We start from the raw sequence: 57,671 nt of genomic DNA on the forward strand, positions 1-57,671 counted from the left end.
TCTATCCCAATTTAATAAAACTTTAAGCTTTTACTGCTATAATTTCATTTCCTTTTCAAATAAAAGGGACTTAAAAAACTTAAGATTTTTATCTTAATTTTTTATATTTGTTCTTTAAATTATTAATATTGTTAATCAAATCTTATAGTCAATCTTTGAAATCTAAATAAGTGATCGATTGAGCCAGAGATTTACCTTAATTAATGTAAATCTATCAATTAATAATTAAAGATTATTTTATTAATCTTTAAAATACTTTTTCTTTGAAGAAAAAGATTAAACTATCTGTATTTTTTATGGAGAGTTTGATCCTGGCTCAGAGTGAACGCTGGCGGCGTGCCTAATACATGCAAGTCGAACGATGAAGCTTTTAGCTTGCTAGAAGTGGATTAGTGGCGCACGGGTGAGTAAGGTATAGTTAATCTGCCCTACACAAGAGGACAACAGTTGGAAACGACTGCTAATACTCTATACTCCTGCTTAACACAAGTTGAGTAGGGAAAGTTTTTCGGTGTAGGATGAGACTATATAGTATCAGCTAGTTGGTGAGGTAATGGCTCACCAAGGCTATGACGCTTAACTGGTCTGAGAGGATGATCAGTCACACTGGAACTGAGACACGGTCCAGACTCCTACGGGAGGCAGCAGTAGGGAATATTGCGCAATGGGGGAAACCCTGACGCAGCAACGCCGCGTGGAGGATGACACTTTTCGGAGCGTAAACTCCTTTTCTTAGGGAAGAATTCTGACGGTACCTAAGGAATAAGCACCGGCTAACTCCGTGCCAGCAGCCGCGGTAATACGGAGGGTGCAAGCGTTACTCGGAATCACTGGGCGTAAAGGGCGCGTAGGCGGATTATCAAGTCTCTTGTGAAATCCAACGGCTTAACCGTTGAACTGCTTGGGAAACTGGTAGTCTAGAGTGAGGGAGAGGCAGATGGAATTGGTGGTGTAGGGGTAAAATCCGTAGATATCACCAAGAATACCCATTGCGAAGGCGATCTGCTGGAACTTAACTGACGCTAAGGCGCGAAAGCGTGGGGAGCAAACAGGATTAGATACCCTGGTAGTCCACGCCCTAAACGATGTACACTAGTTGTTGGGGTGCTAGTCATCTCAGTAATGCAGCTAACGCATTAAGTGTACCGCCTGGGGAGTACGGTCGCAAGATTAAAACTCAAAGGAATAGACGGGGACCCGCACAAGCGGTGGAGCATGTGGTTTAATTCGAAGATACGCGAAGAACCTTACCTGGGCTTGATATCCTAAGAACCTCTTAGAGATAAGAGGGTGCTAGCTTGCTAGAACTTAGAGACAGGTGCTGCACGGCTGTCGTCAGCTCGTGTCGTGAGATGTTGGGTTAAGTCCCGCAACGAGCGCAACCCACGTATTTAGTTGCTAACGGTTCGGCCGAGCACTCTAAATAGACTGCCTTCGTAAGGAGGAGGAAGGTGTGGACGACGTCAAGTCATCATGGCCCTTATGCCCAGGGCGACACACGTGCTACAATGGCATATACAATGAGACGCAATACCGCGAGGTGGAGCAAATCTATAAAATATGTCCCAGTTCGGATTGTTCTCTGCAACTCGAGAGCATGAAGCCGGAATCGCTAGTAATCGTAGATCAGCCATGCTACGGTGAATACGTTCCCGGGTCTTGTACTCACCGCCCGTCACACCATGGGAGTTGATTTCACTCGAAGCCGGAATACTAAACTAGTTACCGTCCACAGTGGAATCAGCGACTGGGGTGAAGTCGTAACAAGGTAACCGTAGGAGAACCTGCGGTTGGATCACCTCCTTTCTAGAGTACAAACTGATAAGTCTCACAACTATCAGTTCATATATAGACTCAATCATCCTTGTTTAGATTTCAAAGATTGATGAAAAGCTAATTTTGGGGAATTAGCTCAGCTGGGAGAGCGCCTGCTTTGCACGCAGGAGGTCAGCGGTTCGATCCCGCTATTCTCCACCATTTATTAAGGGCCTATAGCTCAGCTGGTTAGAGTGCACCCCTGATAAGGGTGAGGTCACAAGTTCAAGTCTTGTTAGGCCCACCATAAAAAAGATTTGTTTATCAATCATATAATTAAAGTTTTAAAACTTAAAGCAAGTATATAGCTAATAATAAAGCAATAAGTAAAGTAAAATACTTTATTGCTTATGTTTTTAAATTATTTAAACTCTTTATATATACTTCCTTTAGGTTTTAAGACCTAAGCTAAATAAATAATAGAATATTTTATATATTAGATTAATTATTTAATGTTATTTGAATTATCATTGTTAAGAGTCACAAGCAAGTTTTAATAAAAACAATTTTACAGGACTTGTTAAAGGATAAAACCTAACTATCTTTTCTTTAGCTTTTAGTTAAAGACAAGTTTTAAACTCACAGCTTAGTTAGACTAATTTATTTAGTTTTATTAAGTGTTTAAATGCTTTCCGTCTTAAGATAGTAAAGTCTTATCATAAAAACTTTAACAAGGAAGTGATGCGTTTTAGAATGAATTTAAAAGGTAAGCTATTAAGAGCGAATGGTGGATGCCTTGGCTGGTAAAGGCGATGAAGGACGTACTAGACTGCGATAAGCTACGGGGAGCTGTCAAGAAGCTTTGATCCGTAGATTTCCGAATGGGGCAACCCAGTATATAGAGATATATACTACCATAATGGAGCGAACGTAGGGAATTGAAACATCTTAGTACCTACAGGAAAAGAAATCAATAGAGATTGCGTCAGTAGCGGCGAGCGAAAGCGCAAGAGGGCAAACCCAGTGCTTGCACTGGGGGTTGTAGGACTGCAATGTGCAATAGGTAAGGTTAGTAGAACACTCTGGAAAGTGTAGCCATAGAGGGTGATAGTCCCGTATACGAAAACCAAACCTTAGCTAGCAGTATCCTGAGTAGGGCGGGACACGAGGAATCCTGTCTGAAGCTGGGTCGACCACGATCCAACCCTAAATACTACTACCAGACCGATAGTGCACAAGTACCGTGAGGGAAAGGTGAAAAGAACTGAGGTGATCAGAGTGAAATAGAACCTGAAACCATTTGCTTACAATCATTCAGAGCACTATGTAGCAATACAGTGTGATGGACTGCCTTTTGCATAATGAGCCTGCGAGTTGTGGTGTCTGGCAAGGTTAAGCACACGCGAAGCCGTAGCGAAAGCGAGTCTGAATAGGGCGCTTAAGTCAGATGCTGCAGACCCGAAACGAAGTGATCTATCCATGAGCAAGTTGAAGCTAGTGTAAGAACTAGTGGAGGACTGAACCGATAGGCGTTGAAAAGCCCCCGGATGACTTGTGGATAGGGGTGAAAGGCCAATCAAACTTCGTGATAGCTGGTTCTCTCCGAAATATATTTAGGTATAGCGTTGTGTCGTAGTATAAGGGGGTAGAGCACTGAATGGGCTAGGGCATACACCAATGTACCAAACCCTATCAAACTCCGAATACCTTATATGTAATCACAGCAGTCAGGCGGCGAGTGATAAAATCCGTCGTCAAGAGGGAAACAACCCAGACTACCAGCTAAGGTCCCTAAATCTTACTTAAGTGGAAAACGATGTGAAGTTACTTAAACAACCAGGAGGTTGGCTTAGAAGCAGCCATCCTTTAAAGAAAGCGTAATAGCTCACTGGTCTAGTGATTTTGCGCGGAAAATATAACGGGGCTAAAGTAAGTACCGAAGCTGTAGACTTGATTTTATCAAGTGGTAGGAGAGCGTTCTATTTGCGCCGAAGGTATACCGGTAAGGAGTGCTGGAGCGAATAGAAGTGAGCATGCAGGCATGAGTAGCGATAATTAATGTGAGAATCATTAACGCCGTAAACCCAAGGTTTCCTACGCGATGCTCGTCATCGTAGGGTTAGTCGGGTCCTAAGTCGAGTCCGAAAGGGGTAGACGATGGCAAATTGGTTAATATTCCAATACCAACATTAGTGTGCGATGGAAGGACGCTTAGGGCTAAGCAAGCTAGCGGATGGAAGTGCTAGTCTAAGGTTGTAGGAGGTTATATAGGCAAATCCGTATAACAATACTTCGAGAACTGAAAGGCTCTTCAAAGTCTTCGGACAGCGAGGAGAATTGCTGATGCCGTCGAGCCAAGAAAAGTTTCTAAGTTTAGCTAATGTTGCCCGTACCGTAAACCGACACAGGTGGGTGGGATGAGTATTCTAAGGCGCGTGGAAGAACTCTCTTTAAGGAACTCTGCAAAATAGCACCGTATCTTCGGTATAAGGTGTGGTTCGCTTCGTATTAGGATTTACTCCGAAAGCGAAGAAACTTACAACAAAGAGTCCCTCCCGACTGTTTACCAAAAACACAGCACTCTGCTAACTCGTAAGAGGATGTATAGGGTGTGACGCCTGCCCGGTGCTCGAAGGTTAATTGATGGGGTTAGCATTAGCGAAGCTCTTGATCGAAGCCCGAGTAAACGGCGGCCGTAACTATAACGGTCCTAAGGTAGCGAAATTCCTTGTCGGTTAAATACCGACCTGCATGAATGGCGTAACGAGATGGGAGCTGTCTCAAAGAGGGATCCAGTGAAATTGTAGTGGAGGTGAAAATTCCTCCTACCCGCGGCAAGACGGAAAGACCCCGTGGACCTTTACTACAGCTTGACACTGCTATTTGGATAAGAATGTGCAGGATAGGTGGGAGGCTTTGAGTATATGACGCCAGTTGTATATGAGCCGTTGTTGAGATACCACTCTTTCTTATTTGGGTAGCTAACCAGCTTGAGTTATCCTCAAGTGGGACAATGTCTGGTGGGTAGTTTGACTGGGGCGGTCGCCTCCCAAATAATAACGGAGGCTTACAAAGGTTGGCTCAGAACGGTTGGAAATCGTTCGTAGAGTATAAAGGTATAAGCCAGCTTAACTGCAAGACATACAAGTCAAGCAGAGACGAAAGTCGGTCTTAGTGATCCGGTGGTTCTGTGTGGAAGGGCCATCGCTCAAAGGATAAAAGGTACCCCGGGGATAACAGGCTGATCTCCCCCAAGAGCTCACATCGACGGGGAGGTTTGGCACCTCGATGTCGGCTCATCGCATCCTGGGGCTGGAGCAGGTCCCAAGGGTATGGCTGTTCGCCATTTAAAGCGGTACGCGAGCTGGGTTCAGAACGTCGTGAGACAGTTCGGTCCCTATCTGCCGTGGGCGTAAGAAGATTGAAGAGATTTGACCCTAGTACGAGAGGACCGGGTTGAACAAACCACTGGTGTAGCTGTTGTTCTGCCAAGAGCATCGCAGCGTAGCTAAGTTTGGAACGGATAAACGCTGAAAGCATCTAAGCGTGAAGCCAACTCTAAGATGAATCTTCTCTAAGCTCTCTAGAAGACTACTAGTTTGATAGGCTGGGTGTGTAATGGATGAAAGTCCTTTAGCTGACCAGTACTAATAGAGCGTTTGGCTTATCTTATTTAAGCATCACTTCCTTGTTAAGGTTTTTAATAAAGCTTTGAGTATTTTTATGTGAAATATTTATATAAAAATTACATTCTTAAGTTTATAAAATCTTATAAGTAAAGTTTATATTAGAACTTGCTCTTAACATTGTTTTTTAAGTATTCTAAAATGAAACAATAAAGTATTTAGTTCAATAAAACATCTAAATATAAGAATAAGATGAAAGTTAAAATAAAAATGATTTTTATGTCTAAATCTTATTGATTGTTTTTATTATGCTATATTAAATAGAATATTTAAATAACAATGTCCGTGATTATACAGATGTGGAGACGCCTTGCTCCATCCCGAACCAAGAAGCTAAGCACATCGTGGGTGATGATACTACGCCTTACTGGCAGGGGGAAAGTAGCTCATTGCGGACTTGTTAATTCTTATTATTCTTACTTTATATATAATCCTATATTTATTTTTATTGTTAATTATTTTAATTATTTTAATTATTTTAATTATTTTAATTATTTTAATTATTTTAATTATTTTAATTATTTTAATTATTTTAATTATTTTAATTATTTTAATTATTTTAATTATTTTAATTTATTGGCTTAATCCTTAAATTAGTTTATTTTTTATACTTATTGTTAGTTGTTATTTTTTTATTTGGTTATAAAATTTATTTTTATATATTATTTAGTTATATTTCTTTCTTGTAGTTCTTAATTATTTACAATTTTTAGTTTTTATGTTTTTAGTGATTTAGCTTTTGGTTTTATATTGAAATGGTATTGTAAAGTGTGATGTGTGATATTGTTTATAATAAAGTTTATAATAAGTCATTGTATTGGTGGATAATTGGTTTCTTAGAAGAAATTATCTTCTAAGAAAGAGAATGTTATACAGCGCCTTTTGGAGCTGTAAATGCTGTTATTTTAGGCGGCAATCCCTTATATTTTTCTATATTTACTAAGCCTGTATGAGAAATGTTTCCGTTTGCTAATTCAGAAGTTGGCATATCAATAGTTAAGACATTTACATTTCCGTATTTGCACATTCCTTCATCATTTGGATCATACCAGCCACCTTCGCATAATCTTACAACATTTGGCATAATATCTTTAGTTACCACAGCACCTGCGAGAACTTGACCTCTTTTATTGAAAACTCTTACAATATTGCCATTTTTGATTCCAAGTTTTTTAGCATCAATAGGATTGATTAAGATAGGTTCTCTATCATTTACTGCATATTTTTCACGCAATAAGGTATGACACATTTGAGAGTGAAGCCTATCTGTTGGATGATTAGTTAGTAGATGAAAAGGTGTTTCCTTAGTAGCATTTCCTAGCCATTCTATCGGCTCCATCCACATTGGATGTGCTTTGCAGTCTTTATAGTTATACTTTTCGATAGTTTTTGAGTAAATTTCTATCAAGCCTGATTCGGTGCCTAGAGCATTTAAAATAGGATCTTCAATAAATTCAGAAAATCTCACCCATTCCATGCTTTCTATGGTTGGAGAAAAAGTTATAGGCTCATTTTTGGCCCAAAATTCTTCAAAACTTGGCATTTTTGGCTCAAATACATCCCCATAAGCTTGAGTTTGTTTTAAAGCGCTATTGTAGTATTCTTTAATAAAATCTTTTGCTTTTTTACCATTTTCGGTATAAGCATTAAATACATCATCTCCATACACTTTACAAATATCAGCAAAAATTTCATAGTCATCTTTGCTCTCGCCTATTGGTAATACTGCTTGCTTCATTGGAGCTATATTCATATTAGAATAATCTCCACTCATGGTAATATCATCTCGTTCATAAGAACTTGTGGTAGGCATTACAATATCTGCCATTTTCGCAGTTGGAGTCCAATAAATTTCATTTACAACTATAGTTCTTGGTTTTTGCCATGCTTTGATGTTAGTGTTTGTATTTTGATGATGGACTATAGGATTTCCACCTGCCCAATAAATAAAGTCAATATCAGGATAGGTTATTTTAGAACCATTATTGTCTATAACTTTCCCAGGATTTAATAAAGCATCAGCTATTCTAGCTACAGGAAAAGAATAACTAGCAGTATTTTGTAGCCATTCAGCACCACCTTGAGATTCTCCATTTTTTGGCATACCTTTAAATTTACCATTTTCCCAAATTCCCACAGCTCCTGCTGTAATACCTCCTATAACACCACCTTTGCATGATGGAACACCGCCATTACTATAGTGATAACTTAAGCCAAATCCACCACCTTTAGTGCCAATTTGACCAAGCATTGAAGCTAGGGTTATTAACATCCAATGAGGTTGCTCGCCATGATGAGCTCTTTGCATACCCCAACCACTCATGATCATAGTAGGGTTATCATAAAAACTTTCAGCTAGTGTTTTGATGATTTTTTCATCAATTCCACAAATTTTACTTGCCCATTTTGTATCTTTTTTAATACCATCATTCTTGCCATCTAAATAAGCTTTGAACTTATCAAATCCACTTGTATAATTTTCTAAAAATTCATAATTGACTTTATTTTTTTCGATCAAATGACTAGCCATGCCTATCATCATAGCAACATCTGTATTTGGTTTTGGAGAGATCCATTGTGCATTTAAAAATTTAGCAGTTTCGGTTTTTATAGGATCTATGCAAATAACCTTGATTTTACTATTTTTTAATTTTTCAAAGTAAGCAAGACCTCTTTGATCGTTTGAAGTCCAAGCTATTCTTAAAGTAGCGATAGGATTAGCACCCCAAATAACTACTATTTTAGAATGTTCTAAAATGTTTTCCCATGAAGTTTGCTGTTCATATACTTCAATAGAGCCTACAACATAAGGCATTATTATTTGAGAAGCTCCGGTTGAGTAATCTCCGGTAGTCCCTACAAAACCACCTGTGACATTTAAAAATCTATGGAGCAATATTCTACAATTTTGCATATTTCCACTAGATTTCCATCCGTAGCTTCCACCAAATATAGCTTGAGTTCCTTTTTGCTCTCTTGTTTTTTTAAGTTCTTTTGCTATAAGTTTTATAGCCTCATCATAACTTACACGCACAAATTCATCTTTTCCTCTAAGTTCAGGTTTTGGATTGTCGGGATTTTCAAGATAGCTTTTTCTAACATAAGGATATTTCACGCGCGATTTGTAGATCATATCTGCTGTATAGTGTTGTAAAGGATTGTCAATTTGTGTTACTTTTTCCCATGGCTCACTTTTAATTACCACACCATCTTTAATGGTAAGTTTTAAAATTCCCCAATGTGCTGCTGTTATCACACTTCCATTTTTTACTAAACCAGAATTTATTTGAGAAACTTCTATATTTTTACTCATGGCCAAACTAGGAGCTAAAGGCAACACGCTTAACCCTGCTCCGATTTTTAAAAATTTTCTTCTATCAAGCCCCATTTTATTTTACCTCCTTAAAATCTTTTGCATTTTTTTGCAAATACTGTATCACTAGCCAATGATCTTTCTTATCAATTCCTGTTCTATTTACCATTGATCTAAAAGTAGCAGGCCAGCCATTAGCACTAAATTCACTTTCTTTATGAACGCTATGACAAATTCCGCAATTATTCATATAAAGCTCTTTAGCTTTTATAAACATTTCTTTGTTGCTTTTTGCAAAATCTTTCTTGTCAGTCCAAACTTCTATGGTAGCTTTATCCCATTTTCCATTTTTGCTTTTAGTATAAGTTTTAAAATCAAGTTTTGTATTTTTAGAAAATGCAGCAACTATGATTCTTTGACTATCGTTGTAATAAAGCACAGAAGGCGAAGCAGGATTAATATAGCCTGTGATCTTGACTAAAACTTTATTTCCATCAGTTTTTAATACTTCAAAAGGATTTGTGGGTAGCAATCTACCAACAGCTTTTGTGTCATTTTTGCTTAAGTAAAGTGAGCTTACTTCACTTGTAAAAAATTCATTTTTAGCGCAAACAAAAGAAACAAGCGCTAAACAGAAAACTAAAATTTTTCCCATTTTGCCTCCTTGATATTTTTAATATAAACTTATTGTATAACTTTAGTATTAAAATTTTCTTAGTATAAAAATATAAAAAATGCAATAATAAATATTATCTAATAATTTTTTATTAATTTTTAATTTATTTGTTTTTATATTTTCATAAAGTCTTTTCAATCCTTTAAAGTAAATTTTAGTAAAATATAAAATATTCTTTATAAAGGTTAAAAATGCACTTTACTTTGCTAAATGAAAAAGATTTTTTCAACCCCTACTACCGCAAAAAGCAAATTACACAAAATGAATTTGACACTTTTAGCAAGGCTTTAATGCAGTATATAAAAAGGCTTGAAAGCTCACAAAGTGAAAATGAAGATTATCTTGTAGCTAACACACTTAGTCCATTTTTAACCACTCTAAATTTCAAAACCCACATCAAAACCAAGCAAAAAGGCAAAAGCGAGATTGATTTAGCCATTGCTAAAGATGAGTTTAGCAAAGACTTAGAAGTTCTCATCGAAGCTAAAAAGCCCAACTCAAAAGAATTCATCATCCACGCAAAGCCAAATTCCAAAGCCTTGCATGAAGCCATTTTGTATTATTTTAGAAACAGAGAGCATAGCTTTAGTTTGAAATTTATCATCATCACAGACTTTTATAAATTCTACATTTTCAAAGCTAGTGAATTTGAAGAGCTTTTTTATAAAAACACAAGCTTTAAAAAGCTTTTTGAAGAATTTCAAAGCCCAAATTCACTTTTTAAAGGCAACACCGATGAATTTTACAAAGAAGCAAGCAAACTCATAGAAAATTCCAAAGAAAGCTTAAAAGGCTTTTTCATCGATTTAGCCTTTTTAAAAGATGAGCAAAAGTCAAATTTCAAAAACCTAGCAAGCATTTTTAAAACCTTTCATAGAGACTTTTTGCTAAATGAATTTAGCCCAAATGACGCAAACTCATTAAACAACGCATTCTATAAAGAGCTTTTATACATCTTAGGTTTAAGCGAGAGCAAACAACTTTCTAAATTCATCATCACACAAAGTGAGCAAAGCAAACAAGCCCAAGGCACGCTTTATCATCTCATAGCGAGCAAGCTTCCAAAGCATGACTTTGAAGAGGTGTTAAAATTCATCATACTTTGGCTAAACCGCATTTTATTTTTAAAGCTTATCGAGTCTAATTTAGTTAGATTTAATGATGATAAAACCCTTAAATTTCTAAACTATGAAAAAATTCCAAATTTTACTACCCTTTCACACCTTTTCTTTGATATCTTAGCTAAAGAAAAGCACACAAGGATGCAGAGTAAATTTAGCTATTTGCCTTATTTAAATTCATCGCTTTTTGAAAAACAAGCCATCGAAAAAACCACACTAGAAATCGCTACTTTAGAAAATGACGCTTTGTTAGAGTATCACCCACACACGCAGTTAAAAGATGACAAAGGCAAAAGTAAAAAAGGTAAAGTAGGTTTGCTTGAGTATTTGTTTGAGTTTTTAGATAGCTTTGACTTTGGAGCAGATGAGCAAAGCGAAGAACTCATCAAACAAAAAGAACTCATCAACTCAAGCGTTTTGGGAAATGTCTTTGAAAAACTAAATGGCTACAAAGAAGGTAGTTTTTATACCCCAAGCTTTATCACTTCATATATGTGTAAAGCAAGCATAGAAAAAGTCGTGCTTGATAAGTTTAACCATACTTTTAAGCTAAATGCCACCAAGCTAAGCGAGCTAAGAACCCAGCTACGCCAAGAAAAAATTTCTCAAGAGCAAAAACTAGCTTTGCTAAATTCCATACGCATTTGCGATCCTGCAGTGGGAAGTGGGCATTTTTTAGTTTCAGCTTTAAATGCCATGCTTATGGTGCATTATGAGCTTGGTTTGTTTGAAGAGGACTTTTACCTAAGCGTGCAAAATGATGAAATTTTAGTGCAAAATCACAAAGGTCAATTTTTAGAGTATAAACGCCCTGATTTTGACAAAGACAAAACCCACCTTTGCCAAAAAGAACTTTTCGAGCGTAAAAAAGACATCATAGAAAACAACCTTTTTGGAGTAGATATCAACCCAAATTCATGTGAGATCACTAAACTAAGACTTTGGATAGAGCTTTTAAAACACAGCTTTTATGAAAGCTTTGATGATACAAACTATCATGATCTTAAAACCCTGCCAAACATCGATATCAACATAAAATGCGGAAATTCGCTTATAAGTTATTTTGAAATTCACAAAAGCCTTTCTCACTACCCAAACATCAAAGAACGCATGGATAAATACAAACGCATAGTCAAAGACTACAAAGAAGGCTTTTACACCGACAAAACTCTCATCGCAAAAGAGATTAAAAACCTCAAAGAGTCTTTTAAAAATTTCTGTTTAAAAGACAAATTTGCCAAAGAGATCAAGCAACTTACCAACGGCGCTAATGAATACTCTAAAAAATACGGCGATTTTTTAGCACAAGATGAAAAAGATGAGAATTTTAGAGCATTTTTCTCTAAAAATATGTTTGAATTTGACTTTGATGAAAGTGCTGCTAAGAAAGAATTTAAAAAGCTTAAAAAGCTTTATGAGAGTATATTTGACTTAGAAAGTGCAAATCCTTTTGAATGGCGTTTTGAATTTAGCGAAGTGCTTGATGAGGGCGGGAATTTTAAAGGGTTTGATCTCATCATCGGTAACCCACCTTACATCAGACAAGAAGACATCAAAGAGTTAAAGCCAAATTTAGCCAAAAACTATAAAGTATATAAAGGCACAAGCGACATTTATACTTACTTTTATGAGCTTGGGTTTAATGTGCTAAAGCAAAATGGCGTTTTGTCTTTCATCACTTCAAACAAATATACAAGAGCAGGTTATGGAGAGCCTTTGCGTGAATTTTTGCTTAAAAATACCACACTTTTAGAATACATCGATCTAAATGGTATAAAAGTCTTTGATAGTGCTACGGTAGATACTTCCATACTAAGCTTTGAAAAAGCAAAAACTAAAGATAGTAGTTTCAAATACCTAGCCCCAAACACCGAGCTTTTAAAAGAAAACGACTTTAACATAGAAAGCATTTTAAATTTTAACAAAATCGCACAAAATTCTTTAAGCAAAGAAAGCTTTACTTTTAACGATGAGGGTACAAACGCACTAAAAGCAAAGATAGAAAATCACGGCACTCCACTTAAAGACTGGCATGGGCTTAATATAAACTATGGCATAAAAACGGGCTATAATGAAGCCTTTATCATCACTACTGAAAAAAGAGATGAAATTCTAGCTAAATGCAAAGATGAAGCCGAAAAAGAACGCACCGCCAAACTCATACGCAAAATGTTACGCGGTAGAGATATAAAAAGATATAGTTATGAGTGGGCAGGGCTTTGGGTGATCAACACTCACAATGGCTATAAAAGCAAAAGTGGAGAAAAGATAGAAGCGATAAACATAGATGAGTACCCTAGCTTAAAACAGCATTTAAAGCCGTATTATAAAACTTTAGAAAAAAGAACTGACAAAGGAAAAACACCTTATAACCTTAGAAATTGTGCTTATTTGGAAGAATTTGAAAAAGAAAAGATAGTGTATAGTGAAATAGTAAGAAAACCACAATTTTATTTAGATACAAAGTTAAATTTTTACGCAGAAGCAACAAGTTTTATTTTAACAGGGGAAAATCTAAAATATCTCATTGCTTTTTTAAACAATGATTTTGTGGCTTTTATATTTAAAACATTTTACGCCGGTGGAAACTTAGGTGAAAATGGATTTAGATACAAAAAAGCATTTTTAGAAAGACTTCCTATACCAAAAATAAATTCTAAAAATGAAAAACTAGCAAACGAGCTTATAAGCTTAGTCGATGAGATTTTAAATTTAAAAGAGCAAGATAAAAACGCAAACACCAAAACCCAAGAAACCAAAATAAACTCTATCGTTTACAAACTTTACAACCTAAACGAAGAAGAAATAAAAATCATTGAAGGAAAACGATGATAAGGGATATATATAATATTGATTTAGAAATACCAAATAGTGGTATCTTTATAAAAGGTTTGGATAATGAGAAATTAACTATTTCTCTAGATTTAGTTAGATTTATGCAAATCAATAAGAGGCAAATAGTATCTTCAGGCAATAAACTAGATGTTGGAAAATTGGCTAAACCATTAAATCCATATATTATTTATAATATTTTAGAAGAAAATAATAAAAACAATTTTAATGGTGTAAAAATTATAGAAAAAATAGAAGATGAAAATAATATTATCTATCATTTTAATTTTGGATTAATATTAAATACTTTTATAGAAAAATCAAAAATTACAAGACAGATGGAGCAAAATACATCAGATAATTTGAAAGATCTGAATGAAATCAAAGCTTTTATAGCTCCTTGTTTTTTTTCCTATGGAATGGTAGGAGATGTTAAATCAATCCCTAAAAACGAACTTGAAGATTTAGAAAATGATTACGGCTATGAGGGAAAAGATTATAAAAGTATTTTTAAAAAAGAAGTTTATATAAATTTTAGTTGCTATGAGAGAGTGTATTTTTCTAATTGTGAGTTTAAATCTAAAGTTTCTTTACATATAATTAATAATGACAATACGGTTTGTTTTCTTAATGGCATGGATTTTTCTAATTGTATTTTTGAAGATGAAATAAATTTTAAACGCTTTATATCTGGAACATCTTTGCCTGAAAATAAATATTATAACAATGAACAGGATACTTTATTTAAAAATTGTATTTTTAAAAAAAGAGTTGTTTTTCATAATTCTAATTTTTTTAACAGTATTTATTTCAATAATTCCCATTTTAAAGATTATGTCGACTTTCATGAATGTAGATTTGAAAAAACGACTTGTTTTTATGGAGTAACTTTTGATAAAGGCCCGAATTTTTCTCAAGTGATTTTCAAAGAAAATTTAAATGCCGTAAATGCAAATTTAAACTTTACATTTAATGGTTTAAAGATACAAATAAAAAAAGAAGAAGAAAATTTTAATAAAGATAAAAATGAACAATATCAAAAATCTTTAGATAAATTTGCAAATGATTTTAGAGATTCTTTTAGAGTTTTTAAAAATGCATTGATAAAAGATAACAATCTTTTGGAAGCTTCAAACTTTCATAAATACGAGCTTTATTGTAAAGAGATAGAACTAAAAAATAAAAAAGGCAAAACCTTTAAAGATGTGGTGGATAAATATCAGCTTTTCTTTTATCGCAAGCTTTGTGATCATCATACAGACTTGCTAAAGGTGTTTCATAATCTACTTATCATCATCATGCTTTTTAGCATTTTTTCTTTTGTGCTTGATAAATTTAAACAACCCAGCATAGAAAATAATGCAAAATATCACATCGTTCAAGTAGATACTAATGAAAGTTATATCTTTAAAGAACACAATAAAACGACTTATAATTTTTTATCCTTGAATATAGAGCAAGAATTTAAAAACTTGAGTCAATTTATACCTATGGATAAAATTCTTTTCACGGTTAAATCGTTTATATATGAAAATCCACTCAGAAATCAACTAACTTTTATAGAAAAATTTGGTTTATTTTTGTTTTTTGCGTTGTTAGTGATTTTAGTTGCTTTGTTGATTAAACAATACTTATGGTTCTTACTTTTGCCTTTGTTTGTAGGAGTGGTTTATTGCATAGGATTTTCTAAGTCGATTATTACTCATTTTATGATTATAATGCTATTTGCATGTACTTTTATACTTATAATGGTTTTTGATAGCAAGTCTAAAAGATTTCTTTTTGTAGGTATTTCTTATATAGTTTGTATTTTTACGCTACTTGCAAAACCTAGTTTAATGCTTCCTGTGTTTGGAAGCTTTTTAGAAAAAGACACTAACACTACTTATCCTTTACTGCTTAGTTTATCGGTGGTGTATTTTATACTTGTAGCTTTAGTGATATTCTCGCTCCAAAAAACAGCACGCAAAAACTCCATAGTGCCAAGCTGAAAGCAAAATCATGCTTTTAGCTTTAAAGTGTGATGAAAAATTTGATTTAAAAATACTTTTGATATGAATATTTTTATTATATTTATATTTTGTTTCAAATATAAACAATACTTTATATTTTATTTGCAAAGTGTAAATTTTTGTTTTTATTAAAAGAGAATTTTTATACGAAATGTTACTCTTATACTCATATAGTTAATTTTTTCTAACAAAAATACACAAAAATAAAAATATTTGTTAAGCTAGATATTGGAAATTTTTATCAAAAGGAAAAATATGTGGCAACAAATATATAATCCATTTGACAACATACTTTTAAGTGCTTTGGTGGCTTTTTTGCCTATTTTGTGCTTTTTGCTTTCTCTTGTAGTTTTCAAACTCAAAGGCTATCAAGCAGGCTTTTTAACTCTTATTTTATCAAGTGTTGTGGCATTGTTTGCTTATGATATGCCGTTTTCTTTATTAGGTGCTAGCTTTATACAAGGTTTTGCAAATGGTATTTGGCCTATAGCTTGGATCATCATCGCGGCCATATTTTTATATAAACTTTCTATCAAATCAGGCTCGTTTGAAGTGATAAAACAAAGTGTTATGAGTATCACTCCAGATCATAGAATTCAAGTGATTTTGATTGGATTTTGTTTTGGTTCTTTTTTAGAAGGTGCTATAGGTTTTGGAGGGCCAGTGGCTATTACCGCTGCATTACTTGTAGGACTTGGGCTTAGACCATTATATGCCGCAGGACTTTGTCTCATAGCCAATACCGCTCCGGTAGCTTTTGGAGCAGTTGGAATTCCTATCATAGCGATGAGTAATCTAGCAGGTATAGAACAGCACGGTGTTTCAGCTATGGTGGGTAGAATGCTTGTGCCTCTTAGCTTGACTATACCATTTTTTATAGTATTTTTAATGGATGGTTTAAAAGGGGTTAAAGAAACCTTTCCTGCTATTTTTGTTGCAGCCGTTTCTTTTACTGCTACACAATTTTGGAGTTCAAATCATTTAGGCGCAGAACTTCCAGATATTATTTCAGCGGTTGTTTCTTTGTCTATTACTACGATATTTTTAAAATTTTGGAAGCCAAAAAATATTTTTAGATTAGATGATGTAAAAGACTTTGAAAACTCACAAAAGCTAGAATTTAAAAAAGTATTTTTAGCTTGGATTCCTTTTATACTTTTGATTATTTGTATTATTATATGGACGCAACCTTGGTTTAAGGCTTTATTTGCTAAAGATGGAATATTAAATTTTATGCAATTTACTTTGAAATTTAATGAAGCCTTAGGAGCTATCATAAGTCCTGATATAGTTAATCCACAAATCACAAAAACAATGATTCCATCACATACTATAGATTTAGTAGCACAAGCAGGAACTGCTATTTTAGTGGCTGCTTTAATGAGCATTGTTGTGTTGAAAATAAAAATCAACGAAGCTACCGAGTGTTTTTGGGAAACTTTAAAAGAAATGGCCACTCCATGCTTAACTATAGGCTTAGTAGTTGCTTTTGCCTTTATAGCTAAAAATAGCGGTATGAGTACTACTTTAGGACTTGCTTTTTCAAATACAGGCGATGCTTATGCATTTTTTTCTCCCATCATAGGATGGATAGGTGTGTTTTTAACAGGTTCTGATACTAGTTCAAATTTGCTTTTTGGGACATTACAGCAAGTTAGTGCTCAAAAATTAGGAATTTCAGAAACTTTATTTTTAGCAGCAAATTCTGTTGGTGGAGTTGTGGGTAAAATGATATCTCCTCAAAGTATAGCGGTAGCTTGCGCAGCAGTTGGACTTGTAGGAAAAGAATCTGAATTGTTTAGATTTACTTTAAAATACTCAATAGGTTTTATAATTCTAATAGGAATTTGGACTTTTGTTATAGCATTTTTCTTCCACGGGATCATCCCTGAAGCAGTGCTTTTAAAATAAGGATTGATGATGAAAAAAGTGTATTTATTTGCTACTTGTTTGGGTAGTGCGATAATGCAAGAAAGTGTTTTAAACGCGGTTAGACTTTTAAGAAGAGAGGGAGTTGAGGTTATATTTAAAAAGCAGCAAACTTGCTGCTCTCAACCCTCATTTAATTCAGGGTATTTTAAAGAAAGTAAAAATATAGCTTTGCATAATATAAAACTTTTTACTCAAGATTATCCTATAGTAGTGCCAAGCGGTTCTTGTGCGGGGATGATGAGTCATGATTATTTAGAGCTTTTCAAAGATGATGAGCATTTTAACTTGGTAAAGGAATTTAGCTCTAGGGTGATTGATCTTAGCCAGTATTTAGATGAGGTTTTAAAGGTTGATTATGAAGATAAAGGCGAGCCTATAAAAGTGACTTGGCACTCTAACTGCCATGCATTAAGAATTCAAAAAAGCATACAAGCGAGCAAAAATCTGCTAAAAAAACTCAAAAATGTGGAATTAATTCCTCTAGAATTTGAAGAAGAATGCTGTGGTTTTGGAGGAACTTTTTCTGTGAAAGAGCCTCAAATTTCAAACTCTATGGCACAAGAAAAAATCAAAGATATCCAAAATACAGGCGTAAAATATGTATTAAGTTCTGATGGTGGGTGTTTGATGAATATTGCAGGCACGATGAGTAAAATGGGGCTTGATATAAAAGGAATTCATTTGTATGATTTTTTAAACAAGCGTCTTGAAGGAGTTGCGATATGAAAATGACACATGAACAAATTGTGGATGTGAAAATTCATGATAAGCAAATGCGAGAGAATTTAAGATCTGCCATGCATACTTTGCAAAAAAATCGTTTAAAAGTTATAGATGAGAAATTTAATGATTGGCAAGGACTAAGATCTAAAGCTAAGCAAGCTAAAAACAATGCTTTATCAACTTTACACGATAGGCTTTTAGAATTTGAACAAAATGCCACTAAAAATGGCATAAATGTCCATTGGGCGAGTTCTGATGAGGATGCCTGTGAGATTATATATGAATTAATGGTAGAAAAAAACATCGGTAAAATTCTAAAAGGTAAATCTATGGCTAGTGAGGAAATAGGTTTAAACCACTACCTAGAATCCAAAGGCTTAAAAGCCATAGAAACAGATTTAGGCGAACTTATATTGCAGTTAAATGATGAAACTCCCGTGCATATTGTAGTTCCAGCGGTACATAAGAACCGCTATGAAATTGGTAAAATTTTTCAAGAAAAATTAGGCTCTAATTTAGAAAGTGAGCCAGAAAAGCTAAATTCTATTGCAAGAAAGCATTTAAGAGATGAATTTGAAGGGCTTAAAATGGGACTTAGCGGAGTAAATTTTGCTATGTCTAAAGAAGGTGCTTTTTGGCTTATAGAAAATGAGGGAAATGGTAGGATGTGCACCACAGCAAGTGATATACATGTAGCACTTTGTGGTATAGAAAAAGTTATGGAAAGCTTTGAAGATGCTGCCACTATGGTGTCTTTACTTACTCCATCAGCTACGGGTCAATTTATACCAACTTATAACAATATCATTACAGGACCTAGAAAAAATGGAGATTTAGATGGCCCAAAAGAAGTGCATATTATTCTTTTTGATCATAATAGAAGCAAAATACTAAATGATGAAGATTATTATGAAGCTTTGCGTTGTATAAGATGTGGGGCTTGTATGAATTTTTGTCCTGTGTATGATAAAATAGGCGGCCATACTTATCAAAGTGTATATCCAGGGCCGATTGGAGAAGTCATAAGTCCTAATCTTTTTGGTATGCAAGAAAATGGTGATATTCTTACTTTTTGCTCGCTTTGTGGAAGATGTTCTGAAGTTTGTCCGGTAAGAATTCCTCTTGCGGATTTAATACGCAAATTAAGAGCAGCAAAAGTAGGTCAAGGAAGTTTTGATAATATCGCTCCAAATACTGCTGAAGCTATGGCATTTAAGATTTTTGAAAAAGTAGCTACAAGTCCTATTATTTGGAAAAATACTTTAGCAAATTTACATAATTTTAATTGGCTTTTGCAAAAAGGAAAAAATTCTTTACCAGTAGTTAAAAAATGGAGTGCTTATAAGGAATTTCCACAAATAAAACTTGATCTTTATAAAGAACTTGAAAATATGCAAGGAGTAAAGTGTGAGTAGAATAAATGAAATTTCTTCACAAAGCAAAAAAGCTATTTTGGATAAGATTAAAAATACACATTTATCTTTTGAAAAAATCCCGACTATGGATCCTATAGAGCATATCAAAACAAGTGATGATATATATAGTGAGTTAAAAGAAAAAATGAGTGCAAATAAATACATAGTAGAAGAAAGCTCGTTAGAAAAATTAGAAGAAAAAATCAATCAAATTGTTAAAAGTTATGGCTATAAAAGTCTTATTTATCCTGATAATTTAAATTTAGATATAAATAAAATTGAAGCCGAAAAAAAGACTTGTTTTAATCAAGAGATTGAAAAAATACGAAAAGAAGTTTTTCATAGTGATTTTTCTATCATCCAAGCAAGAGTTGGAGTAAGCTCACATGGAGTTGCTTTAGTTTTGTCTGATAAAACTCAACCAAGAATGCTTTCTTTGGCTCCTATGCTTTGTATTGTCTTATTAAAAAAAGAAAATATTGTAAAAAGCATTAGCCAAGCATTGAATTTAGTAAAAGAAGAAAATGAAATTTTACCTAGCAATATTTTGTTTATAGCAGGGCCATCAAGAACTGCAGATATTGAACTTATCACTGTTTTTGGAGTTCATGGATCTCAAAAGGTTCATATTATACTTTATTGATTTATTTAGAATTTGCACTTAGTGTAAATTCTAAAATCACCTTCAAATCAAAAATTAACTTCTTGGTTTTTAAAACATTAATTAAATTATATTTTTATCAACCTTTGCTATTTTATTGATTTTAGTTATATTTAAGATATTTTTTGACATAGTAAAAAAGGTATTAACTTAAATTTTAAAACTATAAAAAGGAAAATCATGTTAAAAACAAGTTTTAAAAAGGCAGTATTTTTACCAAGTATTAGTATTATAGTTGTTTTAAGCCTTAGTTGTATTTTCTTGCCTAAACTTACAAATGATTTTATCAATCATATAAAAAGTGGAATTTTTGCAAATTTTTCATGGTTTTATATATTAAGTGTGAGCTTTTTTGTGTGTTTTATGCTCGCACTTGCACTTTCAAAATTTGGCGATATTAAACTCGGTGATGATGATGAAAAACCTCATTTTAAATTTACTTCTTGGCTTGCTATGCTTTTTGCTACGGGTATGGGAGTGGGGCTTATGTATTTTGGTGTGGCTGAACCTCTCATACATAAAAAAGCCTTGCAAACAAGCGATGAAGAAGCTATGCTACATACTATCTTTCACTGGGGAATTCACCCATGGGCTATTTATGGGGTGTGTGCTTTGGCTATGGCGTATTTTGGTTTTAGATATAAAATGCCTCTTAGTTTGCGTAGTGCTTTTTACCCTTTACTTAAAGATAAAATTTATGGTTTTTGGGGAAATTTAGTTGATATGCTTGCTTTAATTGTCACGGTTTTTGGCATTAGTACCACACTTGGTTATAGTGCATCTCAACTAAATGCGGGCTTTTCAAATTTGGGTATTTTAAACGGACAAAGCTTTTTAGAACAAAGCGTGATTATAATCATCATTATTTCTTTGGCCACGCTCTCATCGATTAGTGGCCTAACAAAGGGTTTAAAAATTTTAAGTGAAGCAAATTTAGTTTTTGCAGTGTGTTTAATGCTTTTTGTGCTTTTTTCAACAAATACCATCCAAATTCTTTCACAATTTAGCTCTAATATTGGAAATTATTTGCAAAATTTAATTTCTTTGAGCTTTAAGACTTATTATTATGAAAAAGAACATATAGAATGGTTTAATAATTGGACTATTTATTATTGGGCTTGGTGGCTTAGTTGGGCACCTTTTGTGGGCTTTTTCATTGCTAAGATTTCTCGTGGTAGAACGATAAGGGAATTTATTTTTGGCGTGCTTGTAGTGCCTACTAGTTTTAATATACTTTGGTTTAGCATTTTTGGCAATAGTGCTTTAAATTTCAATGATATTTTAAGTCCTTTTACTTCAGCACCTGAAAGTTTGCTTTTTTATTTTTTACAAAATTTTTCTTTTTCTTATTTTAGTTCTTTGCTTGCGCTTTTGGTTTTAGCTTTGTTTTTCATCACTTCAGCAGATAGTGGGATATTTGTGTTAAATTCTTTAAGTAGTGGTGGCGCTCATGAGCCATACAAATGGCAAAATATCCTTTGGGGTTTTGTGCTTGCGCTTTTAGCTACTTCTTTACTGTATTCAGGCGGCTTGGGGGCGATTTTAAGTATCACTATGATAGTGGCTTTACCTTTTGCATTTTTGCTTTGTTTGATGTGTTTTTCATTGCTTAAAGGCTTAATTGTAGATGTGAATTACTCTTTAACTAAGCTTAGTCAAAGTAGTGTGTATTTTACAGGAGAATTTTGGCAAGAAAGACTTGCTAGAATTTTAAAACAAAGCAAAGAACAAGACATACAAAATTTCTTAAATACCAAAGTTAAAAATGCTATGGAATCACTCAGCCAAAGTCTAAAAAACTACGGCTTGAAAACACAGATCGTTCAAGAAAAATCAAGTATAAGTTTGATTATAAAAAAAGAATTTGCAAAAGATTTTATCTATGGAGTGCAAGTAGTAAAAAAACAAGCAAGCCAAAGCATAATTGATGATAAATTTATGCCAACTTATTCTAAAGAATTTATCTTTGAGCCACAAACTTTCTTTGCTGATTCGCGTAATGGTTATAATATAGAGTATTTAAACGAGCAAGAAATCATCGTAGATATACTAAAGCAATATGAGAGGTATTTGCAACTTTTATTTGATGATAAAAATGAAATTTTTACCAAAGCTTATGATTAAAAAGCGTTATAATTACACTTTATTCTTATAAGAAAGGCCTTTTATGTTGAGATTTTTTTTAATGTTTTTTTGTGCTTTAAATCTTTTTGCTATTACGCCAAAAGATACGATCGTTATAGCAGTGGAAAATGAGCCAGAGCGTATAAATCCGCTTTTTAGTGAAGATCATGATGTGGCAATTGCTCTTGTGTTTTCAGGACTTACACGTTTTGATGAAAATATGAGCTTAGCGCCTGATCTTGCTAGATCTTGGAAAGTTAGTAAAGATGGGCTTGTTTATGAATTTACTTTAAGAGATGATATATTGTGGCATGATGGGACTAAATTTAGTGCCAAAGATGTGGAATTTAGTATAAATGCTTTAAAAGATGAGAAGTTAAATTCACCCTCAAAGGTAAATTTTGACGCAGTTAAAGAAGTAAAAATTATTGATGATTATCATTTGATTATCACACTTTCAAAGCCTTTTCCTGCATTTTTAGACGCTTTGAGTGTGGGAATTTTACCAAAACATTTACTTGAAAAAGAAAATTTAAATACTACTAAATTTAATCAAATGCCTATAGGAACAGGACCATATAAGCTAAAACAATGGAAAAAAGGTCAATATATGATCTTAGAAGCAAATGAAAATTATCATTTAGCTAAGGTAAAAACACCAAAACTCATACTAAAACATATTAAAGATCCAAGTATTAGCGCTATTGAGCTTAAAAATGGTTCTATTGATGTAGCTTTAGTCGATTTTGCTCTAGCTTCAAATTTTGCAAATGATAAAAACTTTAAAATGCTTATAGAGCCTTCGGCTGATTATCGTGCTTTGATGTTTAATTTTAATCATGAGTTTTTAAAAGATCAAAATGTGCGTTTAGCACTAAATTACGCTATCGATAAAAAAGCTATTGTGGATTCTCTTTTGCATTCTTTTGGAAAAGTAGCAAATCATCCTTTGGAAAAATCATGGGCAAATCCTAAAGAATTTGCAACTTATACTTATGATGTAAAAAAAGCAAATGAGCTTTTAGCAAAAGCAGGCTTTGTGAAAAACAAAAATGGAATTTTAGAAAAAAATGGCAAAGAATTTAGCTTTGAAATGTATGCTATGAGTGAAGATCCACTAAGAATAGCTTTGGTAAATATCTTACAAAGTGAGTTTTTAAAGCTTGGTATTAAGGCAAAGGCAGTTGCTAAGCCGAGTGGAAGTTTTGACTATACTAAGATTGACAGCTTTTTGGTAGGTTGGGGTAGTCCTTATGATCCTGATTTTCATACTTTTAGAGTTTTTGAAAGCTCTCAAGATAGTGCTTTAAACTCTAGTGGATGGAATTTTGGTCATTATCAAAATGCTAAAGTTGATGAAGCTCTGATAAAAGCTAGAAATTCACTTGATGTAAATGAAAGAAAAAAATACTATAAAGAATTTACTGACGCTTTATATAAAGATCCTGCATTTTTATTTATAGCTTATATTGATTATCCTTTAGTTTTTGCTAAAAATATCCAAGGTATAAAACCTCATATTTTAGGTCATCATGGGGTAGGTTTTACTTGGAATGCTTATGAGTGGAGCAAAAATTAGTGCTAAAACTCATTTTTAAACGCCTTTTATGGGCGTTTTTTTTGATGATTTTTGCAAGTTTTTTATGTTTTGTGATGATTTATCATGCTAAAGGAAGTGTGGTTTTTGCTAGTGTGCCTCAAGGAACTAGCCTTAAAATAAAAGAAGAAATTGAGCACAATTTAAATTTAGACAAGCCTTTATTAGAGCAGTATGAAAATTGGCTTTTTAATGCCATGAAAGGCGACTTTTCTTACTCTTTAATCAGCGGAGAAAAGGTTAATGAAATTTTAAAAGAAAAACTTCCCTATACCATCATACTAGGAAGTTTGGCTTTTTTGGTGCTTTTTGTGTTATCTTTGGTTTTAGCACTTTTTTGCGTTCTTTATAAAGATAGTTTTTTAGATAAGATTATTACCTTTTCAACGATGAGTTTTTTTGCATTGCCTGCTTTTTCTTTATCGCTAATGCTTATTTTAGTTTTTGCTGTATTTTTTAAGCTTTTTCCAAGTTCGGCTATTGCTGATATTGGCTTTGAAGATGATGTATTTAATCGTTTGTGGCATTTGTTTTTACCAGTATGTGCTTTAGTGCTTTCACATTTAGCTGTTTTTGTGCGTTTTATAAGGACAAGTTTGATTGATAGTTTAAATCAGGGCTTTATAGAAAGTGCTTTTGCAAGAGGGCTTAGCAAAACAAGAATTTATTTGCATTTTGTGTTAAAAGATGCTTTTGCTTCTATACTCGCGTATTTTGGCGCTTCCTTTGTGAGTTTTTTAATGGGAACTTATATAGTAGAAAGTGTGTTTTCTTATGAGGGTGTTGGAAATTTAGTGATTAAAAGTATATTGTTTAAAGACTATCCTGTGGTGCTAGCTGTGGTAATTTTTAGCATTTTAGTGGTAGTGCTTGTAAATTTGATCGTAGAGATAATTTGCAAGATGATTAATCCAAGGTTTGCCAATGCGTAAGTTTTATGTGATGATGATTTTGCTAAGTTTTATTTTAGCGCTTTTTGTACCTTTAATAAGCTCTTATGATCCTAATTTAGTGGATTTAAGCAAGGCTAAAATAGCCCCAAATTTAAGTCATATTTTTGGCACAGATTTACTTGGTAGAGATATTTTTACGCGTATTTTATATGCCTTGCGTGTTTCTTTATTTGTAGGGGTAATGGCAGCATTTTTTAGCGTGCTTTTTGCTTGTGTTTATGTGTTTTTAACAAGATTTTTTGCTTATGCTTTTTTCGCTAGAGTGCTTGATATGCTTTTGGCTTTACCTTCTTTGCTTGTGATTATGTTTTTTCAAAGCTTTTTGGCGGGATCTTTGTGGAGTATGATTTTTATCATCGCTTTGGGGCATTTTGCTTTTGTGGCAAAAGTACTTGATACTCAGCTTAATAAATTTCAAAAACTTGAGTTTTATCAAAATGCTATTATTCTAGGCTCTAGTAAGATGAAAGCTTTATTTAGCGAGCTTTTACCTGCTTGTTGGAATTTGCTTTTTGTGCTTTTTGTTTTAAATATCGCTCATGCTATTACAAGTGAAGCTACTTTAAGCTTTTTTGGCTTGGGTGTAGAGCTTTGGACTCCAAGTTTAGGAAATATGTTAAATGAAGCAAGTAAGGCTGTGTTTTTAGGATTTTGGTGGATGATAGTTTTTCCAGTGGCCTTTATACTTATGCTTATCCTACCTTTGCTTGCTTTGGGTAATGACTTACAAGAAGAGATTAAAGCATGATAGAAATTGCAAATTTAAATCTTAGCTTTAAAGATAAGATCTTATTAAAAGATATAAATCTTAATTTAGAAGATGGTAAAGCTTTGGCTATCATGGGTAAAAGTGGAGCGGGAAAAAGCTTGCTTTTAAAAAGCATGATTAAGCTCTTTGATAAACACTATAAGCTTAATGCGCAAAAATTTAGGATAGATCAAAAAGATATTTTAATTTTAAAAGAAAAAGAGCTAAATATTTTAAGAACTAAGGTAAATTTACTTTTTCAAGATGTTTATGGGAGTTTTTATCCTCTTGTTGATATAGGGAGTTATTTTAATATAGTTTTAAAAACTCATACTAATTTAAGCACAAAAGAGATTAAAGAAAAGGCCTTTTATTATTTTGAGTGTTTAGGGCTTAAAAATCATGATCTTTTATGGCATTCTTTTATATATCAGTTAAGTGGTGGTATGGCAAGACGCATTCAAATAGCTCTAGCTTTACTAAGCGAGGCTAAGTATTTATTGTGTGATGAGATTACAAGCTCACTTGATAGAACTAATGAAGAAAAAATCATCGCTATTTTAAAAGAGCTAAAAACACAATTTAAAAATCTCATTTTCATTACTCATGATACAAATTTAGCTAAAGAGCTTTGTGATGAGGTGGCTATCATAGAAGATAAAACTTTGATTTATCAAATGCCCGTGAAAGAGTTTTTAAGCAATCCAAAAGGTGTTTTTGCTAAAGAATTGTTAAATTATTTTGAGAATGAGAATGTTTTTAGAAGTTAAAAATTTAAGCAAATCTTATAAATTTAAAAAACATTGGTATTTAAAGGAAGAGGAAATTTTTGTTTTTAAAGATGTGAGTTTTTCTCTAAATCAAAATGAAAATTTATTGCTTTGTGGGGAAAGTGGTAGTGGTAAAAGCACTTTAGCTAAAATTCTTTGTATGCTTGAACGCGCAAATACTGGAGAAGTTTTGTTTGAAAATGAAAATATATTAAATTTAGATTTTAACGCTCAAAGAAAATTACGCCAAAAAATTCAATATATTTTCCAAGATCAAAAGCTAGCTTTAAATCCTTACAAAAATACCAAAAGACTTTTGATTGATGTGTATGAAAATTTTAAACTTAAGCCCGATTTTGGAGAGCTTTTTAAACTTTTTGATGCTTTTGAGCTTGAAAAAGATATTTTAAATTTAAAACCTTCTAAATTAAGTGGCGGTCAAAGCCAAAGATTAGGTTTGATTAGAGCTTTGCTTTTAAAACCAAAATTGCTTATTTTAGATGAAATCACAGCAGCACTTGATATACCAACTACTTGTAAAATTCTAAATTATTTATATGCTTTTCAAAAAAAATACGATATTACTTATATTTTTATTTCTCATCAGGAAAAAATCTTACAAAATATTTGCCATAAAAAAATGTATTTATAAAAAGATAAAAACTGTTTCATTTTGAAATACATAAAAATTTATTTTTTTGATAATAAGTTTTTATATAGCTAAATTGAAGTAAAATAAATTTAATTATGCTTAAATAAAAGGTTTATTATGACGCACGCAACTATAGAGCATCAATACTTTGGCATCTTTGCAATGCTTGTTATTGCAAGTGTTATATTTTTTACTTTGGTGTATATTTCTTCTAAAATAGGTTCTAAGCTAGCCTCTCATAATAGAAAAAAACTTGGACTAGGAATTTATGAGTGCGGGCCTATGGCTTCTAAACAAGCAAATAAAATCAATTCTCAATTTTTTGTTTTTGTTTTGATTTTTATTTTGCTTGATATTGAAGTGGTGTTTTTATTTCCTTGGGCGGTGATTTTTAAAGATTTAACCGCAGAACTTTCAAAATATGGCTTATCTTTATTTGCCTTAGTGGAAGTGTTTGTTTTTATTTTATTACTTGCAGTAGGCTTTTTATATGCTTATAAAAAAGGAGCATTTGCATGGCAGAGTATCAAAAAATGAGTAATGCGCCAGTTGTTTTAACTACGGTTGATAAGTTAGTGCAATGGGGTAGAAGTAATTCTTTATGGGCACTATCTTATGGACTTGCCTGTTGTGCTATTGAAATGATGGCAGCAGGTGGTGCAAGATATGATTTTGATAGATTTGGAACAATTTTTAGAGCAAGTCCAAGACAATCTGAAGTAATGATTATAGCGGGTACTTTAAGTAAAAAACATGCTGAATTTACAAGAAGACTTTATGATCAAATGCCTGATCCTAAATGGGTTATTTCTATGGGTTCTTGTGCAAATACCGGCGGTATGTTTAATACCTATTCTACTGTCCAAGGAGTGGATAGGATTATTCCTGTTGATATTTATGTACCAGGCTGTGCCCCGCGTCCTGAAACTTTTCAATTTGCTTTGATGATTTTGCAAAAAAGAATTCGTAAAGAAAAAGCAAGCAGAAAAATAGCTCCAAAAAGGCTTATATGATGAGAAAATATAGCGATAAGAAAAATGCTCAGTTAAAAAATTATTATGAGGATAGATTTTACCATGCACCTGCAACTAAAAAACTAAGCATAGAAAGCAGTATTTTTGAGAGTGATCATCAAATTTTAAGCCAAGAATTTGAGTTAAAAAATTCTTTTATAGAGCTTGATTTTTGGGTGATTGAGATAAACAAAGATGATAATGTTGCTATTCTTGATAAGCTTAAGAATTTAGGTTATAGCTGTTTTACTGACGCAAGTGCGATTGATTTTGTCGCTCAAAAACAGGGTTTTGAAGTATATTATCAGCTTTTAAATATGGAGAAAAATTTAAGAGTGAGAATAAAAACTTTCGTTGGTTTAAAAGAAAGGCTTCAAAGTGTTATGAGCGTTTTTAAGGGTGCTAATTGGTGTGAGAGAGAAATATATGATATGTTTGGAATTTTCATCATCAATCATCCGAACTTAAAAAGACTTTTAATGCCTGATGATTGGTATGGATATCCTTTTTTAAAAAGCTATCCTTTGCATGGTGATGAATTTGCTAAATGGTATGAGATAGATAAAATTTTTGGTAAAGAATACCGCGAGGTTGTAGGTGAAGAAAATAGAGATCCAGGTTTTGTAGATGAAAAAGACACGCTAAACTTTAGTAGAATTTATCATGAGGTTGGTAAAGGCGAAGCTCCAAGAGAGGATAAATACCTACAAGAATATCAAGAAGAAGGTGGCGTGCCTTTTGTTAAAAAAGCCAAAAGAACGCAAGTAAAAATTTTAGATAAGAGAAGATAAAATGCAAATTTCTACTAAATTAAAACCTTATTATGAAAATATAAGCTTTGAGCGTGAAGATGGCACCATGATAGTAAATCTTGGCCCTCAACATCCAAGTGCTCATGGAAATTTACGCCTTATTTTAGAGCTTGATGGAGAAGAAATCACCAAGGCTGTTCCTTGTATAGGTTATATGCATCGTGGTATGGAAAAAATGGCTGAAAATATGATCTATCAAGAGTTTATCCCAACTACTGATAGAATGGATTATATCGCAGCTAGTGCAAATAATTATGCCTATGTAGCTGCTGTGGAAAAACTTTGTGGTTTAGAAATTCCACGCAGAGCAAGTGTGATAAGGATGATTTTACTTGAGTTAAACCGTATTGCTTCGCATTTGTTATGGCTTGCTACACATGCGCTTGATATTGGTGCGATGACAGTATTTTTATACTGCTTTAGAGAGCGTGAGTATGTGCTTGATCTAATAGAAAAATATTGCGGGGCAAGACTTACGCATTCATCTATGAGAATAGGCGGGGTAATGCTTGATTTACCTGAAGGTTTTTTAGATGAACTTTTGGTATTTTGTAATAAATTTCCAAATGATATAAAAGATTATGAAGCTTTGCTTGATGATAATAGAATTTGGCGTGCAAGAACTGAAAATGTAGGAGTGGTAAGTAAAGAACAAGCGCTAAGTTGGGGTTGTAGCGGGGTTATGCTAAGAGGAAGTGGTATTGCTTATGATGTTAGAAAAGAAGAGCCTTATTTGCTTTATGATGAGGTAGATTTTGGCGTGCCTGTGGCCAAAATGGGTGATTCTTATGCAAGATATAAGGTTTATATGCAAGAATTTAGAGAAAGTTTAAAAATTTTAGTTCAATGTGCTAAGCTTTATCAAGATACTCCGCCTGAAATTTTATGCAATCATCCTGAGTATGTAAGTGCTTCAAAAGAGCAAATCATGACGCAAAATTATTCTCTTATGCAACATTTTGTCCTAGTAACCCAAGGTTTAAAACCACCAAAAGGAGAGGTGTATGTGCCAACTGAAAGTCCAAAAGGCGAACTTGGATTTTTTATCCACTCAGATGGTAGCGGTAGGCCATATAGATTAAGAGCTAGAACCCCAAGCTTTTTTCATTGTGCATTTTTAGAAGAAATGCTTGTTGGATCATATTTGGCTGATGCAGTGGCAATTTTAGGAAGTATTAATATAGTTTTAGGCGAGATAGACCGATGAGACGCGTGGATTTAAGAAAAAGTCAAGATTTGTTTAAGGATTTAGAGCAAATCATTAAAAATGCTTATATGGGTGAAGTTTTAGTAGTTTTATTTGAAATAGGAGATTTTTCTAATGTAGAAAAAAGTTTTGCTTTCATAAAAGAGCAAAATTGTGAACTTTTAAATTCTTTAAAATTTAATCAAGTAGATTGGACTATAGTTTTTAAAAAGGTAGGACAATGAAATTAGCAAAATATCAAGAAGGTTTAAATGCTTTGTGTTTTGTGGATTTGCTTTCTTTAAAAAATTCTTCACTTTGCGCTAAGCTTAACAAAAGTAAAAATTATAATATTTCTTGTTTAGAGGATAAAAATTTAAAAGCAAACTTTTATAAATGTGAGATTGCAAGTGCGCCTTTCGTGCTTGCTTTGCTTTGTAAGATGAGCTTGGAGACTGAATTTAACGAATTTGATGAGGGGTATTTAAGTGCTGAATCTTGCTTTGGTGAAGAAGAAGCTTTAGAGATTTTAGAGTTTTTAAAAGAAGCAAAATGTATTATTTTTGATGAAAATTTATATCAACATAAAGATTTTGAAAATATTAAGTATTTTTTAGAAAAACTTTGTCATAAATTTAATCTTTTGCTAATTTGCTCTAATGAAAATGAAGAAAATTTATCAATACAAAATTCTTTTAGTGAGCTTTTAGAACTTGATAATTTTGATGGAACTATTATCATGCAAGCACCTTTGGGAGACAAAAATTTGCATTGCTCTTCTTCTTTTGCTTTAATTGCTAAGGTTAAGGATGGGGATAAAATTAATTTAAAAATAAACACTCAAGAATTTACAACTATAGTAAAAATCAATCATGATTTGAAAGGTACGGTGGCTTTGTTTGATTATGAAAGTGCTGATTTTGCTTTTTCAAAAGCTCAAGTTAAGGTTATAAAATGAAAGTTATCATTAATGGTATAGAATGTGAGGCAAATGAGGGTGAGTATATCTTAAATGTCGCAAGAAAAAATGATATTTTCATTCCTGCAATTTGTTATTTAAATGGTTGTTCTCCAACACTTGCTTGTCGTATGTGTATGGTAGAAGCTGATGGTAAAAAGGTTTATTCTTGCAATACTAAAGTTAAAGAAGGTATGGTAGTAGAGAGTGATTTATCAAATTTATGGGATGAGCGTAATGCTATCATGCAAGCATATTGCATTAATCATCCTTTGCAATGTGGAGTATGTGATAAATCCGGTGAGTGTGAGCTTCAAAACTTTACACACAAAGCAAGAGTAAATGTACAAAATTATTGGATCAAAGATACCCATAAAGAGCATAAAAAATGGGGCGAGATTAATTATGATCCAGCTTTATGTATCGTGTGTGAAAGATGTATTACAGTTTGTAAAGATAAAATAGGAGAAAGCGCTTTAAAAACTACTCCAAGAGGAGCAAGCGCGCCCGATGCAAGCTTTAAAGAAAGTATGAGTAAAGATGCGCTAGCTATTTGGACTAAATTTCAAAAGAGTTTAATTGCGCCAAGTGGTGGCGATATACTTGACTGTTCTTTTTGTGGAGAATGTACAAGTGTATGTCCAACGGGAGCTTTGGTGGGTTCGGCTTTTCAATATACATCTAATGCTTGGGAGTTAAAGAAAATTCCAGCTAGTAATCCACATTCAAGTGATTGTGAGTTGATGTATTATGATATTAAACAAACTAGTATTAATAATCAAAAAGAAAAAATTTATAGAGTGAGCAATGATTTTGCTTTTGCTACGCTAAATAAAGCTGCAAGATATGGTTTTAATACCCAAAATGAAGTTCAAGGTAAAGACGAAAAAGCTTTTGAAAAACTAGTAAATATGATAAAAAATAATGAAATAAAAAATATTTTATTTAATAGTTTTATTACTAATGAAGAAGCTTTAATCTTGCAAAATTTAAGTAAAAAATTTAATCTTAATCTTATAAATCATGAAGCTAAAAAATTCCAAGATTTCCTAGCTTGTTTTTATCAAAATGCAAATGCAATGTATAATGCAAATACAGACGATATCACTCAAAGTGATTTTTTAATCATCGTAGGTTCATTTTTACGCTATGATGCGCCAACGCTAGGATATAAAGTTAATAACGCTTTGGTAATGAATAAAGGTGCAGGGCTATATTTTCACCCTATAAAAGATAAAGGCGTGGATAAATATTCTAAAAATTTCTTGCAGATTAATCATGATATTAAAGATAATGAAAGTATTTTATTATTTATCTTGCAAAAATTTGCCAAAGAGCTTCCGCAGGATTTTAAAAACACATTAGAAAATGCGTATTATCAAGATACAAAAGAAATAGAAGAAACTATTAATGAAGAAGTTACTGAAAAGATAGAAAAGCAAAATGAAAATGGCGAAACTATTATAGAAGAAGTTAAAAAACTTGTGCCTAAAAAAATTAAAAAAAGCATAGAGGTGCAAAGATCAAATTATGCGAAAAATCTTGGCATAGATGAGGATATTTTAGAAACTTTACTCGCAAAAAAGCAAAAATTTACACTTATTATAGGAAGTGATTTTTACTATGATGAGCAAAGTGCCAAGCTAGCAAAACTTTGTGCTTTGGTGCAAAAATATACTGAATTTAAAGTCTTTTTAAATCCAACTTGCACTAATACCTTAGGTGTGAGTTTAATTTGTGATTTAAGTCAAGATTTTCAAGCAGGAAAAACATTAGGTTATAACGAAAAAGGCGATTTTACTTTTTCTTATGATGGGCATTTTGATCTTGCAAGTTCTAGTTTAAATCAACAAGAAGGTAGCTTTGTAAATTATGATAAAAGATTAGTTCCTACAAATGCGGCTTTAGAATTTAAAGGTTATTTTTTAAATGATTTGGCAAATGCCTTAGGTTTTGATGAAGAATTTACGATCAACTATACTAAATTTTTACCACAAAATAAAGGCTTTAGGGTAATTGACTTTGATGAGTTAGAAAATCATTATGATAATGGTGGGGTAAATCATAGAGGTTATGAGCTTGATTTTTCCCATTTTGAGTTTGAAAAAACATTAAGCATTCAAGAAGTTAAAGAGCAAAATGAAGGAAATTTAACTTTATATCATGCAAATAGCATTCATCAGTTTTCAAAGCTTAGTAATAGAGCTTTTAATGAGGTTGGAGCTTTATTTTTATCGTCTGATTTAATGCAAAAATTTGATTTAAACCAAGATGATAGTGTTATTTTAAAAAATGAAAAAACTCAAATTGCTATAAGTGTAAAATGTGATGAATCTTTAGAAAATGGTGCGTATTTAGGGGATTATGATAGTAAGATTGATTATAAATCTTTATTTGATAATACTCGATATGTAAAAGTTTGGCTTGAAAAAGCAGGAGCTAAAATATGAGTGATATTACTTTTTTTATTGTAGAAACAATTATAAAATGTGTGCTTGTTATAGCTATTTTTGCTACTTTAGCAGGCTTGGCAACTTATCTTGAAAGAAAGGCTTTGGCTTTATTTCATCGTCGTTTAGGGCCTGATATGGTAGGTCCTTTTGGATTGCTTCAGGTAGTTGCTGATATGATTAAACTTTTTACTAAAGAGGATATAGTGCCAACTTATGCTCAAAAAGTGGTATTTTTAATTGCTCCATTGATTGCAGCAATTTGTGCTTTTGTAGCAATTGCAGCTATACCTATTTTTCCTGAATTTACTTTATTTGGTAGAGTGATTCGTCCTATTATCGCTGATATTAATGTAGCCTTGCTTTTTGTTGTAGGTATGGGTGGAGTTAGTTTTTATGCGATTTTTTTAGGAGGTTTAGCAAGTAATAATAAATGGTCGCTGCTAGGCGGGGCAAGAGGGCTTGTTTCTATTATCTCTTATGAGAGCGTTGCAGGGCTTTCTTTGGTGTGTGTTGTAATGCTTGTTGGATCTTTGTCTTTAGTAGATATTAATAACTATCAAAGTGATGGCATACTTTCTTGGCTTATTTTTAAACAACCTTTAGCTTTTATTTTATTTGTGATAGCTATTTTTATAGAAACTAATAGAACTCCACTTTGTTTAAGTGAAAACGAAACCGAACTTGTTTCAGGTTATGGCACTGAATATAGCGGACTTAGATGGGGTATGTTTTTTATCGGAGAATATACAGCCATGATTACCGGAGCGATTATGATATCGCTTTTATTTTTGGGTGGATTTAATGATTTTTGGATTATACCAGGGGCTATTATGATGCTTTTGAAAGTGTCTTTTGTGTTCTTTTGGTATTTTTGGGCTAGAGGTGCTTTTCCGCAACTGCGTCCTGATCAAGTAATGAGAATGTGTTATTTGATTTTAATACCTTTAGCGGTTTTAAATTTATTAATTAGTGCTTTAGTACTTGTGATATAGGAAAAAACAATGAAAAAAGGTTATTTTAAAGTAGATTTTGAGCGTAAAAATCCTCAAAATACTTATGAAAAATTCATACAAGTAATCAAGCGTTCTTTAAATACAGAGCTTTTTGTAGGTTTATTTGTCGTATTAAGAGAAATGTTTAAAAAAAACAATAGCGCAACGATTAAATATCCTATGGAAAAAGTTGCTTTAGATGATAGATATCGTGCAGTTCATCGTTTGATGCGTTTTATTGAAAGTGAAAATGAATGTTGTATTGGTTGTGGCTTGTGTGAAAAAATTTGCATTAGTAATTGTATAAGAATGGAAACGAGTTTAAGCGAAGATGGACGCAAAAAGGTCGAAAATTATAGTATTAATTTAGGGCGTTGTATTTATTGTGGATTTTGCGCTGATGTTTGTCCTGAACTTGCCATTGTGCATGGTAAAGAATATGAAAATGCCGCAGAGCAAAGATCTTATTTTGGTCAAAAGGAAGATTTTTTAACTCCTATCGATGAGCTTAAAAATCAAGTAGTGTTTGAGGGAAGTGGTAGTTTAAGAAAAGATGCTGATGATTTAGTAAAGAAAACTCCAAATTATTATGAGATAGATTTGCAAAGACAGCAAGATGCTCCAAAGGAAGAAAATGTTTGAAACGATAGCTTTTTGTTTATTAAGTGTTTTGGTGTTGGGATTTTTTTTAATTAGTGTTTTAAGCACTAGCGTGCTTTATGCTATCAGTTCTTTGGCTGCGGCTATGGTTTTTTTAAGTGGATTTTATTTTTTACTTAATGCTGAATTTATTGGAGCAATTCAAATAATTGTTTACAGTGGAGCTATTTTAGGTCTTTATAGTTTTGCTATGATGTTTTTTGATGCTTCTATAAAAGTAAAAGAAAGTTTAAAAGGTAAAAGAATCTTCATTTTTGCCGTGATTTTTAGTGCTGTTTTATTAGTTAGTATTATTATGGGATATGAGTTTGGTTTAAATGAAACTAGTGAAGTTTATAGTCTTGATTCTACTCAGCAAATAGGCTTTGCTCTATTTACAAAATATATGCTTGCTTTTGAATTTATGGCAATTTTACTTTTAATAGCTTTAATTTGTGCTATAGCACTTACTCAAAAAAATATAAAAAAGGACGAACAATGATGTTAGAAAAATACTACATTGTGGCTATTTTGATGTTTATCATTGGTCTAATAGGTATCATAAAACGCCAAAATTTAATTATGCTTTTTATTTCAAGTGAAATTTTATTAAATGCTGCTAATTTGGCTTTAGTTACAGCAGGAGCTTCTCATAAAGACATAGAAGGTCAAATTTTTGCTTTATTTGTAATGGGAGTTGCAGCTTGTGAAGTAGCTGTTGGGATAGCGCTTTGTGTTTTATGGTATAGAAAAACAGGAACACTAGAGCTTAGCTCTTTGGCTGAAAAAGGAGAGATAAAATGCAAAATTTAGCTTTAATTGCACTTTTTTCTCCTTTGGCTTCAGCTGTTATTTTAGGTATTTTTGCTTTTAGTGCTAAGAAAATTATTTTAGGTTATTTAGCTTCTTTATTTATAGCTTTTTCAGCTCTTGCTTCAATTGTTTTATTAAATAATGGAGTACATTTTAATTTTGAACTTGGTACTTGGATATCTTTAGTAGATGTTAGTTTTGGTTTTAAAATAGACTCTATTACTTTGATTATGATGAATGTGGTAAGTATAGTAGCGACTTTTGTGCATTTATATAGTATATTTTATATGGAGCATGATGAAGGGTTTAATCGCTATTTTAGCTATTTGGGACTTTTTGTTTTTTCTATGATGTTTTTGATTATGAGTGATAATTTCTTAGGACTTTTCATAGGTTGGGAAGGTGTTGGACTTTGCTCATGGCTTTTGATAGGTTTTTGGTATCATAATGAAAAATACACTTTTGCTGCTAATGAAGCATTTATCATGAATAGAATTGCAGATTTGGCTTTGCTTTTAGGAATTTTCTTAATTTATATAGAATTTAACTCTTTAAAATATGATGAATTTTTTACCCTTTTATCTTTAGGGCATGAAAATGATGTGATTTTGATTTTAATAGCACTTTTACTTTTTGTAGGTGCTATGGGTAAATCAGCACAATTTCCTTTCCATACTTGGCTTGCTGATGCTATGGCAGGACCTACGCCAGTTTCAGCTCTAATCCATGCTGCTACTATGGTTACTGCGGGAGTTTATTTGGTAATTCGCGCAGGGGAGCTTTATTTACAAGTTCCTGAAGTAGGGTATTTTATCGCTATACTTGGAGCTTTTGTAGCGCTTTTTGCTGCTTCTATGGCTATGGTAGCTAAAGATTTAAAAAGAATTATTGCATATTCGACGCTTTCTCAACTTGGGTATATGTTTGTAGCAGCAGGTCTTGGAGCTTATGCAATAGCTTTATTTCATCTTGCAACTCATGCATTTTTTAAATCTTTATTATTCTTAGGTGCAGGTAATGTTATGCATGCTATGAATGATAAGCTTGACATTAGTAAAATGGGTGGACTTTATAAAAGTATGCGTTTTAGTGCTATTTTAATGCTCATAGGTTCTTTAGCTTTAGCAGGAATTTATCCTTTTGCAGGATTTTTCTCTAAAGATTTAATTTTAGGATTTTCTTTTATAAGCCATCATCATGGAATTTTTTTAGTACTTTTAATAGCAGCTTTTATGACAGCTTTTTATAGTTTTAGACTTTTAATGCTTGTATTTTTTGCTCCAAAAAGACATGAAGAACATCCCCATGAAGCTAGTAAAATAGCTTTGCTTGCGATGAGTCCTTTGGCTTTACTTGCTATTATAGCAGGATTTTTTGAGCATAGCTTTATGGATTTTGTAAGTAAAAATTTAGCTTTTATTGATGGTCAAAATTCTTTAGTTATGATACTTGCAAGTGTTTCTGCGGTACTTGGAGTGCTTTTAGCTATCATAGCTTATTGGAAAAATTGGTTTAAACCATCACTTTCTAAAACAAGTATTTACAAACTTTTGTTTAATGAATACTACATACCAAAATTTTATCATCAATTTATTGTTAGTAAGTATGCTTTATTTTGTGAATTTTTAAGAAAAGCTGATAAAGAAATTTTAGATGCTTTGGTAGATAGTATTGCATTTTTCCTTAAAACATTTGCTAGGGTTCTTAGTATGGGTAAGGATTATTCTTTGGCTTTAAGAATTGTAGTTTTGGCTTTTGTGTGTTTATTTTGTTTAGCTTTGGCGGTGTAATATGCTTGGTTTATTAATGTTATTTCCATTTTTTGCGGCTTTTATAGCTTTATTTTTACAAAAAGAAGATAGCAAATCCTTTGCTGTTTTAGTTAGTTTTTTGATTTTAGTTTTTAATGTTTTTTTGTTATTTAACTACGATGGTGGCATGGCTTATGAATTTAGTTTAAATTCTTTGATAGTTAATTTTCACATAGGTGTAGATGCTATAGCGCTTTATTTAATATTACTTTGTTCTATTATGATTTTTTTATCTTTTATATGTTTAGATATTCAAGATAAAAGTGTTGTAATAAGTATATTTTTATTACAATTTTGCATTGTAGGACTTTTTGCTTCATTGGATGCTTTATTGTTTTATGTATTTTGGGAGTTTTCTCTTATACCGCTTATTTATTTAATAGGTAGATATTCAGATAATTATAAGGCAGGGATTAAATTTTTCATTTATGCATTTTGCGGTTCTATGCTTATGCTTTTAGCTATTATTTATGTGGGATTTTTGTATTATCAAAGTTTTGGATATTGGAGTTTTGATTTGTTAGCTTGGTATAAGAGTGAATTTTTTATACCTGAGAATGCACAAAATCTAATATTTGTAGGATTTTTTATTGCTTTTGCGATTAAAAGTCCTTTATTTCCTTTTCATACTTGGGCTCCAAAGGTTTATGCCAAAAGTCCGACTTTAGTATCTGTAATGCTTGTAAGCTTTAAAATGGCACCTTTTGGATTTTTAAGATTTATTTTGCCTTTAGCGCCTGATACTTTGAATCATTATTATTCTTTACTTGCTATTTTATGTATAGTTGGAATTTTATATGCAGCCTTAATTGCTTTTAAAGCCAAGGATTTAAAAGAATTAATTGCTTATAGCTCAATTTCGCATTTGGGCGTGGTAATTTTAGGCATCGTAACTTTTACTTATAATGGGGTTAGTGGTTCTGTATTTTATATGTTTGCACATGGTATAGTAACAGGTGGCTTATTTTTAGCCGCTTATATGCTTTACAAAAGATATCATACTTTTGATTTAGACTTTTATAAAAATTTAGCTAAAACAGCCCCATTATTTAGCTTTTTCTTTGCAGTATTGTTGTTTTCATCTATTTCATTACCTTTGACTATTTCCTTTGTAGGTGAGTTTTTGATCTTGCAAGGTGTGGCAAGTGTAAATTTATGGTATGCATTATTTGCAGGCGGTGTAATCGTTTTAGGAGCTATTTATATGCTAAATATTTATAGAAATATGTTTTTTACTACTTGCGAAGAAGAAGTGTGCAGTAAATTTACGCTTAAAAAAGGTGAAATTTTTGTTTTAAGTATTTTAAGTGCATTAGTGATTTATTTAGGGGTAGCTCCAAGTGCTATGCTAGATCAAATTGCTTCTAATGTAAATAGTATTCTTGAAGTTATGCAAACAAGAAATATCGCCATAGAAAATCAAAAAATCATAGATAGTATAAGAGGTTTTTAATGAGTGGTTTTAGTTTAGAAAAATTAAATTTTGTATTATTATTTCCTGTGTTGTCATTGCTTTTTTGGGCTATTGCATTACTTTTATTGAGTGCGTTTAAAAAACTTTCTAGAAATTTTTATATAGGAGCAAGTGTTATAGCTTTGCTTAGCACTTTGTGTTTTTTATTGCTTTATAATGGTTTTGTTTTAGATGATTCTCATGCTTTTTTTGGTTTATTTGTAAGCGATAATTATGCAATTTTTGCACAAATAATTATTTTGTTTTTTTCTATGCTTTATTTGCTTATAGACAAAGATGAGCAAAGAGCAGAATTTTTTTCTTTATTTTTGTTTATGGTTGCTTCCTTAATATTAATGGTTTCAAGTACTAATTTGATTGTGATTTTCCTAGCTTTAGAAGGATCTTCTTTAGCTCTTTATACATTAATAGCATTAAGAGGAACTCATAATGCTATTAGTTCTAGCATAAAATATTTTGCCTTAGCTGCAGTAGGGGCTGGATTTTTTGTTTTTGCTTGTGCTTTTGTGTATTTAAAAACAAAGTCTTTGGATTTGGATAATTTATTGCATTCTGAATATATTTCAGATCCTATATTATTATGTGCTGGAGTAATGTTTTTGGTTATTGTTGGAGTAAAACTTTCTATCGCCCCTTTTCATTTTTGGCTAAAAGATGTATATTGTGGAGTTCATACAAATTTTATAGCTTTCATATCTATTGTTCCAAAAATTGCTATGATAATAGTAGTTTTAAGAATTTTTTCTGCTTTAGGCGGTGGAGTAAAATTTGAATACATAGTCGCATCATTAGCAATTTTTTCTATGCTTGCTGTAAGCATAGTAGCTTTAATTCAAAAAGATGCAAAAAAAATGCTTGCATATAGCTCTATTACTCATTCTTCTTTTATATTGGCTGTTATTGTTTCTAGTATGAGTGTGAGTTCTCAAGGAGATGGAACTTCTTACCTGCTTTCAATTTTTGCCTTGTTCGTTTATTGGGTTTCTTTTGCTTTTGCAAACTATGGAATTTTTTTAATCTTAAGTTTATTTCAAAAAAGCTCATTTGAAAGTTTTTCTGGCTTATTTGATCAAAGACCCGTATTATCTATAATATTAGCTATGTTTATTTTATGTATAGCAGGAATTCCACCTTTTGGGATTTTTTGGGGTAAAATTTTAATTTTAGCTTCTATTTTAAATTCAGGCTATTATGTGCTTATATTTGCTATAGCTTTAAGTTCCATGATCATGCTTTATGCTTATTTGAAAATTTTAATTTATATCTTTTTTAAAAAAAGTCAATCTATAAAGAGTATAAATTTAGATATTAAGCAAAAGATTATTTTAAGTTTATGTTTTATCGGAAGCTTATCATGTGCGTTTTTGCTTTTGTGAAATAATATTGCTATAATCACGCTCATGATAAGGATTTTATTTTTATTATTATTAAGCATAAATTATATATTTTCTTTTGAGGTTATTGTTAATAAAGGGGAAGAACAAAATCGTCCCTTTACACTTTTGCATTTAAAAGATAATAAAGATTTTACTTGCAAGAGTATTTTTGAATTTGAAAAAACTCATTTTGAGTGTAATGTTTTGGGCGTTAGTAATATGCAATTTCAAAATAAAGAATTTGATGATTTTACAATTTATTTTGAAAAACACCAAACTTTTTTGACAATTAAAATATATCCTAAAATTTTAGCTAAAATGTTTAATTATTCTCAAGATATTTTTAATGCTAAAGAAATTCAAAGTCAAAATGGAGATACTTCTAAACATTTTGTGTTTATTTTTACTAAGGATTTAAGGTATTATAAACCTAGCGATGGACTTGATTTTGATATTTATTTTGATGATGCATTAATGCCTTATATTGGAGCATTGGATTTAAATTCTAATCCTATGGAAACTTCAAAAAGTGCAGATTTTAATGCATATTTTAATATCAAACAAGAATATGAAGCCAAAAAATACGATCAAGTTTTACGAGATGCTGTTAATGCTATTAAGCGTTATCAAGGTAGTGTATTTATGAATGAATTTGAGCTTTATAAATTAAGAGCGCAAAATAAGCTTTATACCTATGAGCTTGATAAAGATCAACAAATTTTAGAGCAAATGCTAGATGATGCTAAAAGATGGGTGAGAACTTATATTAATGATAAAGATTATACGGAAGTAATGTATATCATGATGAGAGTTTATATGGGCTTATCTCAAAGGTCTAATGTTGATTATATTATTGATACTTTAAGTACTGAGCATAAAGACGATAAATATACTATAATAGCTTTACTTGATTATGCAGATTATTTATATCATTTGGGTAAAAAAAATATAGCAAATAATATTTATCAAGATGTATATTATTCTACTCCGAATGCAGATTTAGCTAGTAGGGCTGCTTTATTTTTGTCTAAAAATTATTTAGAAGCGCAAAATACAAAAGAAGCCAAGGAGTTAGCAAGTAAAATTTTAGAGTCAAATCCTGAATTTTTTATGAGTGATTTAGAAAATTCTTTATCTTTAGCTAAGGCTTTTAGTAATCATAGAATTTATGATTTAAGTTCTAAAATTTATGAGTATATTTTTACGCATTTGACTAAAGTCGATAAGGAATATGAAAGAGTATTAAAAGATCTTTCTTTGGCTTTGTTAAATGCAAATGAACATACTAAAGCTCAAAAGTATTTAGATCTTTACACAGAAGATTTTCCTTTGGGTGAATATGTGAGTTTAATAAAAGAAGCTCAAGATAAAAATTTCTTATATTTAAAAGATAATAATGCAAGTTTTTTACATCAAAGATATGAAGAGATCATGCAAAAGTATGCTGGAGAAATTTCTAGTATGGCTTTATTTGATAATGTGAGATTATATTTTCAAGAAAAAAATTATGAAAAAGTTGTAAGTTATCAAAAAGACATAGAAAAATATTCCAACAAAGAAATCAAAAATCTTTTAGAACAAGCTGCTATTTTAGTTTTAGAACAAAATTTAAAAAATGATGAGTGCTTAGCTGCTGTTAAAATATATGATGATTTTAAGGTCTATGATGTGGGAAATAAAATACAAAATAAAAAACAAATGCTTGAATGCTTTAAGCGTACTACTCGTATAGAAGAAGCTAAAAAATATATAGTTGAAAATGAAAATGATGATATTATTTTTTATAAACTTCAAAGTGCTGATTTAGCGCTTAAAGATAAGCGTTATCGTTTTGTTGTAAAAACAATTAATGATATTTTAAATACAAGAACTATTATTAGCGATGATGAAAAATTTGAAGCAAATTATATTAAATTTTTTGCTGAACTTAAATTGCAAGATTATAATGCTATGATAAGAACTTTGCAAAAACTAGAGCAATTTCCTATGAATTATCGTATGGTGGAATTATATTATGAGTTTTTGCGTTATTGTGAAAAAAATAATTTTCTAACAAGTATTTTAACTTATGCTCCAAAGGCTATTGATTATCAAAATTTAAAAGGAGTAAATCTTTTTAGTCCGGATTTAGAATTTATCTATATCAAAGCCTTAAAACAAAACAATCAAGCTCGACAAGCCTTAACTTTGTTTAAAGATTTGCTTGCTAATCCTTTAAAAGATGATGAGCGCGCAAGAGCTTTTTATATGCAAAGCAATATTTATGAAGATTTAAAAGATGTACAAAATCAAAAGCAAAGTTTGCAAAATTGTATAGATATTAACACAACAAGCAATTGGCAAAATTTATGTAAAGATAAATTAAATGTCTTAAACACTCAGCTTTGATGTTTTTTTAAAACATAAGCTTTTAAATTTTCATAAGCGTTTTGAAAATCTAAAATTTCTTTGTTGAATTTTTTATTAAAAGTTCTTTGTCTTTTGGCAAGTTGTCTTGTGTGAATGATGATGAGTTCTTCAAGCTCGTTTAAATTTATTTTTTTATCTAAAAAATCTTTACATTCTTTTAAGCCTATGGAATTTAGTGCTTTTAAATGATGATCGTAGTTACTATATAGCATTTTAGCTTCATCTATTAAACCCTCATCAAGCATATTTTTAGTGCGTTTAATAATGCGTTTTTCCAAAAGATCTTTTTGCCAAGAAATTTCAAAAATATCAAGTTTTTTAATTAAAGCTTCTTGTTTTGTTTCTTTTAAAACTTCGCTTGGGATTTTATTAGTTTGCTCATAAATTCCAAGCCATTTTTTTAAGCGATAGGTGTCGTTTTTTTCTATTTTGGTATGTGGATCAATTTTTATCATTAAATGATAAATTTCATCATTACTTAGCGTGCTTTGACTTTCTTTGAAATTTTCACTCAAGCCATCCATTAAAGCTTTTAAATAAAAACTAGTTCCACCTGTGATGATAAGCAGTTGATTGTTTTTTTGAGCAAAGGCTTTTGCTTTTTTGTATTCTTCAAAAAATAAAGCAATGTTAAAATGCTCATTGACATTTAATAAATTTATGCCAAAATAATCAAGCTCATCTAAGGTTTTTTGCTCTGTTTTGGCTGAAGCGATGTTGATTTGTTTATACACGCAAAGACTATCAAGGCTTAAAATGCTTGCATTAAATTCATAAGCTAGTTTGTTAGCAAGTTCTGTTTTGCCACTTGCAGTAGTTCCAATAAGAGCAAATTCAAAAAACATCGTAAAAATATCCTAAATTTAAAATTATTTTAGTAAAATCATAACAAAAATATATTATAAAGAGAAAAAATGCCTTTATTAAAAGAAAAATTAAAAGATATTTTGGACTTGATTGTTTTTAAGCATTCTATTTTTGCTTTACCATTTTTGTTTGTTTCTATGATTGTAGCTTCTGTTATTTTAAATGATAGCACTTGGTTTGGTTTTAAAGCTTTGTTTTTGGGTGTTATTTGCGCGGTAAGTGCAAGAAATTTTGCAATGGCAATCAATCGTTTGATGGATGAGGACATTGATAAAAACAATCCAAGATGTGCAAATAGACCTAATATCGATGGTCGTATAGGTAAAGCTAGCATTTTACTTTTTATTATTTTAAATGCTATTATTTTTGTTTTGGCAAGTTATTTTATCAACAAACTAGCCTTTGCTCTTTCTTTGCCGGTATTGTTTATTTTAGCTATTTATTCAGCCTTTAAAAGATTTTCATCCCTAGCGCATTTAGTATTAGGATTTTGCTTAGGACTTGCTCCTATTGCAGGCAGTATTGTGGTTTTGGGAAGTATTGAAATTTATAGTGTTATTTTGTGTTTGGGTGTTACTTTTTGGACAGCTGGTTTTGATTTACTTTATGCTTTGCAAGATATGGAGTATGATAAAAAGACAGGCTTGCACTCTATACCTGCTAAATTTGGGCTTGAAGCGACCTTGTTTATTTCAGCATTTTGTCATGTTTTAGCAGTGCTTTTTTGGTTTTTATTTGTTTGGGTAGCTCCAACAGGAAATATTGCATTTTTAGGTGTGATTGTTAGTGCTGTTATTTTATTTTTTGAGCACTGCATTGTTAGAAAGAATTTTGCAAAAATTGACAAAGCATTTTTTACTTTAAATGGGTATTTAAGTATAGTGTTTTTTATTTTTATATGGGTTGATCTTTTATGGAGATGAAATTTTTTAAAAGTTCTTTGGAATTAGAATTTGAAGAGAGCAAAGAAAGATATGAAGAGTTTTTGCAAGAATATGTTTCAAGTAATAATTATGTCAATTTAAGCAAATGGAAAAAGCTTGCTTCAAGGGTAGAATTTAGTGAGGGTGAGCAGTTGATTTTTGATTTGCTTATGGATTTAAAGCAAGAATTGTATTTGATAAAAAATGATATTAATAAAACAAAATTATTTGTTAATTTAAAATATAAATCTTTTGTGATTGGGGTAAATTTTACACATATTCAATTTAAAGATAGGTGTTTAATGCAAGATGAAGATTATTATGCTAGATTTAATTTAAATGGTCAAAAAATTAGTATTTTTTTTAAAGCATTAAATGAGAATGAAGCAAAAATCACGCAAATAAAAGCAGAAGATGAGCTCGTGTATGATAATTTTGTAGCAAATATGCAAAGAGCAATGATTAAAATTTTAAAGGAGCAAGAAAATGGATAGTGATTTATTATTGTGGCTAGTTGTAGCTTTATTAATTTTTGCTATGTTTGCTTATATGATGATTAAAGAAAAAGAAAGTATTGTTAAGATTAATGAGCTTGGTAAAATGATAGAAGATTTAAATAAACAATATCATTATTTAAAAAAAGAAAGTTTAGATGAGCAAGAGCAAGAAAAAGAAGAAATAGACACTGAAGCCATAAGAGAAGAATTAAAAGAAGAACTTTTGCAGGTGCTAGAACAAAAAATCAATCAAAATATTATTCCTATTTTAAGTGCTTTAAAAGAAGTGGAAGAAGTAATTGAAGAATTTCAAAGTGAGCAAAAAAATCGTTTATTAAATTTAGAACAAAAAACCCAAAGTATTACAAAATTAAGCCCAAGCTATGATAATGAAGAGCAAAAAGTTATCGAACTTTTTAATCAAAAAAAATCCATAGAGCAAATTGCCAAAGATTTGCGTATAGGTATGGGCAGGGTTGAGCTTATTTTAAAATTTAATAAATTATTATAAAGGCCTTTGATGTTAGTAGATAGCTATGGAAGAGTGATTGATTATTTAAGAATTTCAGTAACACAAAGATGTAATTTTCGTTGCCTTTATTGTATGCCAAAAACTCCATTTGAATGGAGTGCTAAGGAAAATCTTTTATCTTTTGAAGAACTTTTTATGTTTGTTAAAGTTTGCATTGATGAAGGAGTTAAGAAAATTCGTATTACAGGTGGTGAGCCTTTAGTAAGAAAAGATTTGCATAAATTTATTGCTATGATTAGTGAGTATAAGCAAGATATAGATCTAGCGCTTACTACTAATGCTTCTTTATTAAAACAACAAGCAAAGGATTTAAAACAAGCGGGCTTAAAAAGAATTAACATCTCTTTGGATACTTTAAAAGAAGAAGTGGCCTTTAAATTAGCTCAAAAAAACATACTCAAAGATGTGTTAAATGGTATTAATGAGGCTTTAGAATTAGGTTTTAATATTAAATTTAACACCGTAGCGCTTAAAGGAATTAATGATAGTGAATTTATCGATCTTTTAGAATTTGCTAAAGCACGCAAAAGCCAAATTCGCTTTATAGAATTTATGGAAAATTATCATGCTTATGGAGATTTAAAAGGCTTAAAATCAACAGAAATTTTAAATATCATTGCTCAAAAGTATTCTTTTAAACAAGGACAAAAAAGTCCAAATGCACCTGCGACTATTTATGAACTTGAAGATGGGTATGAGTTTGGCATTATTGATCCACATAGCCATGATTTTTGTGATAGTTGTAACCGTATAAGGCTTTCAGCCGAAGGGCTTTTAATACCTTGTTTATATTATGATGAGGCTTTAAGCATTAAAAAAGCTATACGCAATAAAGACATAGCAAGTGCTTGTGAAGTTTTAAAAACCGTGATAAAAAATAAATCAGAAAAAAATAGATGGGCAGAAAATGATGCCAATCAAAGTTCTACAAGAGCCTTTTATCAAACAGGTGGATAATGGAAGTTGTTGAAACTTTTTTAAGCTTGCAAGGTGAGGGAAAATATAGTGGAAATTTGGCTATATTTGTAAGATTTGCCGGGTGTAATTTTAACTGCGCAGGCTTTGGAGTAAAAAAAGAAAAAGATTCTAAAATACTTTTGGGCTGTGATACTATAAGAGCTGTTTTTACTAAAGAATTTAAAACTTGTTATAAAACATATACTTCAACAAAGCTTTTTGATGAGGTTTTGAAGCTAGCAAATTCACACAAAGCTATAGTTGTAATTACAGGTGGTGAGCCTTTGTTAAATTATCAAAATAAAGATTTTTTGTGTTTTATTAATTTACTTTTAGAAAATGATTTTATGGTGCATTTTGAAACGAATGCAAGTATTGAAATTGATTTTGAAAAATATCCTTTGTATAAAAAATGTTATTTTGCTTTAGGAGTAAAGCTTAGCAATAGTGGTGTAAAAAAAGAAAAAAGAATTAATGAAAAAGCTTTGAAAGCTTTTAAAAATTATGCTAAGGAAAGTTTTTATAAATTTGTTTTGGATAAGGATTTTTTACAAGAAAATAAAGCCTTAAAAGAAATCAATGAAATTTTACAAGTTTGTAAAAATGATGTTTTTTGTATGCCTATGGGGTCAAATGAAGAAGAAATTTCCAAAAATGCCTTAAGTGTTGCTGAATTTTGTATAAAAAATGGATATAATTACTCCGATAGATTGCATATTAGAATTTGGGGAGATAAAGAAGGCGTATGATTATTAGAAAAATATTTGAATTTGAAAATGCTCATATTGTTAGATTTTGTAGCTCCAAGCGATGTAAAACAAGCATACATGGCCACTCTTATAAGGTAGAAATTTTACTTGAGAGTAAATACCTTGATAATGCTGGAATGGTGTATGATTTTGGTTTGTTAAAAGATGAGATAAAACAAATTATTGATAGTTTTGATCATGCTATTACGCTTTTTAAAGATGATGATAAAGCTTATTTAGAAGATATGAAAAAGCACTCGCAAAGATGGGTGAGTTTACCTGTGAATGTAAGTGCGGAAAATTTTGTACGCATATTTTTTGTACTGATTGATACTTTGCTTTTAAAGACTAAGATGGTCAATGGTGAGCAAGGTGTTAGTTTAAAAAGCATTATTGTACATGAAACAAGAACAGGTTATGCACAAGGTTTTAGAGAAGATGCTTATAGTGAATTTTTACCAAAGATTGATTTGGCAGATATTGACTTTTCGCAAGCTATAAGAGATGAATGGAAAAATAAAGATTTTTTTGAAAAACTTCAAGATGTAAATTTTGTTTTTATCAATCAAAAGGAGGTGTAATGAAAAAGATTTTATTGATTGTGCCAATATTGCTTTTTATGGCTTGTTCAAATCAAGAGAATAAAAATATAAAAAAAGAAATACAAACCGAGCAAGTTCAGATTGAACAAAGTGATTCTAATGTCATTATAGATGATGAAACACTTCCTATACCTGTTGATGATGATATACAAGATGAAAATAATACACAAGGACAATAATGGATCAAAGTTATGAATTTTTTTTAGCATTGCATGTGTATAGTTTATATACAAATGGTTTTTTAATGTTGTTTTATTTGTATTTGACTCAAAGTAACTTCTCACAAGAATTTATCTTTATAAAAAGAATTCGTCTATTTTTACCAATTTATTATTTGTTTTTAGCAATTACACTTTTTACTGGAAGTTTGTTATGGGCTTTAAAGCATTTTGAATTTAATTTCTATGTGCTTTCTATGTGGTTTTGTTGGATTTTGATTTTTGCTTTGGCTATTTATCAATTTGTTTTATTTAAAAAAGCAAGATTGTTTAAACGCTATGCTAAATTTAGATTTTTAAGTTTTTTTATTTTGTGTTTAGGTATATTCTTACTTTTTGTACCTTATTTGCTTAAGAGGTTTTATTTTTAATGCAATTTTTATATCACCCACAAAGTGGTGCTGTAAGTTTAGAGCTAGAAAATGAAGCCTTTTTACACTTAAAGGCTCGAAGAATTAAAGTGAGTGATAAAATTATATTAAAGAATTTGAAAGATTTTTATGCTTACACTTATGAATGCATAGAGCTTTCTAGACGCTCTTGCATATTAAATTTACTTGATAAAAAAGAAGAAAAACAAGAATTAAAAACATATATACATTTAGCTTTGGCGGTGATTGATCCAAAGGTTATAGAAAAAACTTTACCTTTTTTAAATGAACTTGGAGTAGCAAAACTTTCTTTTGTGTATATGGAATACTCGCAAAAAAATTTTAAATTAGATTTTAAAAGAATGGAAAAAATTCTTATAGAATCATCCCAGCAATGCGGTCGTGCTTCTTTAATGGAACTTGAAAGTTTTGATGACTTTAAAAAATTTCAGCAAGCTTATGAAAATATTGTTTTGATAGATTTTGAAGGTAAAGATTTGATGAATTTTGATCCCGATAGATATGTATTTTTGGTTGGGGCTGAAGGCGGATTTTCGCAAAAAGAAAGAGAAATAAATATAAAAAGAGCAAAATTACAAGCCAACTATATACTTAAAGCACAAACAGCACTTATAGGGGTTGCTTCAAAATTTATAATTTAAAAGCATGCTTAAATTTAGCTATTTTTTATATAAAAATCTATATAATTACGCCTTAATGTTTTGAAAAAGGATAAACAATGAAGAAAGAAATTCACCCAGAATATGTAGAGTGTAAAGTTAGTTGTGCTTGTGGAAATTCTTTTACTACTAAGTCAAATAAATCAGAAATTAAAGTTGATATTTGTTCAAGCTGCCACCCATTCTTTACAGGTAGTGAAAAAATCGTAGATGCTGCGGGTCGTGTAGAGAAATTTAAGAAAAAATACGCAATGCAATAATGTTATATTTTATTCCTACGCCCATAGGAAATTTAAACGATATTTCTTTTCATTCTTTAGAAATTTTACAAAAATGCAAGCTCTTTTTATGTGAAGATACAAGAGTTTGCAAATCTTTAATTCATCTTCTTAATGAAAAATTTAATTTAGAAATAAAGCCTGATAAATATATAGCTTTACATACTCATAATGAAAAAGATTTTTTAGCAAAAATAGATGAGGATTTTTTTAAACAAGATATTGCATATTTAAGTGATGCAGGTATGCCAGGTATTAGCGATCCGGGGCAATTTTTAATCGAATATGCTATTAAAAACAATATTGACTATGAAGTCTTAACAGGATCAAATGCTGCTTTGCTTGCATTGGTTTCAAGTGCATTTTGTAAAAAAGAATTTATTTTTATGGGTTTTTTGGCCAATAAAAATCCTCAAAGACAAAAAGATATTGAAAATTTAATGCTTAATCCTTATCCTAGTATAGTTTATGAAGCACCCACTAGAATACTTAATTTAGTAGAAGAAATTAGTAAAATTGATCCTTTAAGAGAAATTTTTATCATAAAAGAAGCAACAAAGAAATTTGAAACTAAATTTAGAGCAGAAGCTTTAGAGGTTTTGGAAAAATTAAAAACAATGGATTTACGCGGTGAATGGTGTGCAGTGGTAAATGCCAAAGAAAAGCAATTTCATCAAAATACCTTGTGTGAGCAAGATATTTATGAGCTTGATTTATCTTTAAAGACAAAGGCAAAACTTCTTTCGAAAATCAATGCAAAATCTCCAAAAGAAAATTATCAAAAACTGCTTTTAAGTTGAATTTGGTTATTATTTAAAAATGATAGTTTATGGTAAGCAAGTGTTTTTTTATATCTTAGAAAAGCATGAAGAAAAAATTAAAGAAATTTATTTGGCAAAAGAATGTGAAAAAGCTGATTTTTCAAAAATAACAAGGGCATCAAAAAAAATTAAAAAACTCGATTTTAAAGCCGCACAAAGCTTGGCAAGAGGTGGAAATCATCAAGGTTTTTTAATGGAAATTGATGAATTTGAATTTAGCTCTTTTGAGAGTTTAAAAGAAAAAGATTTTATAGTTATTTTATATAATATTAGCGATGTTGGAAATATAGGTGCTATCGTGCGTAGTGCTTATGCTTTAGGTGCTGATGGGGTTATTTTGGTAGCTAAAAGCGTGGCTATGGATGGAGTTATTCGTGCAAGTAGTGGAGCAGCTTTAGATATGAAAATAGTCTTAAATGATGATATTTTAAGCATGATAAATGAGTTAAAACAAAAAGGTTTTTATATCTATGCTAGTGCAAGCGGAGGTAGTGATATACATACTATCAAGGCCAAAGATAAAAAAGTTTTGATTATGGGAAGTGAAGGTTTTGGTATAGCGCCAAAGGTGCTTAAAAAATGCGATGAGTGCGTAGGTATAAAAATGCACAATGATTTTGATAGTTTAAATGTTAGTGCAGCATTTGCAATACTTTGCGATAGGATGAAAAATGGATAGTTGGAAAAAATTAGAAGATTTAAATTTGTTAGAAGTTCAAAAAAGAACACAAATAGAAATAGCTTGTCTTGAATATATCATTAAGAAAGATTTTAAGTCTTTATCTCGCTTTAATGTAAATGGCTTTATTAAAATTTTACAAAGAGAGTATGAGCTTGACTTTTCTAATTTTTTAGAAGAATATCATGTCTATTTAGAAGAAAATGGTATTGAGAAAAAAAATCATGTGCATATTTCACCTAGAATGAACTCATATACCAAAGAAAGCTCAAGTGTATGGTATATTGTGATTATAGTAGTAGTACTTTTGATAGTAGCTTTGGCCTGGGGTGTTTCAAGATTTTTTCAAAGTTCTACTTTAGATGAAAATACCACCAATGTATTAAATCAAGAGCAGGTTGTTTTAGAAGAAAAAGTTGATGAAAATGAAACACCAGTTCTTAATTTTTTTGCTGATGATGCTATGGAAAATAATGAAACAAACGCGACTATTTTAGAACCAATAAGCGAGAACAATAATACAGAAAAAACATTAGAAGATAATGCTAGCTCAAATATGCCTGAAGAAAATATCATTTTACTCAATGAAAGCATTATAAAACCAAGTGCAGAGCTTTGGCTTGGTATGGTGGATTTAAAAACTTTTAGAAAGAGCTCTTTAACTATTAAAAATGATTATGTTTTACCTTTGGATAAAGATATGTTAATTACCACAGGCCACGCTGCTTTTAGCTTAAACGATGAAAATAATAATACTTTAGAGTTTAAAAACGGTGTGTCTAAATTTTTAATGATTAAAGATGGTAAAATCAAACAAATTACAAAAGCTGAATTTATCAAAGAAAATAGAGGAAAATTATGGTAAGAATTTTAATATTTTCCATTTTTTTTACTCTTAACGCTTTTGCACTAAGTGCTTTAGAAGTTGCAAAACATATTGTTAATGATAATTCTAAAGATGCAAAATTAGAGCTCTTGTTTGCAAGGAATGATTATAAAGATGAACGCGGAAATGTAGATATTTACACTATTTCTCAAATTTTAAAAACTAATTCTTTGGCAAATTTTATATTAAATGAGCCAAAAACTCTAACTTTTAGTTTTAAAGCTCAAGCTGATTCTGTTTTATTTTTTAAAACTATTAATGATACTTTAAACGAATTAGGCTATGTGTATTTTATACCAACTGAATTAACTTTAAGGGAAAATTATATCACCTATAAGTTAGCTGTAGATTCTCAATATATGCTTGATCCAGGAGTTTTCTATAAAGCCTTGTTATCAAGCTCTGTTTTTATTAAAGATATTTCTAAAATTTCAGAATTAAATTATGAGTATGAGCTAGATTTTTCAAAAGCAAAACCTAAAGTCAATACTCAAATTCCACTAAATACCATCACTCAATTAAATAAGCCTTTAAGGGAATATATTGTTGATTTACAAGGAGCAAAAAGCATAGAGCTTAGTGCGCACAATCTTGATTCTTGGTTTTGTAAAATTCAATTTTTAGATAAAAATTTAAATTTTATTCAAGGTATAGAAAACACACACAAACAAAATGAAATTAATATAAATATCCCATTGGGTGCAAAATATGCTATCATTGGCGATATGTTTAGCCTTGATAACATAAAAAGGGGTTTAAAAATTTACTTAAGACGCTAAAAAGGATGGAAAATGTTTGAAGAAATTCATTTTAATACCATAGAAAGACTTCCAAATTATGTTTTTGCTGAAGTTAATGCGATTAAAATGGCAGCAAGAAGAGCAGGGGAGGATATAATAGATTTTTCTATGGGAAATCCTGATGGTAAAACTCCTCAACACATTATAGATAAACTTTGCGAAAGTGCAAATAAAGAAAAAACTTCTGGTTATTCTGCTTCGAGTGGAATTTATAAACTAAGACTTGCAATTTGTAATTGGTATAAAAGAAAATACGATGTTGATTTAGATCCTGAAAGTGAAGTAGTTGCAACGATGGGCTCTAAAGAAGGCTTTGTAAATTTAGCAAGAGCCGTTATTAATCCAGGAGATGTAGCTATTGTACCTACACCCGCTTACCCTATACACACTCAAGCTTTTATCATAGCAGGTGGTAATGTAGCAACTATGAATTTTGATTTTAATGAAAATTATGAATTAAATGAAAATACTTTTTTTGAAAATTTACAAAAAACACTACATGAAAGTATTCCGCGTCCAAAATATGTAGTAGTAAATTTTCCGCACAATCCTACAACAGTCACTGTAGAAAGAAGTTTTTATGAGAGATTAGTTGCAATGGCAAAAAAAGAAAGATTTTATATTATTTCTGATATTGCTTATGCAGATTTGACTTTTGGTTCTTATAAAACCCCTTCTATTTTTGAAGTTGAAGGTGCTAAAGATGTAGCGGTAGAAACTTATACACTTTCAAAGTCTTACAATATGGCAGGTTGGCGTGTAGGTTTTGTAGTGGGTAATAAACGCTTAATTGCGGCTTTGAAAAAAATCAAGTCTTGGTTTGATTATGGTATGTATACTCCTATACAAGTTGCTGCTACTATAGCTTTAGATGGAGATCAAACTTGTGTTGAAGAGATTAAGGCAACTTATGCAAAAAGATTAGAAGTCTTGCTTGATTCATTTTTTCAGGCAGGATGGGAGCTGAAAAAACCAAATGCAAGTATGTTTGTTTGGGCAAAACTCCCTCAAAGTAAAGCTCACCTTGGAAGTATGGAATTTTCTAAACAGCTTTTGCAAAAAGCAAATGTAGCGGTAAGTCCTGGAGTTGGTTTTGGTGAAGCGGGTAATGAGTATGTTAGAATAGCTTTAATAGAAAATGAAAATCGCATTCGTCAAGCAGCAAGAAATATAAAAAAATATTTAAGAGAATAAAATGAAAATCGCAATTTTGGGATATGGTACGGTAGGAAGTGCTGTTGTAGAGACTTTGCTAAAAAATCAAGATTTAATTAAAGCAAGATGTGATGAAGAAATTATTCCAGTAATTGCTTTGGCAAGAAATCCAAAACCAAATGCATTAATTCCTGTGGTAAATGATATTGATGAGGTTTTAGAGCGTGAAGATATTGATGTATTTGTGGAGTTAATGGGTGGTATTGATTTACCCTTTGAGATAATTTCAAAAATTTTAAAAAGAAAAAAAGCAGTGGTAACTGCTAATAAAGCTTTGCTTGCTTATCATCGTTATGAGCTTGAAAAATTAGCACAAGATACAGCTTTTGGTTATGAGGCGAGTGTGGCGGGTGGAATTCCTATTATTAAAATTTTAAAAGAGGGCTTGAGTGCTAATAATATTGTTTCTATTAAAGGTATTTTAAATGGTACAAGCAATTATATTTTAAGTAAAATGACCGAAGATAATACCAAATTCCAAGAGGTGTTAAAAAAAGCACAAGATTTAGGATATGCTGAAGCTAATCCCACTTTTGATATAGAGGGTTTTGATGCAGCGCATAAACTTTTGATTTTAGCAAATATTGCCTATGGATTAAGAGTAAAACCTGAAGATATTTTGATTGAGGGTATTAGCAAAGTAAGTAATGAGGATATTTATTTTGCGAAAGAATTTGAATATACCATAAAACACTTGGGTATTGCTAAGATTAAAGATGAAAAAATAGAATTAAGAGTTCATCCTACCATGCTTAGCAAAGATAAAATACTAGCAAAAGTTGATGGGGTAATGAATGCTATTAGTATTGATGGAGATGTATTGGGTGAAAGTTTATATTATGGCCCAGGAGCAGGTGGCAGGGCAACTGCAAGTGCTGTTATAGCTGATTTAATCGATATAGCAAGAAAAGAAAAAAATAGTGCTATTTTTGGGTATTTAAATGATACTTCTTATAAACTTTTAAGTAAAGATGAAATTTATACAAGATATTATTTAAGATTAAAGGTATTAGATAAAATAGGAGTTTTATCAAAAATCACACAATTAATGAGTGAACATCAAATTTCAATCGATACTTTCTTGCAAAAGCCTAAAAAAGAAAAGCAAGATTATAGCACTTTATTTTTCATCACTCATCAAACTTATGAAAAAAATATACAAATTTTAACTCAAAAGCTTAGAGAACAAGAATTTGTAAAAGATGATGTTTTTATGATGAGAATAGAAGAGTAATGGCATTATTTGAATATCTTTTTGGTAAAAAAGGAGAAGAGTTAGCGTGTGAATTTTTAAAAACACAAGGATTTGAAATTTTAAAAAGGAATTTTTATTCTAAATTTGGAGAAATTGATATTATTGCTAAAAAAGATAAAATTTTACATTTTATTGAAGTTAAAAGCACGCAAGGTGATTATGAGGTAGAATATAGATTAGATAATAAAAAATATAATAAAATTATTAAGACTATAGAATATTACTTTATGAAACATAAAAATGATGAAAATTATCAACTAGATTTACTTTGCGTATATAAAGATGATATAAAACTTTTAGAGAACATTAGTTATTAAGGGAATGTTTATTCTATTTTAATAGAATTTGAAAAAACAAAGGAGAAAAAATGGGAAAATATATTGATTTAACTACAGAAAATTTTGCACAAGCAAAAGAAGGTGTAGCTTTAGTAGATTTTTGGGCTCCATGGTGCGGACCTTGCAGAATGCTTGCACCGGTAATTGATGAGCTTGCAAATGATTTTGATGGTAAAGCTAAAATTTGTAAAGTAAATACAGATGAGCAAGGTGATTTGGCTGCACAATTTGGTGTAAGATCTATCCCAACTATCATTTTTTTTAAAGATGGTGAAGTGGTTGATCAGCTAGTTGGTGCTCAATCAAAACAAGCTTTAGCAGATAAACTAAACTCACTTTTATAATCTTAAGCCACTTTTTGTGGCTTTTCTTCATATTTTTTACTATTTAATAATTTTTATTATTTATAATTAAAGAAAAATTTGTATAATACTTATAAATAAAACTATAAGGAAAATACCATGTTAGATTTAGCTATTATAGGTGGTGGACCTGCAGGTTTGAGCGCAGGTTTATATGCTACAAGAGGTGGATTAAAAAATGTTGTAATGTTTGAAAAAGGTATGCCTGGTGGGCAGATTACTTCGAGTTCAGAGATAGAAAATTATCCTGGAGTTGCTCAAGTTTTAGATGGAATTTCTTTTATGGCTCCTTGGAATGAACAATGTATGCGTTTTGGTTTAAAACATGAGATGGTAGGTGTTGAGCAAATTAGTAAAAATTCTGATGGAAGTTTTAATATAAAATTGGAAGGCGGTAAAAACGAACAAGCAAAAGCAGTTATTGTTTGCACAGGCTCTACTCCGCGTCGTGCTGGTTTTAAAGGCGAGGATGAATTTTTTGGTAAAGGTGTGAGTACTTGTGCGACTTGCGATGGCTTTTTTTATAAAAATAAAGAAGTGGCTGTTTTAGGTGGGGGAGATACTGCTTTAGAAGAAGCTTTGTATCTAGCTAATATTTGTTCAAAAGTGTATTTAATCCACAGAAGAGATGAGTTTAGAGCAGCACCTTCAACAGTTGAAAAAGTAAAAAATAATGACAAAATAGAATTAATCATAAATGCGGTTGTTGATGAGGTTTGCGGTGATAATATGGGTGTTAATAAAATTAAAATAGCATTTAATGATGGTTCTAAAAGAGAGCTTGATGTGCCTGGAATATTTACCTTTGTTGGATTAAATGTAAGAAATGAAATTTTAAAACAAGATAATGGTGAATTTTTATGTGCTATGGAAGAAGGTGGTCAAGTTAGTGTTGATCTTAAAATGCAAACTAACATAGCAGGGTTATTTGCAGCAGGTGATTTAAGAAAAGATGCTCCAAAACAAGTAATATGTGCAGCAGGCGATGGAGCGGTTGCAGCGCTTAGCGCTTTAGCTTATATTGAAAATTTACACTAGAATTTCTAGTGTAAATTGATTAACTTCCAATAACTCCGCCATCAATTTTACTTATTGCTATTATACTTGATCTTGGTGTTTTGCCATAAGGAAATTGACTGCCTTTTAATTTCTCTCCTGGATGTTGAATTCCAACAAACATAGTTTTATAATCTTGACTAAAAGCAATTCCTGTTATTTCGCAAGCTATTGGTCCTGTTAAAAATCTTTTTATTTCCCCTGTTTTTGGATTAGCTGCTAACATACAATTATTTCCCATGCCTTCAAATTCTTCTTGATTAGAATAGTTTCCATCAGTTTGTATCCAAAGGCGACCATCTCTATCAAAACTTAATCCATCGGGGGAATTAAATTTATTATTACTTGTAATGTTGTTTGAGCCTTTATTTAAACTTGTTTGATTATCAGGGTTTCCTGCAAGTGCAAAAATTTCCCAAGTAAATTCATCATCTTTATGAGAATTTTTATGCTCCCATTTAATTATTTGTCCGTAAATATTTTTTGTTCTTGGGTTTGCTGGATTTGGGTTATTATTTTTTTTATTGTTTGTTAAGGTAGCAAATACTTCTTTTGAGCCACTTTCTTTATGGCTTGCTATCCATTCACATCTATCCATAGGAGTTGCATTTACAATAGTTCCAGCAATTCTAGCATTGATTAACACATCTGCTTGAGAGTTAAAACCATTTTCTTTATT

50 protein-coding genes, 2 tRNA genes and 3 rRNA genes (1 of these 55 running past the window's edge) are annotated in these 57,671 nt (G+C 31.3%); 51 read left to right on the forward strand and 4 right to left on the reverse strand.

Annotated features, from left to right (window positions below; translation table 11 throughout):
- The first annotated feature begins 293 nt into the window (after nt 1–293).
- The 5 genes from L8W57_RS02705 (at nt 294) to rrf (ending at nt 5,839) form a co-directional block, all read left to right on the forward strand.
- Nucleotides 294–1,806 (forward strand): 16S ribosomal RNA (locus L8W57_RS02705).
- Nucleotides 1,807–1,901: 95 nt separating this feature from the next.
- A tRNA-Ala gene (locus tag L8W57_RS02710) sits at nt 1,902–1,977 on the forward strand.
- Nucleotides 1,978–1,985: 8 nt separating this feature from the next.
- A tRNA-Ile gene (locus L8W57_RS02715) sits at nt 1,986–2,062 on the forward strand.
- A 457-nt stretch (nt 2,063–2,519) separates the two neighbouring features.
- Nucleotides 2,520–5,427: ribosomal RNA gene (locus L8W57_RS02720) — 23S ribosomal RNA — on the forward strand.
- 295 nt (nt 5,428–5,722) lie between these two features.
- Nucleotides 5,723–5,839, forward strand: a 5S ribosomal RNA gene (gene rrf / locus L8W57_RS02725).
- The 16S, 23S and 5S rRNA genes sit together here with 2 tRNA genes alongside, the layout of an rRNA operon.
- A gap of 470 nt (nt 5,840–6,309) precedes the next feature.
- On the opposite strand, the gene L8W57_RS02730 is transcribed toward rrf, so the two are convergent.
- Both L8W57_RS02730 and L8W57_RS02735 read right to left on the reverse strand, forming a co-directional pair.
- Entirely contained in the window at nt 6,310–8,829 is a 2,520-nt protein-coding gene (locus L8W57_RS02730) for a molybdopterin guanine dinucleotide-containing S/N-oxide reductase (protein ID WP_263661952.1), read from the reverse strand.
- Nucleotide 8,830: 1 nt separating this feature from the next.
- Nucleotides 8,831–9,409, reverse strand: a complete 579-nt coding sequence (locus L8W57_RS02735; protein ID WP_263661953.1) for a cytochrome C — start codon at nt 9,407–9,409, stop codon at nt 8,831–8,833.
- A 212-nt stretch (nt 9,410–9,621) separates the two neighbouring features.
- Here L8W57_RS02735 and L8W57_RS02740 point away from each other — a divergent pair, with 212 nt between their 5' ends.
- The 27 genes from L8W57_RS02740 to L8W57_RS02870 all read left to right on the forward strand — a co-directional run bounded on the left by L8W57_RS02740 (nt 9,622) and on the right by L8W57_RS02870 (nt 42,885).
- Nucleotides 9,622–13,383: an Eco57I restriction-modification methylase domain-containing protein gene (locus tag L8W57_RS02740; RefSeq protein WP_263661954.1), complete on the forward strand. Its 3,762-nt coding sequence runs from the start codon at nt 9,622–9,624 to the stop codon at nt 13,381–13,383.
- On the forward strand, nt 13,380–15,374 hold the full coding sequence (locus L8W57_RS02745) for a pentapeptide repeat-containing protein (RefSeq protein ID WP_263661955.1): 1,995 nt from the start codon (nt 13,380–13,382) through the stop codon (nt 15,372–15,374). The genes L8W57_RS02740 and L8W57_RS02745 overlap by 4 nt, the downstream gene beginning before the upstream one ends.
- Before the next feature lie 276 nt (nt 15,375–15,650).
- On the forward strand, nt 15,651–17,306 hold the full coding sequence (locus tag L8W57_RS02750; RefSeq protein ID WP_259429215.1) for an L-lactate permease: 1,656 nt from the start codon (nt 15,651–15,653) through the stop codon (nt 17,304–17,306).
- Nucleotides 17,307–17,312: 6 nt separating this feature from the next.
- On the forward strand, nt 17,313–18,053 hold the full coding sequence (locus L8W57_RS02755) for a (Fe-S)-binding protein (RefSeq protein ID WP_115614003.1): 741 nt from the start codon (nt 17,313–17,315) through the stop codon (nt 18,051–18,053).
- Nucleotides 18,050–19,465 carry a LutB/LldF family L-lactate oxidation iron-sulfur protein gene (locus L8W57_RS02760; protein ID WP_263661956.1) on the forward strand — a complete coding sequence of 472 codons (1,416 nt, stop codon included), beginning with the start codon at nt 18,050–18,052 and terminating at the stop codon, nt 19,463–19,465. The genes L8W57_RS02755 and L8W57_RS02760 overlap by 4 nt, the downstream gene beginning before the upstream one ends.
- Nucleotides 19,458–20,108: a LutC/YkgG family protein gene (locus L8W57_RS02765; RefSeq protein WP_263661957.1), complete on the forward strand. Its 651-nt coding sequence runs from the start codon at nt 19,458–19,460 to the stop codon at nt 20,106–20,108. Before L8W57_RS02760 ends, L8W57_RS02765 begins: the two co-directional genes overlap by 8 nt.
- Before the next feature lie 198 nt (nt 20,109–20,306).
- Complete coding sequence (locus L8W57_RS02770; RefSeq protein ID WP_070255432.1) at nt 20,307–22,250, forward strand: BCCT family transporter; 1,944 nt, start codon at nt 20,307–20,309, stop codon at nt 22,248–22,250.
- A gap of 43 nt (nt 22,251–22,293) precedes the next feature.
- Complete coding sequence (locus tag L8W57_RS02775; RefSeq protein ID WP_263661958.1) at nt 22,294–23,829, forward strand: ABC transporter substrate-binding protein; 1,536 nt, start codon at nt 22,294–22,296, stop codon at nt 23,827–23,829.
- Nucleotides 23,830–23,840: 11 nt separating this feature from the next.
- Nucleotides 23,841–24,779: an ABC transporter permease gene (locus tag L8W57_RS02780; protein ID WP_318529542.1), complete on the forward strand. Its 939-nt coding sequence runs from the start codon at nt 23,841–23,843 to the stop codon at nt 24,777–24,779.
- Nucleotides 24,772–25,548 (forward strand): ABC transporter permease, encoded by a 777-nt coding sequence (locus L8W57_RS02785; protein ID WP_263661959.1) that lies wholly within the window; start codon nt 24,772–24,774, stop codon nt 25,546–25,548. The genes L8W57_RS02780 and L8W57_RS02785 overlap by 8 nt, the downstream gene beginning before the upstream one ends.
- Nucleotides 25,545–26,318 (forward strand): ATP-binding cassette domain-containing protein, encoded by a 774-nt coding sequence (locus L8W57_RS02790; protein WP_220566529.1) that lies wholly within the window; start codon nt 25,545–25,547, stop codon nt 26,316–26,318. The genes L8W57_RS02785 and L8W57_RS02790 overlap by 4 nt, the downstream gene beginning before the upstream one ends.
- Nucleotides 26,302–26,970: an ATP-binding cassette domain-containing protein gene (locus L8W57_RS02795; RefSeq protein ID WP_220566530.1), complete on the forward strand. Its 669-nt coding sequence runs from the start codon at nt 26,302–26,304 to the stop codon at nt 26,968–26,970. The genes L8W57_RS02790 and L8W57_RS02795 overlap by 17 nt, the downstream gene beginning before the upstream one ends.
- Before the next feature lie 117 nt (nt 26,971–27,087).
- Nucleotides 27,088–27,507 carry an NAD(P)H-quinone oxidoreductase subunit 3 gene (locus tag L8W57_RS02800; RefSeq protein WP_133319470.1) on the forward strand — a complete coding sequence of 140 codons (420 nt, stop codon included), beginning with the start codon at nt 27,088–27,090 and terminating at the stop codon, nt 27,505–27,507.
- On the forward strand, nt 27,486–27,983 hold the full coding sequence (locus L8W57_RS02805) for a NuoB/complex I 20 kDa subunit family protein (protein WP_039619352.1): 498 nt from the start codon (nt 27,486–27,488) through the stop codon (nt 27,981–27,983). The genes L8W57_RS02800 and L8W57_RS02805 overlap by 22 nt, the downstream gene beginning before the upstream one ends.
- Nucleotides 27,983–28,774, forward strand: a complete 792-nt coding sequence (locus L8W57_RS02810; RefSeq protein WP_133319471.1) for an NADH-quinone oxidoreductase subunit C — start codon at nt 27,983–27,985, stop codon at nt 28,772–28,774. The genes L8W57_RS02805 and L8W57_RS02810 overlap by 1 nt, the downstream gene beginning before the upstream one ends.
- Before the next feature lies 1 nt (nt 28,775).
- The gene (gene nuoD / locus L8W57_RS02815; protein WP_263661960.1) at nt 28,776–30,002 is read left to right on the forward strand and encodes an NADH dehydrogenase (quinone) subunit D; all 1,227 of its coding nucleotides are present in this window, start codon (nt 28,776–28,778) and stop codon (nt 30,000–30,002) included.
- On the forward strand, nt 29,999–30,226 hold the full coding sequence (locus L8W57_RS02820; protein WP_263661961.1) for an NADH-ubiquinone oxidoreductase subunit E family protein: 228 nt from the start codon (nt 29,999–30,001) through the stop codon (nt 30,224–30,226). The genes nuoD and L8W57_RS02820 overlap by 4 nt, the downstream gene beginning before the upstream one ends.
- On the forward strand, nt 30,223–30,939 hold the full coding sequence (locus tag L8W57_RS02825) for a hypothetical protein (RefSeq protein ID WP_263661513.1): 717 nt from the start codon (nt 30,223–30,225) through the stop codon (nt 30,937–30,939). Before L8W57_RS02820 ends, L8W57_RS02825 begins: the two co-directional genes overlap by 4 nt.
- Nucleotides 30,936–33,389, forward strand: coding sequence for an NADH-quinone oxidoreductase subunit G (locus L8W57_RS02830; protein ID WP_263661962.1), 2,454 nt, complete (start codon nt 30,936–30,938; stop codon nt 33,387–33,389). Before L8W57_RS02825 ends, L8W57_RS02830 begins: the two co-directional genes overlap by 4 nt.
- Nucleotides 33,386–34,384 (forward strand): NADH-quinone oxidoreductase subunit NuoH, encoded by a 999-nt coding sequence (nuoH, locus tag L8W57_RS02835; RefSeq protein WP_133319476.1) that lies wholly within the window; start codon nt 33,386–33,388, stop codon nt 34,382–34,384. The genes L8W57_RS02830 and nuoH overlap by 4 nt, the downstream gene beginning before the upstream one ends.
- Nucleotides 34,385–34,393: 9 nt before the next feature.
- The gene (gene nuoI / locus L8W57_RS02840) at nt 34,394–35,026 is read left to right on the forward strand and encodes an NADH-quinone oxidoreductase subunit NuoI (protein WP_133319477.1); all 633 of its coding nucleotides are present in this window, start codon (nt 34,394–34,396) and stop codon (nt 35,024–35,026) included.
- Entirely contained in the window at nt 35,019–35,525 is a 507-nt protein-coding gene (locus L8W57_RS02845) for an NADH-quinone oxidoreductase subunit J (RefSeq protein WP_133319478.1), read from the forward strand. The genes nuoI and L8W57_RS02845 overlap by 8 nt, the downstream gene beginning before the upstream one ends.
- Nucleotides 35,525–35,836: an NADH-quinone oxidoreductase subunit NuoK gene (nuoK, locus tag L8W57_RS02850; protein ID WP_087699810.1), complete on the forward strand. Its 312-nt coding sequence runs from the start codon at nt 35,525–35,527 to the stop codon at nt 35,834–35,836. Before L8W57_RS02845 ends, nuoK begins: the two co-directional genes overlap by 1 nt.
- Complete coding sequence (gene nuoL, locus L8W57_RS02855; protein WP_133319479.1) at nt 35,824–37,626, forward strand: NADH-quinone oxidoreductase subunit L; 1,803 nt, start codon at nt 35,824–35,826, stop codon at nt 37,624–37,626. The genes nuoK and nuoL overlap by 13 nt, the downstream gene beginning before the upstream one ends.
- 1 nt (nt 37,627) lies before the next feature.
- Nucleotides 37,628–39,100, forward strand: coding sequence for a complex I subunit 4 family protein (locus L8W57_RS02860; protein ID WP_133319480.1), 1,473 nt, complete (start codon nt 37,628–37,630; stop codon nt 39,098–39,100).
- Complete coding sequence (locus L8W57_RS02865) at nt 39,100–40,497, forward strand: NADH-quinone oxidoreductase subunit N (protein ID WP_133319481.1); 1,398 nt, start codon at nt 39,100–39,102, stop codon at nt 40,495–40,497. The genes L8W57_RS02860 and L8W57_RS02865 overlap by 1 nt, the downstream gene beginning before the upstream one ends.
- A gap of 24 nt (nt 40,498–40,521) precedes the next feature.
- Complete coding sequence (locus L8W57_RS02870; protein WP_133319482.1) at nt 40,522–42,885, forward strand: tetratricopeptide repeat protein; 2,364 nt, start codon at nt 40,522–40,524, stop codon at nt 42,883–42,885.
- Here L8W57_RS02870 and miaA read toward each other — a convergent pair.
- Nucleotides 42,876–43,751 carry a tRNA (adenosine(37)-N6)-dimethylallyltransferase MiaA gene (gene miaA / locus L8W57_RS02875; protein ID WP_263661964.1) on the reverse strand — a complete coding sequence of 292 codons (876 nt, stop codon included), beginning with the start codon at nt 43,749–43,751 and terminating at the stop codon, nt 42,876–42,878. The genes L8W57_RS02870 and miaA overlap by 10 nt on opposite strands.
- Before the next feature lie 69 nt (nt 43,752–43,820).
- On the opposite strand from miaA, the gene mqnP reads away from it, so the two are divergent.
- The 19 genes from mqnP (at nt 43,821) to trxB (ending at nt 56,974) form a co-directional block, all read left to right on the forward strand.
- Nucleotides 43,821–44,696 (forward strand): menaquinone biosynthesis prenyltransferase MqnP, encoded by an 876-nt coding sequence (gene mqnP, locus L8W57_RS02880; protein WP_133319484.1) that lies wholly within the window; start codon nt 43,821–43,823, stop codon nt 44,694–44,696.
- On the forward strand, nt 44,693–45,190 hold the full coding sequence (locus L8W57_RS02885) for a hypothetical protein (RefSeq protein ID WP_263659526.1): 498 nt from the start codon (nt 44,693–44,695) through the stop codon (nt 45,188–45,190). Before mqnP ends, L8W57_RS02885 begins: the two co-directional genes overlap by 4 nt.
- A complete protein-coding gene (locus L8W57_RS02890; protein WP_133319486.1) occupies nt 45,183–45,704 on the forward strand; it encodes a DUF6115 domain-containing protein in 522 nt (173 codons plus the stop codon). The genes L8W57_RS02885 and L8W57_RS02890 overlap by 8 nt, the downstream gene beginning before the upstream one ends.
- Nucleotides 45,705–45,713: 9 nt before the next feature.
- The gene (gene moaA, locus L8W57_RS02895) at nt 45,714–46,682 is read left to right on the forward strand and encodes a GTP 3',8-cyclase MoaA (RefSeq protein WP_263660453.1); all 969 of its coding nucleotides are present in this window, start codon (nt 45,714–45,716) and stop codon (nt 46,680–46,682) included.
- Nucleotides 46,682–47,431, forward strand: a complete 750-nt coding sequence (locus L8W57_RS02900; RefSeq protein WP_133319488.1) for a 7-carboxy-7-deazaguanine synthase QueE — start codon at nt 46,682–46,684, stop codon at nt 47,429–47,431. Before moaA ends, L8W57_RS02900 begins: the two co-directional genes overlap by 1 nt.
- Entirely contained in the window at nt 47,428–48,012 is a 585-nt protein-coding gene (locus tag L8W57_RS02905) for a 6-pyruvoyl trahydropterin synthase family protein (protein ID WP_133319489.1), read from the forward strand. The genes L8W57_RS02900 and L8W57_RS02905 overlap by 4 nt, the downstream gene beginning before the upstream one ends.
- Nucleotides 48,012–48,212 (forward strand): cytochrome C, encoded by a 201-nt coding sequence (locus L8W57_RS02910; RefSeq protein ID WP_133319490.1) that lies wholly within the window; start codon nt 48,012–48,014, stop codon nt 48,210–48,212. The genes L8W57_RS02905 and L8W57_RS02910 overlap by 1 nt, the downstream gene beginning before the upstream one ends.
- Nucleotides 48,212–48,622: a hypothetical protein gene (locus tag L8W57_RS02915; RefSeq protein ID WP_220566545.1), complete on the forward strand. Its 411-nt coding sequence runs from the start codon at nt 48,212–48,214 to the stop codon at nt 48,620–48,622. Before L8W57_RS02910 ends, L8W57_RS02915 begins: the two co-directional genes overlap by 1 nt.
- Nucleotides 48,622–49,284, forward strand: coding sequence for a 16S rRNA (uracil(1498)-N(3))-methyltransferase (locus L8W57_RS02920; RefSeq protein WP_133319492.1), 663 nt, complete (start codon nt 48,622–48,624; stop codon nt 49,282–49,284). The genes L8W57_RS02915 and L8W57_RS02920 overlap by 1 nt, the downstream gene beginning before the upstream one ends.
- Before the next feature lie 77 nt (nt 49,285–49,361).
- A complete protein-coding gene (rpmE, locus tag L8W57_RS02925; protein ID WP_039664588.1) occupies nt 49,362–49,562 on the forward strand; it encodes a 50S ribosomal protein L31 in 201 nt (66 codons plus the stop codon).
- Complete coding sequence (gene rsmI / locus L8W57_RS02930; protein ID WP_133319493.1) at nt 49,562–50,380, forward strand: 16S rRNA (cytidine(1402)-2'-O)-methyltransferase; 819 nt, start codon at nt 49,562–49,564, stop codon at nt 50,378–50,380. Before rpmE ends, rsmI begins: the two co-directional genes overlap by 1 nt.
- Before the next feature lie 19 nt (nt 50,381–50,399).
- Nucleotides 50,400–51,080, forward strand: a complete 681-nt coding sequence (gene rlmB, locus L8W57_RS02935) for a 23S rRNA (guanosine(2251)-2'-O)-methyltransferase RlmB (protein ID WP_133319494.1) — start codon at nt 50,400–50,402, stop codon at nt 51,078–51,080.
- Nucleotides 51,073–51,945, forward strand: a complete 873-nt coding sequence (locus L8W57_RS02940; protein WP_133319495.1) for a hypothetical protein — start codon at nt 51,073–51,075, stop codon at nt 51,943–51,945. The genes rlmB and L8W57_RS02940 overlap by 8 nt, the downstream gene beginning before the upstream one ends.
- On the forward strand, nt 51,939–52,745 hold the full coding sequence (locus L8W57_RS02945) for a hypothetical protein (protein ID WP_263659525.1): 807 nt from the start codon (nt 51,939–51,941) through the stop codon (nt 52,743–52,745). The genes L8W57_RS02940 and L8W57_RS02945 overlap by 7 nt, the downstream gene beginning before the upstream one ends.
- Nucleotides 52,746–52,757: 12 nt before the next feature.
- Nucleotides 52,758–53,960, forward strand: coding sequence for an LL-diaminopimelate aminotransferase (locus L8W57_RS02950; protein ID WP_220566550.1), 1,203 nt, complete (start codon nt 52,758–52,760; stop codon nt 53,958–53,960).
- Between the two features lies 1 nt (nt 53,961).
- The gene (locus L8W57_RS02955; RefSeq protein ID WP_133319498.1) at nt 53,962–55,215 is read left to right on the forward strand and encodes a homoserine dehydrogenase; all 1,254 of its coding nucleotides are present in this window, start codon (nt 53,962–53,964) and stop codon (nt 55,213–55,215) included.
- On the forward strand, nt 55,215–55,553 hold the full coding sequence (locus tag L8W57_RS02960; RefSeq protein WP_133319499.1) for a YraN family protein: 339 nt from the start codon (nt 55,215–55,217) through the stop codon (nt 55,551–55,553). The genes L8W57_RS02955 and L8W57_RS02960 overlap by 1 nt, the downstream gene beginning before the upstream one ends.
- 50 nt (nt 55,554–55,603) lie before the next feature.
- A complete protein-coding gene (trxA, locus tag L8W57_RS02965) occupies nt 55,604–55,918 on the forward strand; it encodes a thioredoxin (RefSeq protein ID WP_039619298.1) in 315 nt (104 codons plus the stop codon).
- Between the two features lie 117 nt (nt 55,919–56,035).
- Nucleotides 56,036–56,974: a thioredoxin-disulfide reductase gene (trxB, locus tag L8W57_RS02970; RefSeq protein ID WP_133319500.1), complete on the forward strand. Its 939-nt coding sequence runs from the start codon at nt 56,036–56,038 to the stop codon at nt 56,972–56,974.
- A gap of 19 nt (nt 56,975–56,993) precedes the next feature.
- On the opposite strand, the gene L8W57_RS02975 is transcribed toward trxB, so the two are convergent.
- Nucleotides 56,994–57,671, reverse strand: partial view of a PhoX family protein gene (locus L8W57_RS02975; protein WP_133319501.1) — the end only. Its footprint extends 1,104 nt past the window's final position; the window shows 678 of its 1,782 coding nt (coding positions 1,105–1,782); its start codon lies beyond the right edge, outside the window — the gene reads right to left on this strand; the stop codon is at nt 56,994–56,996.

The sequence above is a fragment of the Campylobacter sp. IFREMER_LSEM_CL1890 genome, from assembly GCF_025772045.1.
In the GTDB taxonomy this organism is placed as follows: Bacteria; Campylobacterota; Campylobacteria; order Campylobacterales; family Campylobacteraceae; genus Campylobacter_D; species Campylobacter_D lari_D.

Excerpts from the sequence above, each read along its gene's own strand:
- L8W57_RS02730 (WP_263661952.1), bottom strand. The coding sequence starts at position 8,829 with ATGGGGCTTGATAGAAGAAAATTTTTAAAAATCGGAGCAGGGTTAAGC.
- L8W57_RS02735 (WP_263661953.1), bottom strand. The coding sequence starts at position 9,409 with ATGGGAAAAATTTTAGTTTTCTGTTTAGCGCTTGTTTCTTTTGTTTGC.
- L8W57_RS02740 (WP_263661954.1), top strand. The coding sequence starts at position 9,622 with ATGCACTTTACTTTGCTAAATGAAAAAGATTTTTTCAACCCCTACTAC.
- L8W57_RS02745 (WP_263661955.1), top strand. The coding sequence starts at position 13,380 with ATGATAAGGGATATATATAATATTGATTTAGAAATACCAAATAGTGGT.
- L8W57_RS02750 (WP_259429215.1), top strand. The coding sequence starts at position 15,651 with ATGTGGCAACAAATATATAATCCATTTGACAACATACTTTTAAGTGCT.
- L8W57_RS02755 (WP_115614003.1), top strand. The coding sequence starts at position 17,313 with ATGATGAAAAAAGTGTATTTATTTGCTACTTGTTTGGGTAGTGCGATA.
- L8W57_RS02760 (WP_263661956.1), top strand. The coding sequence starts at position 18,050 with ATGAAAATGACACATGAACAAATTGTGGATGTGAAAATTCATGATAAG.
- L8W57_RS02770 (WP_070255432.1), top strand. The coding sequence starts at position 20,307 with ATGTTAAAAACAAGTTTTAAAAAGGCAGTATTTTTACCAAGTATTAGT.
- L8W57_RS02775 (WP_263661958.1), top strand. The coding sequence starts at position 22,294 with ATGTTGAGATTTTTTTTAATGTTTTTTTGTGCTTTAAATCTTTTTGCT.
- L8W57_RS02785 (WP_263661959.1), top strand. The coding sequence starts at position 24,772 with ATGCGTAAGTTTTATGTGATGATGATTTTGCTAAGTTTTATTTTAGCG.
- L8W57_RS02790 (WP_220566529.1), top strand. The coding sequence starts at position 25,545 with ATGATAGAAATTGCAAATTTAAATCTTAGCTTTAAAGATAAGATCTTA.
- L8W57_RS02795 (WP_220566530.1), top strand. The coding sequence starts at position 26,302 with ATGTTTTTAGAAGTTAAAAATTTAAGCAAATCTTATAAATTTAAAAAA.
- L8W57_RS02800 (WP_133319470.1), top strand. The coding sequence starts at position 27,088 with ATGACGCACGCAACTATAGAGCATCAATACTTTGGCATCTTTGCAATG.
- L8W57_RS02805 (WP_039619352.1), top strand. The coding sequence starts at position 27,486 with ATGGCAGAGTATCAAAAAATGAGTAATGCGCCAGTTGTTTTAACTACG.
- L8W57_RS02810 (WP_133319471.1), top strand. The coding sequence starts at position 27,983 with ATGAGAAAATATAGCGATAAGAAAAATGCTCAGTTAAAAAATTATTAT.
- nuoD (WP_263661960.1), top strand. The coding sequence starts at position 28,776 with ATGCAAATTTCTACTAAATTAAAACCTTATTATGAAAATATAAGCTTT.
- L8W57_RS02820 (WP_263661961.1), top strand. The coding sequence starts at position 29,999 with ATGAGACGCGTGGATTTAAGAAAAAGTCAAGATTTGTTTAAGGATTTA.
- L8W57_RS02825 (WP_263661513.1), top strand. The coding sequence starts at position 30,223 with ATGAAATTAGCAAAATATCAAGAAGGTTTAAATGCTTTGTGTTTTGTG.
- L8W57_RS02830 (WP_263661962.1), top strand. The coding sequence starts at position 30,936 with ATGAAAGTTATCATTAATGGTATAGAATGTGAGGCAAATGAGGGTGAG.
- nuoH (WP_133319476.1), top strand. The coding sequence starts at position 33,386 with ATGAGTGATATTACTTTTTTTATTGTAGAAACAATTATAAAATGTGTG.
- nuoI (WP_133319477.1), top strand. The coding sequence starts at position 34,394 with ATGAAAAAAGGTTATTTTAAAGTAGATTTTGAGCGTAAAAATCCTCAA.
- L8W57_RS02845 (WP_133319478.1), top strand. The coding sequence starts at position 35,019 with ATGTTTGAAACGATAGCTTTTTGTTTATTAAGTGTTTTGGTGTTGGGA.
- nuoK (WP_087699810.1), top strand. The coding sequence starts at position 35,525 with ATGTTAGAAAAATACTACATTGTGGCTATTTTGATGTTTATCATTGGT.
- nuoL (WP_133319479.1), top strand. The coding sequence starts at position 35,824 with ATGCAAAATTTAGCTTTAATTGCACTTTTTTCTCCTTTGGCTTCAGCT.
- L8W57_RS02860 (WP_133319480.1), top strand. The coding sequence starts at position 37,628 with ATGCTTGGTTTATTAATGTTATTTCCATTTTTTGCGGCTTTTATAGCT.
- L8W57_RS02865 (WP_133319481.1), top strand. The coding sequence starts at position 39,100 with ATGAGTGGTTTTAGTTTAGAAAAATTAAATTTTGTATTATTATTTCCT.
- L8W57_RS02870 (WP_133319482.1), top strand. The coding sequence starts at position 40,522 with ATGATAAGGATTTTATTTTTATTATTATTAAGCATAAATTATATATTT.
- miaA (WP_263661964.1), bottom strand. The coding sequence starts at position 43,751 with ATGTTTTTTGAATTTGCTCTTATTGGAACTACTGCAAGTGGCAAAACA.
- mqnP (WP_133319484.1), top strand. The coding sequence starts at position 43,821 with ATGCCTTTATTAAAAGAAAAATTAAAAGATATTTTGGACTTGATTGTT.
- L8W57_RS02885 (WP_263659526.1), top strand. The coding sequence starts at position 44,693 with ATGAAATTTTTTAAAAGTTCTTTGGAATTAGAATTTGAAGAGAGCAAA.
- L8W57_RS02890 (WP_133319486.1), top strand. The coding sequence starts at position 45,183 with ATGGATAGTGATTTATTATTGTGGCTAGTTGTAGCTTTATTAATTTTT.
- moaA (WP_263660453.1), top strand. The coding sequence starts at position 45,714 with ATGTTAGTAGATAGCTATGGAAGAGTGATTGATTATTTAAGAATTTCA.
- L8W57_RS02900 (WP_133319488.1), top strand. The coding sequence starts at position 46,682 with ATGGAAGTTGTTGAAACTTTTTTAAGCTTGCAAGGTGAGGGAAAATAT.
- L8W57_RS02905 (WP_133319489.1), top strand. The coding sequence starts at position 47,428 with ATGATTATTAGAAAAATATTTGAATTTGAAAATGCTCATATTGTTAGA.
- L8W57_RS02910 (WP_133319490.1), top strand. The coding sequence starts at position 48,012 with ATGAAAAAGATTTTATTGATTGTGCCAATATTGCTTTTTATGGCTTGT.
- L8W57_RS02915 (WP_220566545.1), top strand. The coding sequence starts at position 48,212 with ATGGATCAAAGTTATGAATTTTTTTTAGCATTGCATGTGTATAGTTTA.
- L8W57_RS02920 (WP_133319492.1), top strand. The coding sequence starts at position 48,622 with ATGCAATTTTTATATCACCCACAAAGTGGTGCTGTAAGTTTAGAGCTA.
- rpmE (WP_039664588.1), top strand. The coding sequence starts at position 49,362 with ATGAAGAAAGAAATTCACCCAGAATATGTAGAGTGTAAAGTTAGTTGT.
- rsmI (WP_133319493.1), top strand. The coding sequence starts at position 49,562 with ATGTTATATTTTATTCCTACGCCCATAGGAAATTTAAACGATATTTCT.
- rlmB (WP_133319494.1), top strand. The coding sequence starts at position 50,400 with ATGATAGTTTATGGTAAGCAAGTGTTTTTTTATATCTTAGAAAAGCAT.
- L8W57_RS02940 (WP_133319495.1), top strand. The coding sequence starts at position 51,073 with ATGGATAGTTGGAAAAAATTAGAAGATTTAAATTTGTTAGAAGTTCAA.
- L8W57_RS02945 (WP_263659525.1), top strand. The coding sequence starts at position 51,939 with ATGGTAAGAATTTTAATATTTTCCATTTTTTTTACTCTTAACGCTTTT.
- L8W57_RS02950 (WP_220566550.1), top strand. The coding sequence starts at position 52,758 with ATGTTTGAAGAAATTCATTTTAATACCATAGAAAGACTTCCAAATTAT.
- L8W57_RS02955 (WP_133319498.1), top strand. The coding sequence starts at position 53,962 with ATGAAAATCGCAATTTTGGGATATGGTACGGTAGGAAGTGCTGTTGTA.
- L8W57_RS02960 (WP_133319499.1), top strand. The coding sequence starts at position 55,215 with ATGGCATTATTTGAATATCTTTTTGGTAAAAAAGGAGAAGAGTTAGCG.
- trxA (WP_039619298.1), top strand. The coding sequence starts at position 55,604 with ATGGGAAAATATATTGATTTAACTACAGAAAATTTTGCACAAGCAAAA.
- trxB (WP_133319500.1), top strand. The coding sequence starts at position 56,036 with ATGTTAGATTTAGCTATTATAGGTGGTGGACCTGCAGGTTTGAGCGCA.